At 28.8% G+C, this 44,676-nt stretch carries 44 protein-coding genes; 27 read left to right on the forward strand and 17 right to left on the reverse strand.

Annotated features, from left to right (window positions below; genetic code table 11):
* The first annotated feature begins 188 nt into the window (after positions 1–188).
* Positions 189–641 carry a DUF411 domain-containing protein gene (locus L8W56_RS06635; protein WP_220567152.1) on the forward strand — a complete coding sequence of 151 codons (453 nt, stop codon included), beginning with the start codon at positions 189–191 and terminating at the stop codon, positions 639–641.
* 10 nt (positions 642–651) lie between these two features.
* Here L8W56_RS06635 and L8W56_RS06640 read toward each other — a convergent pair whose 3' ends face one another.
* From L8W56_RS06640 to exbB, 3 genes are read right to left on the reverse strand one after another with little or no spacing between them, the layout of a single operon-like run.
* The gene (locus L8W56_RS06640; protein ID WP_263659790.1) at positions 652–1,305 is read right to left on the reverse strand and encodes an energy transducer TonB; all 654 of its coding nucleotides are present in this window, start codon (positions 1,303–1,305) and stop codon (positions 652–654) included.
* Positions 1,302–1,691, reverse strand: a complete 390-nt coding sequence (exbD, locus tag L8W56_RS06645; RefSeq protein WP_133319845.1) for a TonB system transport protein ExbD — start codon at positions 1,689–1,691, stop codon at positions 1,302–1,304. Before exbD ends, L8W56_RS06640 begins: the two co-directional genes overlap by 4 nt.
* Positions 1,684–2,115, reverse strand: a complete 432-nt coding sequence (gene exbB, locus L8W56_RS06650) for a TonB-system energizer ExbB (protein ID WP_133319846.1) — start codon at positions 2,113–2,115, stop codon at positions 1,684–1,686. The genes exbD and exbB overlap by 8 nt, the downstream gene beginning before the upstream one ends.
* Before the next feature lie 158 nt (positions 2,116–2,273).
* On the opposite strand from exbB, the gene L8W56_RS06655 reads away from it, so the two are divergent.
* On the forward strand, positions 2,274–4,367 hold the full coding sequence (locus tag L8W56_RS06655; RefSeq protein ID WP_263659791.1) for a TonB-dependent receptor domain-containing protein: 2,094 nt from the start codon (positions 2,274–2,276) through the stop codon (positions 4,365–4,367).
* On the opposite strand, the gene L8W56_RS06660 is transcribed toward L8W56_RS06655, so the two are convergent.
* Both L8W56_RS06660 and rho read right to left on the reverse strand, forming a co-directional pair.
* Positions 4,364–5,899: a DNA polymerase III subunit gamma/tau gene (locus L8W56_RS06660; RefSeq protein ID WP_263659792.1), complete on the reverse strand. Its 1,536-nt coding sequence runs from the start codon at positions 5,897–5,899 to the stop codon at positions 4,364–4,366. The two genes, L8W56_RS06655 and L8W56_RS06660, sit on opposite strands and share 4 nt — an antisense overlap.
* Positions 5,900–5,901: 2 nt before the next feature.
* Positions 5,902–7,206 (reverse strand): transcription termination factor Rho, encoded by a 1,305-nt coding sequence (gene rho / locus L8W56_RS06665; RefSeq protein ID WP_039617780.1) that lies wholly within the window; start codon positions 7,204–7,206, stop codon positions 5,902–5,904.
* Between the two features lie 181 nt (positions 7,207–7,387).
* Between rho and L8W56_RS06670 the strand changes: the two genes are divergently transcribed.
* Positions 7,388–9,733, forward strand: a complete 2,346-nt coding sequence (locus L8W56_RS06670; RefSeq protein WP_263659793.1) for a heavy metal translocating P-type ATPase — start codon at positions 7,388–7,390, stop codon at positions 9,731–9,733.
* Positions 9,730–9,945 carry a cbb3-type cytochrome oxidase assembly protein gene (locus tag L8W56_RS06675; protein WP_133319850.1) on the forward strand — a complete coding sequence of 72 codons (216 nt, stop codon included), beginning with the start codon at positions 9,730–9,732 and terminating at the stop codon, positions 9,943–9,945. The genes L8W56_RS06670 and L8W56_RS06675 overlap by 4 nt, the downstream gene beginning before the upstream one ends.
* Before the next feature lie 11 nt (positions 9,946–9,956).
* Here L8W56_RS06675 and L8W56_RS06680 read toward each other — a convergent pair whose 3' ends face one another.
* Entirely contained in the window at positions 9,957–10,262 is a 306-nt protein-coding gene (locus L8W56_RS06680; RefSeq protein ID WP_133319851.1) for a c-type cytochrome, read from the reverse strand.
* Positions 10,263–10,391: 129 nt separating this feature from the next.
* Here L8W56_RS06680 and L8W56_RS06685 point away from each other — a divergent pair, with 129 nt between their 5' ends.
* The 4 genes from L8W56_RS06685 to gmhA are packed head-to-tail and all read left to right on the forward strand — an operon-like array spanning position 10,392 to position 13,773.
* A complete protein-coding gene (locus L8W56_RS06685) occupies positions 10,392–10,907 on the forward strand; it encodes a D-glycero-alpha-D-manno-heptose-1,7-bisphosphate 7-phosphatase (RefSeq protein ID WP_263659794.1) in 516 nt (171 codons plus the stop codon).
* Positions 10,904–11,857, forward strand: a complete 954-nt coding sequence (gene rfaD / locus L8W56_RS06690; protein WP_263659795.1) for an ADP-glyceromanno-heptose 6-epimerase — start codon at positions 10,904–10,906, stop codon at positions 11,855–11,857. Before L8W56_RS06685 ends, rfaD begins: the two co-directional genes overlap by 4 nt.
* On the forward strand, positions 11,850–13,223 hold the full coding sequence (gene rfaE1, locus L8W56_RS06695; protein WP_263659796.1) for a D-glycero-beta-D-manno-heptose-7-phosphate kinase: 1,374 nt from the start codon (positions 11,850–11,852) through the stop codon (positions 13,221–13,223). The genes rfaD and rfaE1 overlap by 8 nt, the downstream gene beginning before the upstream one ends.
* Positions 13,213–13,773, forward strand: a complete 561-nt coding sequence (gmhA, locus tag L8W56_RS06700; RefSeq protein ID WP_263659797.1) for a D-sedoheptulose 7-phosphate isomerase — start codon at positions 13,213–13,215, stop codon at positions 13,771–13,773. Before rfaE1 ends, gmhA begins: the two co-directional genes overlap by 11 nt.
* A gap of 7 nt (positions 13,774–13,780) precedes the next feature.
* Here the strand turns inward: gmhA and pyk are convergent, their stop codons facing one another.
* From pyk to L8W56_RS06730, 6 genes are all read right to left on the reverse strand, one after another.
* Positions 13,781–15,232 (reverse strand): pyruvate kinase, encoded by a 1,452-nt coding sequence (pyk, locus tag L8W56_RS06705; RefSeq protein ID WP_214114012.1) that lies wholly within the window; start codon positions 15,230–15,232, stop codon positions 13,781–13,783.
* 12 nt (positions 15,233–15,244) lie between these two features.
* Positions 15,245–16,591, reverse strand: a complete 1,347-nt coding sequence (locus L8W56_RS06710) for an FAD-dependent oxidoreductase (RefSeq protein ID WP_263659798.1) — start codon at positions 16,589–16,591, stop codon at positions 15,245–15,247.
* 110 nt (positions 16,592–16,701) lie between these two features.
* Positions 16,702–17,325, reverse strand: a complete 624-nt coding sequence (locus L8W56_RS06715; protein ID WP_133319858.1) for a type III pantothenate kinase — start codon at positions 17,323–17,325, stop codon at positions 16,702–16,704.
* Positions 17,312–17,644 (reverse strand): hypothetical protein, encoded by a 333-nt coding sequence (locus L8W56_RS06720; RefSeq protein ID WP_263659799.1) that lies wholly within the window; start codon positions 17,642–17,644, stop codon positions 17,312–17,314. Before L8W56_RS06720 ends, L8W56_RS06715 begins: the two co-directional genes overlap by 14 nt.
* A gap of 1 nt (position 17,645) precedes the next feature.
* Entirely contained in the window at positions 17,646–18,641 is a 996-nt protein-coding gene (locus tag L8W56_RS06725; protein ID WP_133319860.1) for a hypothetical protein, read from the reverse strand.
* Entirely contained in the window at positions 18,638–19,183 is a 546-nt protein-coding gene (locus L8W56_RS06730; protein WP_133319861.1) for a hypothetical protein, read from the reverse strand. Before L8W56_RS06730 ends, L8W56_RS06725 begins: the two co-directional genes overlap by 4 nt.
* Before the next feature lie 146 nt (positions 19,184–19,329).
* On the opposite strand from L8W56_RS06730, the gene gatC reads away from it, so the two are divergent.
* The 8 genes from gatC to L8W56_RS06770 are packed head-to-tail and all read left to right on the forward strand — an operon-like array spanning position 19,330 to position 25,555.
* On the forward strand, positions 19,330–19,617 hold the full coding sequence (gatC, locus tag L8W56_RS06735; protein WP_133319862.1) for an Asp-tRNA(Asn)/Glu-tRNA(Gln) amidotransferase subunit GatC: 288 nt from the start codon (positions 19,330–19,332) through the stop codon (positions 19,615–19,617).
* A gap of 21 nt (positions 19,618–19,638) precedes the next feature.
* Positions 19,639–20,208, forward strand: coding sequence for a CvpA family protein (locus tag L8W56_RS06740; protein WP_263659800.1), 570 nt, complete (start codon positions 19,639–19,641; stop codon positions 20,206–20,208).
* Positions 20,198–20,653: a Fur family transcriptional regulator gene (locus L8W56_RS06745; protein WP_043019516.1), complete on the forward strand. Its 456-nt coding sequence runs from the start codon at positions 20,198–20,200 to the stop codon at positions 20,651–20,653. Before L8W56_RS06740 ends, L8W56_RS06745 begins: the two co-directional genes overlap by 11 nt.
* A gap of 11 nt (positions 20,654–20,664) precedes the next feature.
* Positions 20,665–22,167, forward strand: a complete 1,503-nt coding sequence (gene lysS, locus L8W56_RS06750) for a lysine--tRNA ligase (RefSeq protein ID WP_220567169.1) — start codon at positions 20,665–20,667, stop codon at positions 22,165–22,167.
* A complete protein-coding gene (locus L8W56_RS06755) occupies positions 22,168–23,409 on the forward strand; it encodes a serine hydroxymethyltransferase (protein WP_133319865.1) in 1,242 nt (413 codons plus the stop codon).
* On the forward strand, positions 23,406–23,951 hold the full coding sequence (locus L8W56_RS06760) for a DUF1882 domain-containing protein (RefSeq protein WP_133319866.1): 546 nt from the start codon (positions 23,406–23,408) through the stop codon (positions 23,949–23,951). Before L8W56_RS06755 ends, L8W56_RS06760 begins: the two co-directional genes overlap by 4 nt.
* A gap of 18 nt (positions 23,952–23,969) precedes the next feature.
* Positions 23,970–24,776: an SPOR domain-containing protein gene (locus L8W56_RS06765; protein WP_263659801.1), complete on the forward strand. Its 807-nt coding sequence runs from the start codon at positions 23,970–23,972 to the stop codon at positions 24,774–24,776.
* Positions 24,773–25,555 (forward strand): shikimate dehydrogenase, encoded by a 783-nt coding sequence (locus tag L8W56_RS06770; protein WP_263659802.1) that lies wholly within the window; start codon positions 24,773–24,775, stop codon positions 25,553–25,555. Before L8W56_RS06765 ends, L8W56_RS06770 begins: the two co-directional genes overlap by 4 nt.
* Here the strand turns inward: L8W56_RS06770 and dnaJ are convergent.
* Entirely contained in the window at positions 25,552–26,673 is a 1,122-nt protein-coding gene (dnaJ, locus tag L8W56_RS06775; RefSeq protein WP_133319869.1) for a molecular chaperone DnaJ, read from the reverse strand. The two genes, L8W56_RS06770 and dnaJ, sit on opposite strands and share 4 nt — an antisense overlap.
* 115 nt (positions 26,674–26,788) lie before the next feature.
* Here dnaJ and L8W56_RS06780 point away from each other — a divergent pair, with 115 nt between their 5' ends.
* The 3 genes from L8W56_RS06780 to recR are packed head-to-tail and all read left to right on the forward strand — an operon-like array spanning position 26,789 to position 29,263.
* Complete coding sequence (locus tag L8W56_RS06780; protein WP_066006696.1) at positions 26,789–27,460, forward strand: response regulator transcription factor; 672 nt, start codon at positions 26,789–26,791, stop codon at positions 27,458–27,460.
* A complete protein-coding gene (locus L8W56_RS06785) occupies positions 27,457–28,689 on the forward strand; it encodes an ArsS family sensor histidine kinase (protein WP_263659803.1) in 1,233 nt (410 codons plus the stop codon). Before L8W56_RS06780 ends, L8W56_RS06785 begins: the two co-directional genes overlap by 4 nt.
* Before the next feature lies 1 nt (position 28,690).
* Positions 28,691–29,263, forward strand: coding sequence for a recombination mediator RecR (gene recR, locus L8W56_RS06790; protein ID WP_263659804.1), 573 nt, complete (start codon positions 28,691–28,693; stop codon positions 29,261–29,263).
* On the opposite strand, the gene L8W56_RS06795 is transcribed toward recR, so the two are convergent.
* From L8W56_RS06795 to L8W56_RS06805, 3 genes are read right to left on the reverse strand one after another with little or no spacing between them, the layout of a single operon-like run.
* On the reverse strand, positions 29,250–30,278 hold the full coding sequence (locus tag L8W56_RS06795; RefSeq protein WP_263659805.1) for a hypothetical protein: 1,029 nt from the start codon (positions 30,276–30,278) through the stop codon (positions 29,250–29,252). The two genes, recR and L8W56_RS06795, sit on opposite strands and share 14 nt — an antisense overlap.
* Entirely contained in the window at positions 30,275–32,068 is a 1,794-nt protein-coding gene (uvrC, locus tag L8W56_RS06800; RefSeq protein ID WP_263659806.1) for an excinuclease ABC subunit UvrC, read from the reverse strand. Before uvrC ends, L8W56_RS06795 begins: the two co-directional genes overlap by 4 nt.
* Complete coding sequence (locus L8W56_RS06805; protein WP_263659807.1) at positions 32,061–32,534, reverse strand: hypothetical protein; 474 nt, start codon at positions 32,532–32,534, stop codon at positions 32,061–32,063. The genes uvrC and L8W56_RS06805 overlap by 8 nt, the downstream gene beginning before the upstream one ends.
* Before the next feature lie 134 nt (positions 32,535–32,668).
* Here L8W56_RS06805 and nhaD point away from each other — a divergent pair, with 134 nt between their 5' ends.
* Both nhaD and guaA read left to right on the forward strand, forming a co-directional pair.
* The gene (nhaD, locus tag L8W56_RS06810) at positions 32,669–34,027 is read left to right on the forward strand and encodes a sodium:proton antiporter NhaD (protein WP_263659808.1); all 1,359 of its coding nucleotides are present in this window, start codon (positions 32,669–32,671) and stop codon (positions 34,025–34,027) included.
* A 9-nt stretch (positions 34,028–34,036) separates the two neighbouring features.
* The gene (guaA, locus tag L8W56_RS06815; protein WP_220567179.1) at positions 34,037–35,572 is read left to right on the forward strand and encodes a glutamine-hydrolyzing GMP synthase; all 1,536 of its coding nucleotides are present in this window, start codon (positions 34,037–34,039) and stop codon (positions 35,570–35,572) included.
* On the opposite strand, the gene L8W56_RS06820 is transcribed toward guaA, so the two are convergent.
* Complete coding sequence (locus L8W56_RS06820; RefSeq protein WP_263659809.1) at positions 35,573–36,124, reverse strand: class I SAM-dependent methyltransferase; 552 nt, start codon at positions 36,122–36,124, stop codon at positions 35,573–35,575.
* 112 nt (positions 36,125–36,236) lie between these two features.
* Here L8W56_RS06820 and L8W56_RS06825 point away from each other — a divergent pair, with 112 nt between their 5' ends.
* From L8W56_RS06825 to L8W56_RS06850, 6 genes are all read left to right on the forward strand, one after another.
* Positions 36,237–37,676, forward strand: coding sequence for a hypothetical protein (locus L8W56_RS06825; RefSeq protein ID WP_263659810.1), 1,440 nt, complete (start codon positions 36,237–36,239; stop codon positions 37,674–37,676).
* 258 nt (positions 37,677–37,934) lie between these two features.
* Positions 37,935–39,185 (forward strand): phosphoribosylamine--glycine ligase, encoded by a 1,251-nt coding sequence (gene purD / locus L8W56_RS06830; RefSeq protein ID WP_263659811.1) that lies wholly within the window; start codon positions 37,935–37,937, stop codon positions 39,183–39,185.
* Positions 39,182–39,640, forward strand: a complete 459-nt coding sequence (locus tag L8W56_RS06835; RefSeq protein ID WP_133319881.1) for an RDD family protein — start codon at positions 39,182–39,184, stop codon at positions 39,638–39,640. Before purD ends, L8W56_RS06835 begins: the two co-directional genes overlap by 4 nt.
* A complete protein-coding gene (locus L8W56_RS06840) occupies positions 39,630–41,666 on the forward strand; it encodes an LPS-assembly protein LptD (protein WP_263659814.1) in 2,037 nt (678 codons plus the stop codon). Before L8W56_RS06835 ends, L8W56_RS06840 begins: the two co-directional genes overlap by 11 nt.
* Positions 41,663–42,322 (forward strand): phosphoribosyltransferase family protein, encoded by a 660-nt coding sequence (locus tag L8W56_RS06845; protein ID WP_263659812.1) that lies wholly within the window; start codon positions 41,663–41,665, stop codon positions 42,320–42,322. Before L8W56_RS06840 ends, L8W56_RS06845 begins: the two co-directional genes overlap by 4 nt.
* A 135-nt stretch (positions 42,323–42,457) precedes the next feature.
* Positions 42,458–44,566 carry a polyribonucleotide nucleotidyltransferase gene (locus L8W56_RS06850; RefSeq protein WP_263659813.1) on the forward strand — a complete coding sequence of 703 codons (2,109 nt, stop codon included), beginning with the start codon at positions 42,458–42,460 and terminating at the stop codon, positions 44,564–44,566.
* Positions 44,567–44,676 lie beyond the last annotated feature (110 nt).

Genomic DNA, 44,676 nt, shown 5'->3' on the forward strand with positions numbered 1-44,676 from the left:
TTACAAAATAAAAAGAAGGTTTTAGTATTTATTAAGTGGTAGAAAATCAGAAAAGTTATTTAGAAATTTTATTTAGTAGTAATACTTTAATTTAATATTTTTAATTGACCATAGTTGATATTTTTGGTTTTTGATATAAAATATTAATTTTTATAATGTATTGTATCTTTTTTATTTTTGGAGGATATATGAAAAAATTATTTTTAACTTTAACGCTTGGTTTTACAAGCTTATTGGCTAATGAAAAAATATTAAATATTTACGAAAGTCCCACTTGTGGATGTTGCGATCTTTGGGCTAATTATATGAAAGATAAAGGCTATAAAGTACAAATACACAAAAGTGAAGATTTTTTAAAAATAAAAGAAAAAATGAATATTCAGCCTATGTATCAAAGCTGTCATACTGGCGTGATTGATGACTATGCTATAGAAGGGCATGTTCCTGAAGATGCAGTTGCTTGGCTTTTGGAAAATAAACCTGAGGATGTTATAGGTATTTCTGCTCCTGGTATGCCTCAGGGAAGTCCTGGAATGGAACAAGGTTATGAAGAAGAATATCCTGTAGTTTTGATGCTTAAAAATGGAGATTATAAAATTTATGGGATCTATAAAGGACATAATTTAATCAAGACAAACTAAGCAATTTTGCTTAGTTTATTTTATATATTAATGGTATTCTTATATGAAAAGTTTTTTCATACTGTGGAAAATTCTTAGACGCTATATGTATAGTTTCTAAGGCACTATCGTTCAATAATTCATATTTTGATGGTTTTAATATTTTTAAGTTTAATAGATTTTTATCTTTAGTCCATGTAAATTCTACTAAAATTTCGCCACTCATCCGCATTTTTCGAGCTTGCCTAGGATAAATTAAAGCTTTATCTATAGCTTGCTTAACTTCTTTTAAAAGTTCATTGTTATTAGTTAAAGATATACTTTCTTGAGAATTTATCAGGATGTTTTTTTCTTGAGATGTTATTTTTTGAGATTTTATTTCCTCTTTTAATCGATTTGTTGCTTTAGTATCGGTTGAAGTATTTATTTTTTTAGGTTGAACGATAGGTTTTTCTTTTACTTGTTCTATTTTTTTTATTTTTTCTTGTTTAGATTGTTCGTTTTTTACTTTAGGAGAATCTTGTAAAAATTGTTTTATAGCTATATTAAATTTTTCTTCCTTTGTAGTGTTATGTTGTATATGTAAAAAATTCTTAGTATAAAGAAAAACAAAAAGTAAAGGTAAAAAGATAAATAAAGTAATGAAAAATGATTGATTTTTATGATTACTTATAAAAGTCTTCATCTTTTTTGCTCTGTTAAAATTTGAAAATTTTCATGATTTTTATTTTTTAAAATATCAATAATTTTTACAAAGCTTTCAAATTTTGCTTCTTTATCGCTTTTTAACTCTACCAAGGTTTTAGAATTTATAGTGTCAAAATTTTCTTTTATTTCTTCTATGGAAACTGTTTTTCCATCGATATAAAATTTATTTTCTTTATCGATTAAGATGCTTATTTTGTCTTTATTTTCACTTATGGAATTTGAATTTTCACTTTGAGGTAGATTGATTTTGATTTCACCATGTGCGATAAAAGTGGATATACTTAAAACAATGGCTAGTAAAACAAGCATTATATCTATAAAAGGAATAATATTTAAACCTTCATTTTTTGGCAATTTAAGCATTTTTATCCTTAAAAATACGATATGCATTACTCAAAGTTGATATTTTTCTAAGCAATCCATTATAAGCCATCAAAGAAGGGATGGCAACTAAAATTCCCAAAGCAGTAGCCTTTAAAGCTAGCGATAAGCCAATAACAATAGATTTTACATCAATATTTCCACTTGCTCCCATGTCGTAAAATGTAATCATAATCCCTACTACAGTTCCTAAAAGTCCTACATAAGGAGCGTTAGTGTAAATAATATAAAGCATAGTGATATTTTCACTAATTGCATCATCAAATTTTTCTTGGCATTGATAATCATTTAGTTTAATTTTTCTAAAAAATAAGATGCGTTCTATAGTGCACCATATAGCAATAAATGCCATTAACCCTAAAACAATAAATATAATTAAGTCAATATAAGTTTTTAAAAATTCCATACATCCTCGCTTTAAAAATTTTTGTGATTATATTACTGAAAATTAAATTATTTATTAATAACAATTATCATAATTGATATAATAAATTTATTTTAAATTAATAATTATTATCATAATATTCCAACTTTGAAAATTTTGTTTATTTATGAAAGGAAATAATGAAAAATTATTGCTTGTCAGTTTGTGTTGCTAGTCTTTTGGTCTGTAATGCTTTATCACAAGAAGTTTTATTAGATAGCTCTATAGTGAGTGCTTCGGGATTTTCTCAAGATATCAAAGAAGCTCCTGCTACTATAAATGTGATTGGTAAAAAAGATTTAGAGAGTAAGCCTTATAGAGATGTTGCTGAAGCTATTGCTGATATTCCTGGTGTAGATTTATTTGCTAGTAAGGGAAAAACTGGATCTTATAATATCACCATGAGAGGTATTACCGGATATACTTTAGTTTTGATTGATGGGCGCCGTCAAGGGATAGGTGGAGAAGTAGGACCTAATGGTTTTAATGAGATTTCAAATTCATTTTTACCTCCAATTTCTAGCATAGAAAGAATAGAAGTGATAAAAGGACCAATGAGTACTTTATATGGTTCTGAAGCTTTAGGTGGTGTTGTAAATATCATCACAAAAAAAGTAAGCGATAAATGGGAAACATCAGTTAGTTTAGATAGTATTTTTAATGCACATAAAGAATGGGGCAATACTTATGGCACAAGTATATATTCAAGTGGCCCATTGATGAATGATCGTCTAGGATTAACCTTACGTTTTAGAGAGTTTTATAGGGAGCAATCTAATGTTGAATTTAGTAATGGAAGTGGACAAAGAGTGCAAGGTGATCAGGCTCAAAGTCCTACAAAAGCTAATAATTTTAGTTTAGGAACTAGGTTAAATTACTTAGTAGATGATTATAATACCTTGATATTTGATATTGATTTTTCAAGAAATCACTATGATAATAAAAAAGGCCAACTAGGCACATTAACAAAACCAACAGATAAAAATGATGGCTCTTTAACAGGTGGTTATACAGACACTATGCAAGTGGATAAGTTGGTAACTTATTTAAGTCATGAGGGTGTGTATGAAGATTTTTCGATTACTTCTACCTTGCAGTATAACCGTGTAAGTAACGATGGGCGTGAGGTGGTTGGCCAGGCAAATCAGTCATTTTTAGGGCAAAATAGAGATATAGTTGCTGAAGATATTATCGTAGATACAAGATCAGTTATTCCTTTAGGTCAAAGTCATATTTTAAGCGTGGGTGGTGAATATAGACTTGAAAAAATGCAAGATAAAATCGCTAATCCTGCGAATTTTGATCAGTATTTATTAGCTCTTTTTGCAGAAGATGAGTATAGTATAAGAGATGATTTAAGATTTACTTTTGGTGCAAGATATAATTATCATGAAATTTTTGGAAATAATATTTCACCAAGGGCTTATTTGGTTTATAATCCTACTAGCGAGCTTACTTTAAAGGGTGGTGTTTCAACGGGCTTTAGAACTCCATATGCTAATAGATTGATAGCTGGTGCTTATAATTATAGTGGACAAGGTAAGTACCCTATGTATGGAAATCCGAATTTAAAAGAAGAAACATCGCTTAATTATGAATTAGCTGCTGTTTATAATAATGACTTATTTTATATTTCAGCTACTGGGTTTTTGACAAATTTTAAAGATAAAATTTCTAGTCAAAAATTCGACAAAGATAGTATGATTTCGGGTATTGGAAAATGTGAAGCTGATATATGCTATCAGGCGATTAATCATGGCAAGGTTGAGTATAGAGGCATAGAACTTGGAGCTGGGATTACTCCTATAGAGCATTTAAATTTAGATCTAGCTTATACTTATCTTGATAGTGAAATTAAAGATGCGCAAGATAAAACCATGATAGGAAAACCAGAAATTGATAGTCTAAAACACAATATCATGCTAAAAGCAAGTTATAATATCTTTAGTAAATTCACTCCATGGATAAAAGGCGAATGGCAAATAGATCGTTATATGGGTGATACAAATATTAATAGAGAGTATTATCAAGATGTCTTTTTAGCTTCTATGGGTGTGCGTTATGATATTAATAAAAAATGGAATATTAATGCGGCAATTTATAATCTTTTTGATAAAAGTTTTACAAATGATTGGGAGTCTTATAAAAACAAAGGTGAAGATACTTGGGTAAATACTTATAATCGCATAGAAGAAGGAAGAAGAATTTATATTTCAATCAACGGCAGTTTTTAATTTTGTATAGTTGGGGAGCCAAAGAGCTTATTGAGAGCTTCTTTGGTTTCGTCTTTAGGATCGTATTTTTTAGCATCTTTTTTAAAATTTTCAAAATGTTCATTTAAATTCGGAGTACTTTTTATTTCTTGTTTTATAGGAGTTTTGAATATATCTTGTAATTTTTGGGTATCTATAGTTTCTATTTTTTGAATTTTAATTTGTGTTTTTTCTCCAAAAAGTTCATGAAGTAAGACTTTGATTAATTTAAAGCCATTGTTTAGGATTTTTCTATCATCATCTTTAGCATGTGAGCTAATACTTAAAATATCATCTTCAAAGGAAATAAACTGCGTAGTTTTTTTGAAAACTTCAGCTAAATCATAATCTCTTTTGTAAATAGCTTTTAACAAACTTTCATAAGGATTAAGTTTTTCTTCTTTAATTGTTTGTATAGAAAGAATTTCTTGTTGTTTTGGATTTGGTGTGTTATCTTGTTTTGGACTTTTGCTGTAAATAGCTTCATCAATACTTTTTAGATAAGTTGCTTCTATAAGCATGAAAGCCATAACACAAAGTACAAAACTATCATCATCGCTAGAATTTAACATAGTCTTAGCGCGCGAAAGAATTCTAAAAAATCTTTCGTAAATTAACATAGAAAAAAGATTGTTTTTGGCAAAAAATGCTTCTTTTAAAAAAAATATCATCTCATCGATGACATTACTTGCCTCGTAATCTTCAAATTCTTTTAAAAACTCAAGAACTTTATCTTTATCGCTAGCTAAAATGGCTTGATAAAATTCTTCAATTTTAGATGGATCTAAAAAGCCTAGCATCGCAGTAATTTTTTGTGTTTGTATATGATTTTGACAATATACTATGGCTTGATCTAATAAAGTTAGAGTATCTCTTAAAGATCCGTTTCCACTTCTTGCTATGAGTTTTAAAGCTTCTTTTTCATAATTGATATTTTCTTTTTCTAAAATCCACTCAAGATGATTTAAAATATCGTGGATAGAAATTTGCTTAAATCTAAAATGCTGTGTTCTTGAAAGAACCGTAGCAGGAAGTTTTAAAGGGTCAGTTGTTGCTAGTATAAATTTTACATAGCTTGGTGGTTCTTCCAAGGTTTTAAGCAAGGCATTTGCTGCTTGTGGGGTAAGCATATGCACTTCATCGATAATAAAAATTTTAAACCTAGCTAAAGATGGAGCGTATTTAACTTGCTCGATAAGCTCTTGAATATCTTCTAAGCTTCTATGGCTTGCAGCATCCATTTCTATAATGTCTATATTAGAGCCACTGAGTGAAGATAAACATTGAGAACATTCTCCACAAGGGTTAGCACTTGGTCCTTTTTCGCATACTAGGGCTCTTGAAAAAATTCTTGCACTTGAAGTTTTTCCACTTCCGCGTAATCCTGAAAATAAATAAGCATGTGCTAAGCGGTTATTTTCAAGAGCATATTTTAAGCTTGTAGAAACAGTATTTTGTCCTACAAGCTCATTGAAATTTTTTGGTCTGTATTTAACAGCAAGAGCTTGGAGCATTACTACTCATTCATGATGGATAACAACTCTTCATTGCTTTTGGTTTTTAGCATTTTAGAGTATAAGAATTTTAAAGCTTCTATATCATCCATTTGTGAAATAGCTGATCTAATCGCCCAAATTTTTTGAAGTTTTTCAACACCTTGGAGTAATTCTTCTTTTCTAGTGCCTGATTTTATGATGTTAATTGCAGGGTAAATTCTTCTGTCTGAAATATTTCTATCAAGAACGATTTCGCTATTTCCTGTTCCTTTAAATTCTTCAAAAATCACTTCATCCATTCTTGAGCCTGTTTCTATCAAAGCAGTTGCTATAATGGTTAATGAGCCACCATGCTCTATATTTCTAGCTGCACCAAAAAAGCGTTTTGGCTTATGCAAGGCATTTGCATCAACCCCACCACTTAAAACTTTACCACTGCTTGGTGTGGCAGTATTATAAGCTCTTGCTAATCTTGTAATAGAATCAAGTAATATAATGACATCTTTACCTGTTTCTACCATCCTTTTTGCTTTTTCTATAACAAGTTCAGCCACTCTAACATGATTATAGGCAGGTAAGTCAAAAGTAGAGCTAAAAACCTCGCCTTTAACACATCTTTGCATATCTGTAACTTCTTCAGGACGCTCATCTACTAAAAGTACAATCAAATGAGCCTCTGGATGATTTTTAGCAATAGCGGTAGCTAGTTCTTTCATTAACTCAGTTTTACCAGTTCTTGGAGGTGCTACGATTAAGCTTCTTTGACCTTTTCCTATAGGGGCAAATAAATCAAGCATTCTGCCTGTTAATTTTAAAGGATCATATTCTAATTTGATTTTTTCAGTTGGAAAAATTGGAGTAAGATTGTCAAATAAAGGTCTTTCTCTAGCTTCTTTTAATGGAAGATAGTTGATTGCTTCAATTTTTAATAAAGCATAGTATTTTTCTTGATCTTTTGGCTCTCTAACTTGACCAGTAACTATATCTCCTACACGCAGAGCAAATTTGCGAATTTGTGAGTTTGATACATAAGCATCATTTACACTATCGCTTAAATTTGAGTCCATTCCACGTAAGAATCCATAACCTTCAGGCGAAATTTCTAAAATTCCTGTAAAGAGTATAAAGCCACCTTTTTTGGTTTGTGCTTTTAGAATTTCAAAAATAAGATCTTGTCTTCTAAATTCTCTTGGATTTTCTATTTCTGCTTCATTTGCTATTTTTACTAAGCTTTCTAAATCAAGCAACTTTAAATCTTCTATTTTATAACCTTCAACAGGAATGTGTGTTCTTTGGTGTTGTTTCTTTTCTTTTGTATTTTCCATATATCCTCATAAAATGTAGAAAATGTAGTTTTTGTTTTAGTTTATTCAAAAAAGATTTTATTAAAAAAAATACTTTTTTGTCAAATTTTGGAAATTATAATATAGCTTTGTAAATAATTTTTAAAATTGAAAGTTTGAAAAAATGATAAAATATTGTAAAAACTTATAAAGAAAGTATAAAATGAGATGTAAGCATTGCCAATTAAGCTTTAAACAAGAACAAATGATAGAAAAAAATGGAAATTATTTTTGTTGTAAAGGCTGTGAAAGTGTATATGAAATTTTACAAGAGAATAATTTGGAGGAATTTTATGAAAAACTTGGTAATCAAACTTTAACCCCAGTAACAATAGAATATAGTATTAAAGACTATGAAAAATACATACAAAAAACAAAAGAAGGTTTTAGTGAGGTTTTTTTGCTAATAGAAGAAATTCATTGTGCAGCCTGTGTTTGGCTTAATGAAAAAATTCTCATTAAAAGCGAAGGAGTGATAGAGGTTGATATTAATTCTATTACCCATAAAGCTAGAATTGTTTTTGATGAAAAAAGTATTAATCTAGTAAAAATTATCCAAAATATAGAAAGCATAGGCTATAAAGCTAGTGTGTATTTACCTACAAAAAATGAACAAAGAGCAACTCAAACCAAAAGAGATTTTTATGCGAAATTAATAGTTGCTATAGCTTGCGTAATGAATATCATGTGGATATCTGTAGCTAAATATGCCGGGTTTTTTAGTGGTATGGAAGCTGATATTAAAGATATTTTACATTTTGCTGAATTTTTACTTTGCACTCCTGTACTTTTTTACACAGGCTCGATTTTTTATAAAAATGCCTATTATGCTTTGAAATTTAAAAATGTTAATATGGATACTCTAGTAATTAGTGGAGCAAGTTTAGCTTATATATATTCAGTGTGGGCAATGTTTTCAAGAGCTTCACAGGTATATTTTGACTCTGTGGCGATGATTATTTGTTTTGTTTTTATAGGAAAGTATTTAGAGCTTTTAAGTAAGAAAAAAGCCCTTGATACGCTCGATCATTTGAGATCATTTTTAGGTAATGAAGTAAGGGTATTAAAAAATGAAAAAATAGAAAATATTGATGTAGAAGAGGTGCAAATAGGAGATATTATAGAGTTAAAAGAAGGTGATAGGGTTTTAATAGATGGAGTGTGTATTAGTGGTAATATTAGTTTAGATATATCTAGTTTAAGCGGGGAGAGCTTACCACTTGATGTGCAAAAAGATGATATGATTTATTCTGCTTCTTTAGTTTTAAGCGGGAATGCTTTATGTAAGGCAAATGCGCCTTATAAGGATTCTAAATTAGCTAGGATTATTAATTTACTTGAAAATTCAAGTGCTAAAAAAGCCAAAATAGAAAAAATGGTACAGCAAGTAAGTAAGTATTTTTCGCCTATTATTTTAATTTGTGCTTTGTTGTGCTTTGTTTTTACTTTTTTTGTACTAAATTTAGGTTTTGAAGAAGCCATGATACGCATGGTTTCTGTGTTAATTATAGCTTGCCCATGTGCTTTAGCTTTGGCTACTCCGGTAAGTTCTTTAGTAGCAATTAGTGCTGGTTTGAAGGAAAAAATTTTATTTAAAGAAGCAGGTGTTGTGGAAGATTTGAGTAAGTGCAATGTGACTGTATTTGATAAAACAGGGGTTTTAACAAAGGCTAGTTTGGAAGTTAAAAAAAGCTTTTTAGACGAAAGGTTGGATAAAAATGAATTATTAAATTTCTTACATTTAACTAACCACCCAGTGGCTAAAAGTATTTTAAAATTTTTAGATAGAAAAATAGATAGTAGAATAGAATTTGAAAAAGTTCAAAATTTTCAAGCAAGAGGCTATAAAGCCTTTTTAGACAAAGATGAATTTTTAGGAGGAAACGAGAAATTTTTCAAAGAAAATCATATACAAGTGCAAGAATTTCAAACTACGCATTTTATATTTGCTAAAAATAAAACTATATTAGCAGTTTTTGAATTAGAAGATAGTATGAGAGAAAGCTCTGAAGAGTTGATTGAATTTATGAAAGAATGTAAAATGCAAATTTATATATTAAGTGGCGATAATTTAAATGCTGTGAGTAAGGTGGCTGAAAAATTAAAAATAAATAATTTCAAAGCCTCATGCATGCCAGAAGATAAGATGCAAACAATAGCTAGGTTAAATCAAATAGGTAAAGTTTTAATGGTAGGAGATGGAGTAAATGATGCTTTAGCACTTTCTTATGCAGGTGTTGGAGTTTCTTTAAAAGAAGGTTCTGAGCTTGCTATGGAAAATAGTGATATTATATTGTTAAAAAACGACTTGAAAAGCTTGCAAAAGGCTATACAAATAGCTAAAAAAACTTATCAAATTATTAAACAAAATTTAGCTTTTTCTTTATTTTATAATGCCTTGAGCATGCCTTTAGCTTTTTTTGGTTTGATTAATCCTTTAATTGCAGCTTTATCGATGTCTTTTAGTAGTATAATAGTGATTTTAAATGCTTTAAGGATTAAAAAATGAATGGTGTTTTAATGATGATGATAGGTGTTTCTATGGTTGCTTTATTTTTGGCAATTTGTGCTTTACTTTGGGGGATCAAAAATAAGCAATTTGACGATGATTATAAATTTACTACTTTAAATGATAGCGAAGAAGCTTTAAATGATGCAGTAATTTTGGAAAAAAGAAAAAAAGAAGCTTTGGAAAAGAAAAATCAAGAAAAACAGCCATAAAGGCTGTCAAATTATTTTTTTAAGCTCTCGATGTATTCTTCAATTGCTTTAAAATCTGCTTCTGTTAAACCTTTAAGGTTAATCTTCATGATTGCACCTTGGCCATAAGCATTTCTTTTACCTGCTGCATAATCTTTCATGTATTGTAATCTTTCAGCTGCAGTTAAAGTATTTAAAGCAGGAACTTTATTAAGATAAACTTTATCTGCTTTAGCACCATGACATACTGCACATTTTTTATAAAGTGTAGCACCATCCGCAGCAAAAGCTGAAACACTAAGACATGCCAAAGCTGATAAAACAAGTAGCTTTTTCATTGTATCACTCCTATATAAATTGAAAATAAAATGTTTTTAATTATATGCTTTTTTTATTTAAAGTCGCTTAAAAAACTTTTTTACTTGATAAATTATAAAATCTTAAAAAAAATTCATTATAATTTTTTTATGAAAACAAAGGCGTTATTTTTAGATAGAGATGGAATTATAAATATAGATAAAAAATATGTTCATAAGATTAGTGATTTTGAATTTTGTGATGGTATTTTTGAACTTTGTGAATTTTTTCAAAAGCAAAATTTTTTAATTTTTGTAGCTACTAATCAATCAGGTATTGCAAGGGCTTATTATAGTGAAAAAGATTTTGAAATTTTAAGCTCGTATATGCTAGGTGAGTTTTTGAAAAAAGGCATTAAAATAGAAAAAATTTATCACTGCCCACATTTAGAAAATTGTGAATGTCGTAAGCCAAAACCTGGCATGCTTTTAAAAGCACAAAAAGAATTTAATATAGATTTTTCACAATCTTTTTTTATAGGAGATAATTTAAGTGACATGCAAGCTGGAATTAATGCTGGTATAAAAAATCTATTTTTGATTAATGAAAATTATAATGATAATAAAAACTATAAGGTCTTTAAAAATTTAAAAGAACTTTTGTATTATTTAAAGGATAGGAAATGAAAATTGTGATAACAGGTGGAGCAGGTTTTATAGGCTCTGCTCTTGCTCTAGAATTTCAGGATAAACATGAGGTTTTGATTGTGGATAAAATGCGATCAAGTGCTACTTTTGAAAATGGAAATTTAGAAAGTTTTGGTCATTTTAAGAATATTTTAGATTTTGAAGGTGAGCTTTATGTGGGCGATATTAATGATGAAAAAACTTTAAAAGCTATAAAAGCTTTTAAACCTGATGTGATCTTTCATAAGGCTGCAATTTCAGATACAACTGTTTATGATCAAAACAAAGTTTTAAAGACCAATTTAAACACTTTTAAAGATTTTATAGAACTTGCTTTAGAACTTAATGCAAAACTAATCTATGCAAGTTCAGCCTCAGTTTATGGAGATGCTCCAAGCCCGCAAACTGTAAATTTAAGTGAAGCCCCTAAAAACCCTTATGCATTTTCAAAATTAATGATGGATAAATTAGCAAAAAAATACTTTAATAAAATGCATATAGTTGGGCTTAGATATTTTAATGTATATGGCAAGGGAGAATTTTTTAAAAATAGCACTGCTTCTATGATTTTGCAATTTGGACATCAAATTTTAGCGGGTAAAAGTCCGCGTTTGTTTGAAGGAAGTGATCAAATTTATCGTGATTTTGTGTATATTAAAGATGTTGTGAGTGCAAATTTACAAGCTTTAGAAGCAAAAAGTGGAATTTATAATGTAGCTACAGGTAAAGCAAGAACTTTTCAAGATATAGTAGATATTTTGCAAAAAGAATTAAACACTAATTATCCTTGTGAGTATATTCCTAATCCTTACAAAAATTCTTATCAATTCCATACTCAAGCAAAATTAGATGAGAGTTTTTCATATAAAGCTAAATTTAGTCTTGAAGAGGGTGTAAAAGATTATTTAGATGAGATCAAAAGGCTTTATGAAAAGGAAGTAAATGTTTGATTTTTTAAGTTCTAAAAAGCCAAAAATTTTAGTTGTCGGGGATTTTATGGTGGATCATTATATATGGTGTGATTGCACTAGAATTTCTCCAGAAGCTCCTGTAATGGTGATGAAATCACAAAAAGAAGATAAAAGACTAGGTGGAGCTGGTAATGTATATGCAAATTTAAAAAGTCTTGGTGCTGAGGTTTTTGCTCTGGGGCTTGTGGGTGATGATGAGAGTGGGAGGTTTTTAAAAGAGAATTTAAATGCAAAATTATTAGTAGAAAAAGATAGAAAAACCCCTCTTAAGAGTAGAGTTTTATCACATTCTCAGCAAGTTTTAAGACTTGATGATGAGAATGATTTTGATACTAAATTAGAAGATGAAATTATTCAAGAGTATAAAACAATTGCAAAAGATTATGATGCGATTGTTTTGAGTGATTATGCCAAAGGGATTTTAACTTCAAAAGTAACAAAAGCTTTGATAGAGCATGCAAATACTTTAAATTTACCTATTTTGATTGATCCAAAAGGAAGTGATTTTAGCAAATATCAAAATGCAACCTTGCTAACTCCAAATAAAAAAGAAGCTATTCAAGCTTTGAGTGTAGAAAAAATTGATAATTTAGAAAAAGCTTTGAAAAAATTAAAAGATGATTTAAATTTAGCTTATTCTATTATAACTTTATCTGAAGAAGGAATAGCACTTTTTGATGAAAAATTACATATTATTCCCGCAAAAGCTTTGGAGGTTTATGATGTAACAGGAGCTGGAGATAGTGTTATAGCTATGCTTGCTTATGCTTTAGCCTTAAAAGTTGATATTGTAAAAGCATGTGAGTTAGCAAATGATGCAGCAGCTGTTGTGGTAGCAAAAGTAGGAAGTGTGAGTGCAAGTTTAGAAGAGATTAAAAATCTAAAAAAAGCTTCTTTTGAAGATAAAATTAAAAGTAAAGAAGAGCTTGTGAAGTTGATACAAAATCAAAAAGTAGTTTTTACCAATGGATGTTTTGATATTATGCATTATGGTCATATAAAATACCTTGAAAAAGCTAAAAAACTAGGAGATATCTTAGTTGTGGGTTTAAATTCAGATGAAAGCGTAAAAAGACTAAAAGGAAACTCAAGACCTATAAATTTAGAATTCCAACGCGCATGTATGCTTGCGAGTATGTATTTTGTAGATTATGTAGTGATTTTTAATGATGATACTCCTTATGAACTGATAGAGTTTTTAAAGCCTGATGTGCTAGTTAAAGGAGCTGATTATAAAGGTAAAGAAGTAGTGGGTTCAAATTTAGTAAAAAAAGTAGAATTAATTGACTTTGAAGATGGATTTAGTACTACTAATATAATTAATAGGATTGCAAATGATAAATAAAATTGAAAAGGAATTTATTCAACATCAAAAAACTTTAGAGCAAAGTTTGAATTTAAAAGAGCAAATTGTTGCAGTTGCTCAAGAATTAAAAGTGTGCTTGAAAAGTGGTGGGAAAATTTTAATTTGTGGAAATGGTGGAAGTGCTGCAGATAGCCAACATTTTGCAGCTGAACTTAGTGGAAGATATAAAAAAGAAAGAAAGGCTTTAGCTGCTATTGCTCTAAGCACTGATACTTCTGCTTTAAGTGCTATAGGAAATGACTATGGTTTTGAATTTGTTTTTTCAAGACAAGTTGAAGCTTTAGCTAGCAATAATGATGTATTGATTGGAATTTCTACTAGTGGAAAAAGCCCAAATGTGATCAAAGCTTTTGAAAAGGCCAAAGAAATTGGCACTAAATGTATAGGACTTAGTGGAAAAGGTGGTGGAGCGATGAATGCATTATGTGAGCATAATATAGTCATTCCAAGCGATGATACGGCTAGAATTCAAGAAATGCATATTTTAATCATACACTGCTTATGTGATTTGATAGAAGAAGAATATTAAGTTTGGGTTATTTTCCCAAACTTAAATAATATTCAATTTGATCTTTTTGTAAAATTCTAATTAAATTTGTACTTCCTGCAACACCTACTGGAAATCCTGCAGTAAGGGTATAAACCCCATCTTTTTTCATAAGGCCTTTTTCAACTCCAAGTTTTACAGAATTGCTTAAAAGTTCTGTTAAATTTTCATGCTTTTCTATCAATATAGCAGGTTGAACTCCCCAAACTATACTTAAAAAATTTAAAGCTTTTTTAGAATGAGTAATAGCTATGATATCCATTTTTGGACGATACCTTGCTGTTTTAACTGCAGAAGCACCACTGCTTGTAATGGTAAAAATTGCATTTGCATTTAAATCAGTTGCTAGTTGTGTGCTTGATTTGGCAATGATATCAGTTTCGTTAAAACATTTAAAATTTTCAAATTTTTCATAAGGATAGTTTTTTTCTGTTTCTATAATGGTTTGAGTCATAATATCAACCGCATTTGCCGGATCAATCCCCACTGCACTTTCTTCGCTAAGCATAACCGCATCAGTGCCATCAAGTACAGCATTAGCAACATCTGAAATTTCAGCTCTTGTGGCAGTTTTTGATTTTGCAAGCGAAAAAAGCATTTGAGTAGCAGTGATTACAGGCTTATTGGCCTCATTAGCTTTTTTAATGATGAGTTTTTGTATATTTGGCACTCTATAATAAGGCACTTCAATGCCTAAATCTCCTCTTGCTACCATTATACCATCGCTGCTATTTATAATTTCATCGATATTTTCAACAGCATCAAATTTTTCTATTTTTGCAAAAATAGCAATTTTGGCATTATTTTCATCAAGTATTTTTTTAACTTCATCAATATCATGAGCATTTTGCACAAAAGATATAGCTAAAAAATCAACATCGTTTTTAATGCCCCATGCAAGATCATCTTTATCTTTTTGAGTTATAACATCGATATTGATTTTTGTATTTGGAAAATTAATTCCTTTATTTGAACTAAGCACCCCGCTATTTTCTACTTGGGTTTGGATAAAATCTTTTTCAACTTGTATAACTTTAGTTTTAATAGAGCCATCACAAAGATAGATGTATTCTCCCACTTTTAGCATAGAAAGAATTTCGGGATGATTAATACAGACTTTATAATGTTCATTAGAAAGTTTTTCGCCTTCAAAAGTATCTTTGTAGAAGTCTAGTCTATCTCCACTTTTTAGCTCAAAAGCTTCTGGAATTTTTAAGGTTCTAATTTTTGGCCCGCTAATATCTTGTAAAATTCCAATCCTTGCATTAAGTTCAGCTGCTACTTTTCTAATGGTGGCTAGGTTTTGACTATGATATTCATGAGTTCCATGTGAGAAATTTAAGCGAAAAACATTCACTCCATTAATAATCATTTGTCTTATTGTAGTTTCATTTTCACTTGCTGGTCCAATTGTTGCGACTATTTTTGTTTTTTTTAACATTTCCTATCCTTTTTATAGCAGTTCGCTAGTAAATAAATCTTCATTAAAATTAGCACCCAAGTATTGACAAATAAGTTTTGCATCTCTATAACCATTACCAAGACAACTCGTAGCACCTGGGCTTGGTGTCATATTAAAAATTATACCTGGAATTTCAGTGATGCTAGCCTCTCCAAGCATTAATTCTCCTGCTTTTTTATCAAGCACTTGAGGGCGTACCCCGCCAAAGTTTTTAGCATAGTAAATATCATCTGTTTTTAAACTAGGAACTATTTTTTTAGCATCTTTTACAAAAAGTTTTTTGTTGATATAAGGAATTTCAAATAAATAATTATAAAGAATATAATTTCTAATAGTAGAATCTTTAAAAAGATTAAAACAAATTTTAATTACATTCATATCAAGATTAAGTGTTTTGAAAAATTCAGGTAAAGATTTAAAGCCATGGTATCTTTCTAGCATAGGAATAACTAAAGCAGTAGGACCAAAACGGGTGTTCATGTTAGCTAGTAAATCAGGATCGCCATGTAATGCAGCAAATGGGAGTTTTGGATTTTGCACCATATAAACCTTACCATTTAAAATTTTTCTTTTTGCCATGTAAAAACTTCCTGCAACAGGAAAGCAAGATTTGTCTAAACCTATACCCATTTTATGTGCTAAAAATAACGAGTGTGCGCCTGCATTGACGATAATGGATTTTGCACTATATTCTTTAAAATCTCTTGTTTTTATATAAAAAATATCATCTTTTTTTTCTATAAATACAACTTCTTGATTGTAAGCAACATGAGTATCTTTACCTTGTTTGCAAGCTTGCTCTATGAGATTTTGACTCATAATTCCAAAATCTACTGTGGTATAAATTTCACCTTCTTCTACACCCATAGCTACTATATTATCCGCCCTATCATTGACACCATCTTCACCTAAAACAACATTTGGTTCTATTTGTTTGATTTCATTTTTTGTGTAAAATTTAATATAAGGATATAATTCTTTAAATTCTTCATATCTATTTTTCATATATTCACATTCTTTTTCCCCAACTGCAAGTGCAAGTTTTTGGTGTGAATACATGAATTTATTTTGTGCATTTTGCAAGAGCCCATATTTTACAATCATATCTGCTGTTTTTTTAACTTTTTTTGCTTTTTCCAAGGTATAGTTAGTTTCTATATCACCGCAGTGGATGGTTTGTGAATTACTTGTGCTATGACTATTTAATGTTGCAGCGTTATTGTATTTTTCTAATAATGCAATACTTTTAATATCAGTATATCTTGCTAATTCGTAAAATGCTGCAGCACCAGAAATCCCACCGCCAATCACCACGGCATCAAAGTGTTTTCGATCCATTATCATCAATTCCTTTTGTGTATGTTTGATTTTGCTAATAATATCAAAATATAGTTGTTTTGAGTTTAAATAAAGCTTATAATTGAAAAGCCAAAGATATGGTTAATCTTTTAAAGTATAAAATTTTCACAAACAGCTTTTTTCATACCTCTAAAAATCAAAAATTTATCATAAATTGCATAATCAAAAAAATTTGCAAGAAATTGCCCATCGCCACCTGTGAAATATAACTTTTTATCATATGCACTATCTTTTATAAGTAAATATATACTTTTAAAAACTCCATAACTTAAAGCATCAATAGTTCTTTGGGGAAAGGCATCAAAGTTTATTTGAGTGTTAAGTTCGTGTTTTAAGCGAGAAGAAATACTAGCAAAAGATTTTTTGTAGCTTTCAATACCAGGCAGGATAAATCCTCCAAGATGGATTGAATTTGAAACAATATCCACAGTTATTGCAGAGCCTGCATCAACTACTACCCCATCTTCTATGGTATAGCAAGCTGCTATTCTATCAACTCCTAAATTCTTATAAATAGTATCAAAATTAAAATATGGAGCAAGGTTAATAAATAAAGGATTTTGCTTTAATCTTTGCTCTAAATTTGGATTAACATTGATGTAAAACACTTTTTGTGTCGGCTCATACTGTAAAAATTGTTCTATGCTCATAGAATGAAATTTTTGCTCATTTAAAAAACTTGCAGTTGTATTACCAATATCACACAAAAGCATAACTTTGAATTCCTTTGGTGAATAAATATTCTTTTGCTTTTGAGCAAATTAGAGATTGATGAAAAATAAAATGATTTTTAAATTTTAAATTTAAAATTTGACTTATATTTTGAAAAATATTTTCAAATTCTAAACCCTCTTTTTTTAAAATCTTACTTTTTGCAAAAGAAAATAAAAATAAACAATATTGTTTTTTTGTATTTTCTCCATAAAAGCAAATTAGTTTTTTCTTTTTGCTAAAAGCATGGATATCCAAAGAATTAATATTTTTTAAAATAATTCCATGTTTAATAAGAATATCGCTTAGTTCTTGATTCATTTTAATTTAATTGTAAAACTTTATTGTGATAGAAAAATTTACCATTAGCCATAAAACTTTTTTTATCAATAGCTTCATTTAATTTATATACGGTAAAATCTTTCAGATTTGTATTTAATTTAATTAAATAGCCAGTTTTTTCAAATATATACAAAGAATCATTATATAATGTGCTTTTGGAAAATAAAGCAAATTGAAATTTTATTTCATCAATTTTTCTAAGATTATAATCATTTTTGATAACTCTTCCATCTTTTGTTAATATAAAAATTTCTTTATCATTAATATTTACTTCTTTAATGTTTTCGTTTAAGTATAAAGTTCTATTTGGTGTTACAACGATGATTTTTTGTGCTGTTGCGGCAACCATTGTATCATTTTTAACATGAAGATAGATGATATTATTAAAAAATTCTTCGCTACTTACTAAAATTTCTTTACTAACTTTTAGTGTACTTTTGTTAAGTATGGCTAATTTTCCATTAAGCATAGGGTATATGATAATGGTATTTAAAAAATAAGGATTAGCATAGCGACTATCTTGAGCATAAGCAGTACCTAAATTTTGTAGCATTCTTATACCAAGATTTTTATTAGCATACACTAAAGTATTACTTGCTAAAATCAAAGCTATATCATCCCCGTCTACATTAGCACTTACTACACTTTCGTTAAATTTATGAGAAAATAATTCTTCACCTTGTAAATTTAAAATTTTAAAATTCCCATCATTATCAGCTATAAGAATTTCTTCTTGACGGATATTTAAAATATTATAGTTTTTATCTATTTTTAAAGCAGTAATATTTCCTTTATTGTCTATGAAAGTATTATTGTTTAACTGAGCAATGTTGTTGTTAAAATTAACTATTTTTCCATTAATATTTTTAGAATTATAAGGAAGTTGTTCTAGTTGTGTTGGTTGATAGTATTCCCTTTTAGTGCCACAAGCACTAAAAAATATTAAAGTAATAATAAATAAATAAAAATGCTTCATTTTATTCCTTGATAGTGTTTTAAGCTTGTGATGATTTGCCATAAAGGAGAATTTATAGGTATTTTATTAAATTCAACATCTGCGTTTTTAAAATCATTTTGTTTTAAAAATTCAAAACCTATTAATAGAGTATTATAATCTTTTAGAAAATCTGATTTTTGATTATTTTGGGCAAGCACTATTTGTTTTAACAAAGGATCTATATTAAGACTCAAGGTTTGATTAAGATCTTGATTATTTTGACCCATAATATATATGGTGTATAAATTTGCATTTTTTTGCTTTAATTCCTCAATTAATTTTTGATCTGAAGGATTTTTTAATAGATTATTAAAAATGATATTACTTTCTTGGATATTTTTTTCTTGTTTTATATTATAAATATAACTTCCACTAAAATAAAGAACTAAAAGAGCAATAAGAGCAATAAAATAATATTTGTATTTTCTTATAAAGCGTTCTGATTTGATAAAATTTTCCATCATTTGCTCTTGAGAGCTTAATTCTTCTTTTACTGCTTTCAAATTTTCTTTTAAAGCCATATTTTTCCTTTATTAATATAAAAAATGTTATTTTGTAATTTTAAAGTCTATAATTGTAACATATAAAAATGAAAAAATAAATTATTTTATGTTATAATTTTCAATCTAAACCAAAGAGTTTTATAAAATTAAAATTAAGGTAAATGATGCAAATTGATGATAAATTATTAACTAAACTTGAAAAGCTAAGTGCTCTAAAAATAGCAGATGAAAAAAGACAAGAACTAGAAGAGCAATTAAGCCAAATTGTTAATTTTGTGGAAAAATTAGATGAATTAAAACTTGATGATATAGAAGCCATGACTAGCACAACAAATGGTGGAACCTTATTGAGAAATGATGAGAGTAAAAAATCTGATGTGATAGATACGATAAGCAAGCATGCTCCAAATTCTCAAGATGGATTTTTTATAGTCCCTAAAATAATTGAATAAAATATTTGGAGTTTAGCGTAGATGGAAAATTTTTCGTGGTTTGATGTTTTTGTTTTAGGTTTGACTGTAATTTTAGGCTTAAAAGGCTTGGTGAGTGGCTTATTTAAAGAAATTTTTGGTTTATTGGGTATAGTTGGTGGGGTTTTACTTGCTTCAAGATATGCTAAAGAGGTAGCAGAGATTATCAATAATAATTTTTATGTAATTGAAAATGAAAATCTTGCTATTTTTGCAGGTTTTTTAGTTTTGTTAATCGTGATATGGATAGCATGTATGGCCTTGGGAAATATATTATCAAAAATGTTTAGCATGAGTGGTCTTGGTTTTATAGATCGTATAGGTGGATTTTTATTTGGAAGCGCTAAAATATTTTTAATTTTTGCAATTTTAGTTGCTTGTATTAATAATATAGAATTTTTAAATTCAAGTTTAGAAAAATATGCAAACAATAGTCATACTTTAAATTTACTTAGAAAAACAGGTGAATTTATAATGAATACTGATTTTACTCAAAATAGTTTAGAAAAAATAGAAGAAAGAATTAAAGATTCTAATATAAGTCTAAATTCGGAGGTAAATAATGCAAATTGAAAATATAGAATATGATGTTTTACTTGAGCGCTTTAAGAAGACACTTAAGGATAATGGCTTAAAATATACCAAACAAAGAGAAGTGCTTTTGAAAACTTTATATAATAGTGATATGCATTATACCCCAGAAAGTTTGTATGTGGAAATCAAGCAAAAAAATCCTGAATTAAATGTAGGTATTGCTACAGTTTATAGAACTTTAAATTTATTAGAAGAATCGGGCATGGCTACTTCTATATCTTTTGGAGCTTCAGGGAAGAAATTTGAACTTGCAAATAAACCTCATCATGATCATTTAATTTGTAAAAGTTGTGGAGAAATAGTTGAATTTGAAAATTCTATTATTGAGCAGCAACAAATGTTAATAGCAAAAGAATATAATTTTAAATTAACAGGGCATTTAATGCAACTTTATGGGTTATGTCCGCAATGTAGTAAAAAATAAAGGTAAAATTAATGTTTGATAATATTTTAGAACAACAAAAAATTCAAAAAGCACAAGAATTAAAAAAGCTAGGAATTAATCCATATCCACATTTTTTGAAAAAAGAAATGAGTATAGTCGAATATAAAAATAAATTTGCATACATTAAAGATACGGAAAATCAGCGTGATGAAAAAGTATATGGAGTGTTAGCAGGAAGATTAAAACTTCTTAGAATAGCTGGTAAATCGGTATTTGCCAATATAGAAGATGAGCAAGATAATATTCAAATTTATTTTAATCAAAATATTTTAGGGGAAGAATACTTTGCTATTTTAAAAAAATATCTTGAAGTAGGGGATATTGTTTTGGTTAAAGGTTTTCCTTTTATGACTAAAACAGGAGAATTTAGTCTTCATGTTGAGCAAATTCAAATAGCTACAAAAGCCATAGTGCCTTTACCGGAAAAATATCATGGGCTTACTGACATTGAGCAAAGATATAGAAAAAGATACCTTGATATGATCATGAATAGTGAAGTAAGAAAAGATTTTATTTTGCGTTCTAAAATTGTTTCTTACATTAGATCTTTTTTTGATAATAAAGGATTTTTAGAGGTTGAAACACCAATGATGCATCCTATTGCAGGAGGAGCAAATGCAAAGCCTTTTGTGACTTATCATAATGCTTTAGGCGTGGAAAGATTTTTAAGAATTGCTCCAGAATTATATCTAAAGCGTTTGATTGTAGGTGGTTTTGAGGCAGTTTATGAGATTAATAGATGTTTTAGAAATGAAGGAATGGATTTAACACATAATCCTGAATTTACCACAATCGAGTTTTATTGGGCTTATCACAATTATCATGATTTAATGGATTTAACAGAAGAGCTTTTTGCTATGCTTTTGGATAAATTAAATTTAGATAAAAAGCTCGAATTTGATGAAAAAATAATTGATTTTTCTAAACCATTTGAAAGAATTACTTATAAAGATGCTTTGAAAAAATATGGCGGTTTAGATGATGAGCTTATTAATAATAAAGAATTAATTTTAGAAAAATTAAAAAAAGATGGTTTTGAAGCCAATGAAAAATTAGAATTAGGTCATTTGCAAGCTGAACTTTTTGATAATTATGTTGAAGATAAGTTGATTAATCCCACTTTTGTAATAGATTTTCCTATTTCTATAAGTCCTTTGTCTAGAAGGAGTGACAAGGATAAGGATATTGCTGAAAGATTTGAATTGTTTATCGCGGGTAGAGAGATTGCTAATGGATTTAATGAGCTTAATGATCCGCTAGATCAATATGAGAGATTCTTAAAGCAAATTGAAGCTAAAAATGCAGGTGATGAGGAAGCATGTGAAATGGATGAAGATTTTGTTAATGCATTGGGCTATGCTATGGCACCAACTGCAGGTCAAGGCATAGGAATAGATAGGCTAGTTATGCTTTTAATTAATAAAAAATCAATTCGTGATGTAGTGCTTTTCCCAGCTATGAGACCACTTAAAAATGAGGTAAAAGGAGAGTAAATGTTGGAAAATTTTGATAAAGAAATTTTTGATTTAACCCAAAAGGAGCTAGCAAGACAATGTGATGGTCTTGAAATGATAGCGAGTGAGAATTTCACTATACCAGAAGTAATGGAAGTAATGGGGAGTATTTTAACAAATAAATATGCAGAAGGCTATCCTGGTAAAAGATATTATGGTGGATGCGAATTTGTTGATGAAATTGAGACAATTGCTATAGAAAGATGTAAAAAACTTTTTAATTGTAATTTTGCCAATGTACAACCTAATTCAGGTTCTCAAGCAAATCAAGGTGTATACATGGCATTGTTAAATCCTGGTGATAGAATTTTGGGTATGGATTTAAGTCACGGAGGACATTTAACTCACGGTTCTAAAGTAAGTTCTTCTGGAAAAGTTTATGAAAGTTTTTTTTATGGGGTAGAGCTTGATGGGAGAATTAATTATGATAAAGTTAGAGAGATAGCAAAAGAAGTTAAGCCAAAACTTATTGTTTGTGGTGCTAGTGCTTATCCTAGAGTGATTGATTTTGCTAAATTTAGAGAAATAGCAGATGAGGTTGGCGCATATTTATTTGCTGATGTTGCGCATATTGCAGGATTGGTTGTAGCAGGTGAGCATCCTAGCCCGTTTCCCTATGCTCATGTTGTAAGCTCTACAACACATAAAACTTTAAGAGGTCCAAGAGGCGGGATTATTATGAGTAACGATGAAGAAATTGCCAAAAAAATCAATTCTGCAATTTTTCCGGGTATTCAAGGTGGTCCATTAATGCATGTAATTGCCGCCAAAGCTGTTGGATTTAAATATAACTTAAGTGATGAGTGGAAAATTTATGCTAAGCAAATCATTAAAAATACTGCTACCTTGGCTCAAGTTCTAATAGATAGAAAATATGATTTAGTTAGCGGTGGTACTGATAATCATTTAATTTTATTAAGCTTTTTAAATAAAGATTTTAGTGGTAAAGATGCAGATTTAGCTTTAGAAAGAGCAGGTATTACAGCAAATAAAAATACGGTTCCAGGGGAAACTAGAAGTCCATTTGTAACGAGTGGTTTAAGACTTGGAACAGCAGCTTTAACAGCAAGAGGTTTTAAAGAGGAGCAAATTGCTATTGTTGCAAATTATATAGCTGATATTTTAGATGATATACAAAATACAAAACTACAAGAAGAGATTAAAGTTAAACTGAAAAATTTGGCAAGTAATTTTATTATTTATGAAAGGGCTTTATTTTGATTACAACTATGGATTTGGCTTTAATTAAAATGGTTACAAGCCATTATTATATTAAGCGTAATGCTATAATTAACAAATATGAGCATAAAGGTAGAATTTTTTTTGATAAATTCGAAAAAGTAAATGCTCCTTTGACAGCTAATGTTATACAAGAACATATGGAAAAAAAGATTATTGTAGCACACTCTTTGATTAATAGTTTTGATAAGGTTGAAAATATTGTATTTGATTACAATGGTTTTAACGCAGAGCGTTTTTGGCATAGAGCACAGCTTGTTTTAAGGGAAGAAGGTTTTATAAATTTTACTGCCTATAAAACAAGAACTAATAATCATTTGCATTTGTATATCCATAAAGGACATACTACTTTTAATGAAGCATGCTCTTTGGGATCAAAATTATCTTTGCTTTTTTCTCAAAAAATGCCTGTAGAGTGGAAAGTTTTTCCTAGTATGGATATACCTAAGGAATTTAATATTTTAACTTTACCTTATGAGGTTTATCAAAAAGAGCGTGGCGCTTCTTGGTCTAAACATATGTAATTTTTGAAAGGATGAAAAATGGAAGAAAACAACAAAAATGAATTTGATGATATTATCTTGCAAAAAAGCAATAAAAGTGAAAAACTTAAAAAAATTTTACTCAGATCGATTATTTTAATTATTGTGTTTTTGGTAGTAATGATAGCAATGAAGTTAATTAATGATCCAGGCGAGGAAAAATCACTACAAATGCCATCAGAGCCGCAAGAGCAAGCTTCTTATGAAAATAATTTTAATTCTTTGCCTATTACAGATAATACTAAAGAAGAGGATGAATTTGAAGCTTTAGCTAGAAAACTGAAAGAAGAAAGTTCATTGGCTGATGCAAATAATACCATAGAGGAAAAACAGGAAATTCCAAGCAATAGTGTATTAGATCAAATTACATCAACAGAACCAAAAGAAGAACCAGCTAAGGTGGAAGAAAAACAAGAAGAGATTAAGCCTGTAGAAAAATCTATAGAAAAACCAATTCAAAAACCTTCTGAAAAATCAAAAACTAATGTTGTTGAAAAGCCAAAAACCCCAGAGCAAAGCAATGCAAATGAATTGTTTGAGAGCATAAAAACACCGCAGACTCAAACACACCTTGCAGCAGGTACTTATATCCAAGTTTTTTCTTTAAATAGTCTTGATCCTAAATCAAAAGAATTAAATATACTTAAAGAAAATGGATATGAATATAAAATTTACAAAACAACAGTAAATGGCAAAGAACTTACAAAAGTTTTAGTTGGGCCTTATAAAGAAAGCGAATTAAAAGCTGAATTGGAAAAGGTGCGTTCTAAAATCGCAAAAGGTGCTTTTACTTTTAGAGTAAAATGAAAATTTTCACAGTTATAGGTGATCCTATTGTGCATTCTAAATCCACAAGAATGCACAATAATGCTTTACAAGTTCTTAAAAAAGACGCAATATATACAAGATACCATTTAAAAAATAAAGCAAAATTAAAAGAAATTGTTCAAAAATTTGATGGAGCAAATATTACTATACCTTTTAAAGAAGAAGCGTATAAAATTGCAGATTTTTGTGATGAAAGTGTTAAGCAAATAGGATCTGCCAATACTTTAATAAACAAAGATGGTAAAATTTATGCTTATAATACAGATTATCTAGGATTTTTAAAAGCAATTGAAAATTTTTTTTCTATTAAAAATGCTTTGATTTTAGGTGCTGGTGGCACCGCTAAAGCTTTAGCTTATGCTTTAAAATCTATAAATATTGAAGTTGCAATAGCAAATCGCTCTAGTGTTAGATTTAAAAATTTAAATAATTATCCATGTTTTTTATATGATCAACTTGATTTAAATACACAATTTGATTTGATAATAAATACGACTAGTGCAGGTTTACATGATGAAAGTTTACCTTGCGAAGAAAGGATTTTAAAAAATATTTTTCAAAAAACTAAGTATGCTTTTGATGTTATTTATAGTAGAGAAACATCTTTTTTAAAGTTGGCACGAGAAAATGGATTAAAAATAAAAGATGGCATGCAAATGCTTTTATGGCAAGGTGTTTTTGCTTTTGAGTTATTTTTAGAGTGTCAAAAAACAGAAGAAATTTATAAAGCCATGGAGATGGCTTTAAAACTTCCTTAGTGACTAAACCAAGATTTGATTTTATCAAACAAGCTTTCTTGTTCTATAAAAGCTTCCTCATTTTCTAAGCCAAAGCTTTTTTCAAGTTGCAATAGTAGATTTTTTTGTTCATCAGTAAGTGTTTTTGGAAATTTTATTTCAATTTGTACAATATGCGAACCAAGTTTTCCATTGTGAATATTTTTAACACCTTCATTAGCTAATTCAAATTTTTGTTTATCTTTTGCACCCACTGGAAGTTTAAGATCAGCCTCTCCTCTTATGGTGGAAATTTTAATTGTCTTTCCAAGAGCAGCTTGGGTAAAAAATACAGGTACTATGGTATATATATCATCATCATGTCTAATAAATTTATTATCATCTTCTACAACGATTTTGATATACAAATCACCTCTTTGAGAAGAATTTGGAAGCTCATTTGCTTTGTTTTGCACTCTAAGACTCATACCATTATCAATACCTTCTGGTATATCAAGTTCTATATGATCTTTTATTTCTTCATAACCATTTCCATGGCATGTTTTACACTTATTTTTTATTATTTTCCCACTGCCCTTACAATGATCACAAGTTTGTACAAAAGTCATAAAACCTTGTCTAACACCAACTTGTCCTTTTCCTCCACAATGAGAACAAATATCTTCTTTTCCATTTTCTGATCCACTACCATTGCATATTTTACAAAATGTTTTATAGGTAAAATCAATTTCTTTTTTGCAGCCAAAAACAGCCTCTTTGAAGCTAATCTTTACCGCTATTTTTAAATCATGTGGATATTTTTTTCCTCTTTCTTTTTTACGCGTTGAGTTTCCAAAACCAAATCCATCTCCAAAAAAACTTGAAAATATATCCCCTAAATCAACATCTCCAAAACCACCAAAACCACCGGCTTGTCCTTTTAATCCTTCTTTGCCGTATCTATCATATATACTTCGCTTTTCATCATTGCTAAGTACTTCATAAGCTTCATTGACAAGTTTAAATTTTTCTTCAGCTTCTTTATCTCCTTGATTTCTATCAGGATGATATTTTAATGCCATTTTTCTATAAGCTTTTTTTATAGTTTCTTTATCTGAAGTTTGAGAAATTTCTAATATTTCATAATAATTAAGTTCCACTTTTTTCCTCTCTTGAAAAATTAATATTATAATTTTAGCAAAAAAATAAATGAATAGTTAAATTATGTGTTATAATATTAAGTTTGTAACATATTTTCACTAATAAGGGGTAGAGATGATTAATGTTTTAATGATCGAAGATGATCCAGATTTTGCAGAGTTTTTAGCAGAATATTTGGCCCAATTTAATATCAAAGTTACTAATTATGAAGATCCGTATTTGGGAATGAGTGCTGGTATAAAAAATTATGATTGTTTAATTCTTGATTTAACTTTACCTGGACTTGATGGTCTTGAAGTTTGTCGCGAAATAAGAGAAAAATATAGTATTCCTATTATTATTTCTTCAGCTAGAAGCGATTTAAGTGATAAAATTGTAGGACTTCAAATAGGTGCGGATGATTATTTGCCAAAGCCTTACGATCCTAAAGAAATGCATGCAAGAATTATGAGTTTAATCCGTCGTTCAAAACGCGTAAATGAAACTCCTGAAAAAATAATCAATTCAGCTTTTAAAATTGATGAAAAAAGACATGAGATTAGTTACAATGAAGAGGTTTTAATTTTAACTCCTGCTGAATATGAAATTTTAAGTTATATGATAAGACAACATGGATTTTCAGTTAGCAGAGAGCAGCTTGTGTATCACTGCAAAAGCTTGAAAGATAAAGATTCTAAAAGTTTAGATGTAATTATTGGTAGGCTTAGAACTAAGATCGGCGATAGTTCGAAGGCACCAAAGCATATTTTTTCAGTTAGAGGGATAGGATATAAATTAATAGGATGAAAGTAACTATTAATCTTAAGATTACCGTTCTTTTCGCAACGGCTTTTTTGTTTGTTTGTGCTTTGTTTGTGCTCTTGGGTAAGGTTCAGGTTGATTCTTATTTAACCAATGAGCAAAATAGACAAAAAGAAATTGTAGAAAAAATTATATATAATTTAGAAAGAAAAGAAGGTTTTTCAATTCATGATTATCTTCTTTCTAAGTCTTTTAAAATAGTTGAAAATGAACGCAGTGCAAAACATATAGTTGCAAAAGGTGAAAAGGTGCTTAAGGTTAATTCTGCTTACGGTAGTTTTTCTTCTATTATTTATCATAATCAAATTTTTTTTTATGTTGAACAAATTAATTTAAAGCAGCTTTATGAGCTAAATGCATCTACGCGTTTAGAGTATTTGTTTTTACTAAGTTTCTTTTTTAGTTTGATTTTGATTATATTTTTATATTTTTCTGTTTTAAGATCTTTAATGCCTTTAAAAATTTTAAAAAAGAAAATTAAAAATATTAGTGCTGGAAAAATAGAACCTTTATCCGAATATTCACAAATTAATGATGAGATTTCAGAAATTTCTTTTGAATTTGACCATGCTATTAATAAAATACAAGAATTAGTAAAATCAAGACAATTTTTTTTAAGAATGATTATGCATGAACTTAAAACACCTATTGGAAAAGGTAGGATAGTTTGTGAGATGCTAGACAATCAAAAACAAAAAGACCGCTTAGTAGCGATTTTTGAAAGACTTGAATTATTGATTGATGAATTTGGTAAAATTGAAAAAGTTTTATCTAGAAATTGCCAACTAAATTTGCAAACTTATCATTTGAGCTTAATTTTAGAGCAGGCTGAAGATTATCTCATGAGAGATGATTTTTATCAAAAAGTTAAGATTTCTTACAAAGAAGATACTATGATTGTTGCTGATTTAGAACTTTTTTCCTTAATGCTTAAAAATTTGATTGATAATGCTATTAAATATTCTGACGATAAAGCTTGTGAGATTATATGTTCAGGGGACTATGTAATTGTTAGAAATAAAGGGGTTCAACTTAAAAAAACTTTTGATTATTATTTGAAACCTTTTGTAAGAGAACAAAATACTCAAGTTGAAGGTATGGGATTAGGGCTTTATATTATCAATAATATTTGCAATCTTCATGGTTATAATTTAACTTATAGTTATGAAGATGGTTATCATATTTTTAAGATTGTTTTTTCAAGGTTAAAATGACTTGAAAGATTTAGAAAAATTTAATGAATTGGTAAATGTATTTTCTGCATTGCCTACTATCGGTAAAAAGTCCGCATTAAGACTTGCTTATCATGTTTGTATAAAAGATCCTTTGCTAGGTTCTAAACTTGCTTATAGTATTGAAGAATCCATTAGAGGGATTAAAAAATGTATACAATGCGGGGCTTTAAGTGAAAATGAATTATGTGAAGTTTGTTCTGATATAGAAAGAAATAATAATATTATTTGTATAGTGCAAGATCCTAAAGATGTATTAATTTTAGAAGATAGTAAAAGCTATGATGGGCTTTATTTTGTACTAGAAAATACCAACGAAGAAAATATTACTAAATTAAGAGTAATGATTGAAAACAAAAATACTAAAGAAATTTTTTTCGCTTTTACTCAAGGCTTAAATTCAGATGCTGTAGTTTTTTTTATAGAGGAAAAATTAAAGGATTTAAATTTGAGTTTTTCCCAAATAGCCCAAGGTATTCCAAGCGGTGTTAGTTTGGAAAATGTCGATTTTATATCTTTACATAAGGCTATTAATCATAGAACTAAACTTGATTAATATATTTTTTAAGTAAAATTATCCATTCATTTTTGCTAATGTCATTTATAATTTCATCGGCAAAATCACAATTTTTAACTCTATTTTTGGTAAAAAGTAAAATTTTATTTTGTGAATTTTGTATTTTATATTCATGTAGTATTTGACTAAAATATAAAATATCGAACTTTATGACTTCATAATCAACCAAAATTAATCTAAAATTTAATTTTAAAGCGTTCTTAAAATCACTTAGGCTATCTACGATTTGATTATTTGAGCAAAATTGATTGGTTATATTTAAAATTAGATTATTTTCAAAACTAGAAGATTTAAAAATCAATACATTGTATAAATTTGCTATTTGATAACTTTCTTCTTTAAAATTTGTACTTAAAAAATTGATAAGATCTTTGACATTGACATCTACAAATGTGTAGTTTAGCGTATTTTTTATTTTCTTCTTTGAAATAATAAAGGAATATTTTTTCTCTACTTTTTGAAAATCATCAAAAATTTCACTACTAATGCCTATATCTAATAAAATACATTGTACTAAAAAATTTTCAATCACATCATCATTTACAATGCATGCGTGGATATTCTTAAAAATAATATTTTTTGTTTTTGTATTTATTTGATATTTTTTTAAAATCGGTTTTAGTGTAATGGAATTTTCTAATCGCATATAGTTAAAACTTTGAATAAGATATTGTAAGTTTTTTTGTAAAAGTTTGTTTTGTATTTTTTGATCTTGCAATTGTTTTTGCGTTAGCTCAAATGATGTTTTTAATTTTTCTTTTAGATCTATTAAAGAGGTTGAACTTGATATTTTTAAAAATTTTTCTATTTCTTGAATAATGATATTATCTTTTTTAAGTTTTTGATTTTTTATGATTAAATAAATACATGTAGCGATAAATATTAAAATACTAATAGAGGTATAAATATAGAATAATTTTTGATCAATTGGATATAAAAAATAATAATTGAAAAAACATAAAATCAAAGTTAAAGAACTAATAAAAAATATCATAAATTTTCCTTAATTATTTTGGCTATTTTTATATTAGAAAGTGATTTTAATTCATTAAAATCGGCTTTACTGATTTTATCAAAACTACCATAATAATCTAAAAATTTTTTAATATAACCTTGAGAGATTCCAAGTTGTATCAACTTAGAGCTTTGTAGGTCCTGTTTTCTTTTTGTTTTTTGGTGAAAACTAATTGCGAAGCGATGTGCCTCATCGCGTAATTTTTGTAAAAATTGCAATTTTTTATCATCGGTAGAAAGTTGAATTTTTCCTTCTTGAGTATAAATTTTATCTTTTGCACTTCCTTTTGCTCTATAAGCTTTAGCATCTATTTTTTCTTTAGATATAGCTAAAATATCCACATTTGCTCCAGAACTTTTAATAATATCATTTGCTAGTTTCAATAAGGCATTCCCACCATCAATCAGCCATAAATCAGGCGGTGGATTTTTATCAAAGGATAAAGCTCTTTTACTAAGGATTTGAAGCATTTGATCATAATCATTTTTATAAGATAAATGATAGTGTCTATAAGAGCTTTTATCAAATTTCCCATCTTTGAAGGTTACTAAAGCACCTACAATTGCATCACCTTGCATATGAGAATTATCAAAAATTTCTATATGATTGGGATAATTTTGCAGATTGAAAAAATCTTTTAATTCTTTTAAAAATAAATAACTTTCATTTTTTAAATGCTTTTGTATGTTTATTTTTGCATTTTCTAGAGCAAGCTCACACAGGGCTTTTTTTTCACCAAGTTTTGGCGATTTAAGGTAAAATTTTTTAGAAAATCTCTCGCTGAGTAGATCTTGCAGTAGCTTCATGTCTTCAAAATCTTTGTGTGTATAAATATGAGTTGATTTTATTGGAGATTCTTGAGTGTAATTTTCTAGAATATATTGTTTATAAATTGCATTTAAGTCAAATTCGTTTTGATTATTAAGAGCTAGTATTTTATGGTTTGAACTAATGATTTTACCATTATTTATTACAAAACGCACCATGGAGAGTATGTTTTCTTCGCAATAAATAGCATAAATATCAAAATCTTCTAATTTTGCAAGGTCTATTTGTATTTTTACACTTAAATCTTCAATTGTTTTAATTTGATCCCTTATAAGAGCTGCTTCTTCGTAGTTTTCACTCTTTGCGTACTCAAGCATTTTATTTTCTAAATTTTTTGTTAAAGATAAGGGATTTAAAAGAGCTTGTGTGGCTTTTTGGATAATTTTTTCATATTCTTGTTTAGAAATTTTTTGCTCGCACGGACCTTTGCAACGCTTAATCTGATAAAAAAGACAAAGTTCTTTGCAAGATTTCTTTTGTCTTAGCTCAAAAGATAAATATAAAGCATTTAAAAGCTCTTTTGCGCCTTTAAAAAATGGACCAAAGTATTTTATTTTATTTTTTTTGATGATTTTTCTTGTAATTTCAAATCTTGGAAAATCTTCATTTAAGTCTATATAAATATAAGGGTAGGTTTTATCATCTCTTAATAATATATTGTATTTTGGGTGTAATTGTTTTATAAAAGAATTTTCTAGTATTAAAGCATCAGCCTCGCTTTTTGTGGTAATAAATTCTAAATGATGTGTTTGGCTAATCATCTTTTGAATTCTTAAACTATTGCTAGGATTTGGGCAAAGATTTGGAGTGAAATTAAAATAACTTCTAACGCGGTTTTTTAAATTCTTGGCTTTACCTACATATAAAAGCTTACCTTGTATATCAAAATACTGATACACGCCAGGTAAATTAGGTAAGGTTTTGAGTTCATTTTCAAGCATTTTTTATAAGCTTTCGTAGTTCTTCAAATTTATTATATAAAATAGGATTTTCAAAATGATTTTTAAAATTTCCATTAGAAAGCTCTAGATGAGTTTTTTTATGTGCGCTAAAAGTATTGTTTTTGGATATAAAGTTTTTGTCGCTAAGTATTTTTATATTTTCCACTTTTGCAAAATTACTCATTGGCTTAGCTAAAATATAGTTTTTTATGAGACTTTTAATCATTTTTTTGGTATTATCGTGATTAAGCTCCATATATGCAATGTGGTGTTTAACTAAAATAATCAAAGTATTATTTTTTATAAAGAGTTTAGTAATCATTTGTTGGTGATTATGGTTAAACAGTTTTAAAAACTCTTTATATTGCAAAAGTGCTTTTAAAGGTCTATAATGTTTATATTTTTCAGAATTAGCAAATATATCAATAACATCACGACTTGTTTTAATATCATTTTTAACTTCCATTTAATTATTGTAACATTTTTTTTATTAATATTTTTAAGTGCATGTGGTTATAAAGCTGCTCCATTTTATGAAATAAAAGATAATAATGGCAGCGTAAAGGAAATAAAAAAATTCCAATCTTTGGAGAGTGAAATATGAGTAGAATACTTTTTTTGCTTTGTTTTAGTATTAGCTTTTTATTAGCAGGTCAAACTCATGAGTTAAATTTGGCTTTTAGTGCTTTAGGTGTAAGTGTTTTAATAATTTTTGTATTGGGGTATTATTTTATAGCAGCGGAAGAAAAATATCATATCAATAAAACTAAACCTGCTTTATTTATAGGAACATTTTCTTTTATTGTCGTTGGTATATATATGGTAGTAAATGATTTAGACACGCAAATACTTGAAGAAAGCGTTAATCATCTTATCTTGGAAATCGCACAAATTGTGTTTTTCTTAATAGCAGCAATGACTTTTATAGAAGCATTAATAGAAAGATCGGTTTTTGAAACTTTAAAATATAAGCTTGTAAGCAAGGGTTATACTTATAGAAAATTATTTTGGCTAACAGGAATTTTGGCTTTTTTTATCTCTCCGATTGCAGATAATCTTACAACGGCTTTGATTTTATCCACTGTGCTTTTAACTATAGATAAACATAATAAAGAATTTTTAATCCCAGGCGCTATAAATATTGTAGTAGCAGCTAATGCTGGCGGAGCTTGGTCGCCATTTGGTGATATTACTACTTTGATGGTTTGGACGGCAAAAAAAGCTACTTTTTTTGAATTTTTTGCTCTTTTTCCTGCTTCTTTTATTGGATGGTTTCTTACGGCTTATTTGCTATCGCGTTATGTGCCTGATGTTGAGCCAAATTTTCATAAAGATAATCTAGAAAAAGTTGAAATTAAGCCAGGTGGTAAAGTATTTATTGTGCTTGGTTTTTTAACTATCGCTTTAGCAGTTTTTATCCATAGTATTTGCGATTTGCCTGCAATGTGGGGTATGATTTTTGGTCTTTCTTTGCTCAGCTTATATATGTATTTTTTCAATAGAAAACAAGGTAAAAAAGATTTAAATATTTTTCATTATATGACGCGTATTGAAATGGATACTTTATTATTTTTCTTTGGAATTTTATCTGCTGTGGGCGCTTTACATTTTGTTGGATGGCTTGCTTATGCTTCCGATCTTTATACAAAATTTGGAGCTACTAGTATTAATATAAGCGTAGGATTTTTATCTGCTATTGTAGATAATGTTCCGGTTATGAGTGCGGTATTAAAAGCTAATCCAAGTATGGATGATACTCAATGGCTTTTAGTAACTCTTACAGCAGGAATTGGAGGATCATTGATAAGCTTTGGCTCAGCAGCTGGTGTGGGGGTAATGGGAAAAATGAAAGGAATTTATACTTTTAATTCTCATTTAAAATATGCATGGACGATTTTAGTTGGATATATAGTATCTATTATAGTTTGGTATGTACAATTTCAATTGTTAAATTTATAAAGGAGTTAGATGAAAAAAGCAGATATTTTGGTTTTGGACTTTGGTTCGCAATATACACAGCTCATTGCAAGAAGATTAAGAGAGCAGGGCGTATATGCAGAAATTTTACCTTTTAATGTAAGTTTAGATGAAATTAAAATTAAAGAGCCTAAGGGTATTATTTTAAGCGGTGGACCGGCTAGTGTATATGCAAATGATGCTTATTTTTGTGATAAAGGTGTTTTTGATTTAAATATACCAGTTTTAGGAATTTGTTATGGTATGCAACTTATGGCACATCATTTTGGTGCAAATGTAGCTCCAGCAGGTCATAAAGAATATGGCAAAGCAACTATAGATATTCAAAATGATAGTGACTTGTTTAAAAATTTACCTAAAAAACAAACGGTATGGATGAGTCATTCTGATAAGGTAGAAAATTTACCACAAGGTTTTGAGGTTTTAGCAACAAGCGAAAATAGTCCTTTTTGTGTATTTGGAGATGAAAAGCGTAAATTTTTTGCTTTACAATTTCACCCTGAAGTTCAACATAGTGAGTTTGGAAAAAGCATCTTAAAAAATTTCGCTAAGTATGCATGTAATTGTGATAGTATATGGAATATGGGATCTTTTGCAAAAACTCAAGCGCAAAAAATTAAAGAAGAAGTGGGTAATGATAAGGTATTATGTGCTGTTAGTGGTGGGGTTGATAGCAGTGTAGTGGCTGCATTACTAGCAAGTGCGATAAAAGATCAAGTGGTAGTAGTATTTGTTGATAATGGTCTTTTAAGAAGCGGTGAAAAAGAGCAAGTTGAATATATGTTTAGACATACTTTAGGTATTGATCTAATTAGTATTGATGCTAGGGAGATTTTCTTAAGTCGCTTAGCGGGTGTTAGGGATCCTGAGCAAAAGAGAAAAATTATAGGAAATACCTTTATAGAGGTTTTTGAAGAAGAAGCTAAAAAACATAAAGATGTAAAATATTTAGCACAAGGAACTTTATATACTGATATTATTGAAAGTTCGGTTGTAGGAGCTAGTAAAACCATAAAATCTCATCATAATGTGGGTGGGTTACCTGAAAAGATGAATTTAAAACTTATTGAACCTCTAAAAGAAATTTTTAAAGATGAGGTAAGAGCTTTAGGAATAGAACTTGGCTTGAGTAAAGATGTAGTTTATCGTCATCCTTTTCCGGGACCAGGGCTTGCTATACGCATTATGGGTGAAGTAAATGAGCCTAGTTTGGAGCTTTTGAGAAAAGCTGATGTGATTTTGATTGAAGAATTAAAAAGCAGTGGTTGGTATGATAAAACATGGCAGGCTTTTTGCGTGCTTTTAAATGTGCAAAGTGTTGGCGTAATGGGAGATAATAGGACTTATGATAATGCAGTTTGTGTGCGTGTGGTGAATGCAAGTGATGGTATGACAGCTACTTTTTCTCATTTACCTTATGAGTTACTAGAAAATATTTCACGCCGTATTATTAATGAAGTAGAAGGAATTAATCGTGTGGTGTATGATATTTCTAGTAAGCCGCCAGCGACTATTGAATGGGAATAGTTATTTAGTGCAAAAATAAACAAAAGCAGGAGGGAGATTTTGCCAAATGATAGGTGAAATTTCTACCTTGCTAAAAGTAGTAAAAAGTTTTTTCTTAAAAGCTCTTCCTTTTGGCGTGGGCAGTATATATGCAAATGTTGCAAAGCAACCATTTTTCTCTAAAACTTCATGAATGGACTTTAATAATAAATCTTGTTCTTTGGAATTTAATAAAGCCCAAGGAATTCCAGAAATAATTAAGTCCGCGTTGTTGATTGCTCTTTTTTCTAACATATCAGGTAGAAATTCCGCTGATCTAATTTCTAAATCTATATTTTTTATATTTTGTTGTAGTTTTTTTGCCATATGTGGATTAATTTCAACTGCAAAAAATCTTGCATCATGATTTTTTTGCTTAAGGATATATTTGGTAAAACTTCCTGTTCCAGGTCCTATTTCAATAATATTTTTTGCATGTTGGACATGAGAGGTTATGAGTTTGCTTAGTTTTTTTGAGCTTGCACAAAATGCTCCTGTTTGCTTTGGATTTTTAAAGTATTGATATAAAAACATAGATTAAATACCTAAGATAGTTATTTTTAATAAATTTTAAAATATTATTGTAAATTTATGAAAACAAAGTTAAAATAAGAATTTAATTTTTCTTTAGATCAAGGATTTGGATATGCATGGAAAAATAATGGTTTATGTGGATGGTACTGGAAGAGGAACAGTAATTAATCTTGCAAAAACATTTTTTGAATTTAATAAACATGCTTGGCACGATAAAAGAAGCATGCCAACGGTTGGTATGTTTGTTGAGTTTAGATCCGATGGAAAGCATATTACAGATTTAAGACCTTCTAAATTTCAAGAATTTGGAGATAATGATTTTATCAAAGAAAGAGATTTTTGGAAAACAGATAGTGATGATGAATTGGAGGATTTAAGACTAACAAGGCGTGATGCTTATGTTCAAGAGCTTTATAGAGAAACCGATTATGATAATCTTGATAAGATTACTCTAAATTTGACTATCCCACAAGCCATTCAAAGGTATTTTTATAATGAAACACTATCAATCAATGCTGTGAAGGATATTAATACAGATGAGGTGCCATATATTATAGATTTTTTTGCTATGAAGCGTTTTTTACATAAGGCTTTGGATACTTTGCTTTTTTCAGATAATACCATTAACCAAGCTGACTTTTCTGCTATGAAAAATATTATAGTACATCTTGAAATGGCTTATAAAGATATGAAAGATAAACAAAAACATATCAACATGGAGCGTTTGTATGATGAGGTCTTTTTGTCTCATCAATGTCATTATCAAGCACTTCTTGCTTCGATCGACAATAGGAAAAATAGAAAATTAGCACTTGATCGCCAAATGAGTACTTTGATTACAGATATTAAATCAAAACAAGCGAGAATAGAAACAGAAAGTGGCAAAAAACGACAAGAATTTGAAGAAATGATACAAAGTAAAAAACAAAGGCTTGTTGAAATAAAAAATGAAGTAGATTATTTTACAAAAAGCATTGAAAAATTAGAGGCAATGAGAAAGTCTTTCTATGAAAAAAATCTTACCATTTTTAATAATAGTTTTAATATGGCTAGAGAGAAACTTTTTGAGAAAATTAAACAAGGTTTAAATATATGTGCTACAAAATTAGATATAGAAATTTGGAAAAAATCTTTAAAATCAACAAGTATAAAAAATTCTTATTTTAAAACTGCAAGCGAAATTTCTTTCTGCACTCTTTCTTTTGCTGAACTTTATTTAAATAGATTAAATAAACATGCACTAAATCCAAATGATCAATTACTGCTTTCTTATGTTAAAAAAGTAAGAAAAGAATGTGAAAAAAGTTTTTTAATAGTTACTTCCAATCCTGATTTATATGTTAATATGAAAATCCAAATTTTTGCAATGAATCCTTATTATGTTGTTAAGCATGCACCTAAAAAAGTAAATTATCAAGGATTGATGAAAAATACTGAATTTGATATAGTTTATGTAGATGAAAAAACTATTTGGGCATCTGTTGCTGATGTTATTTTAGAAGGAAAGTATTTTTTAAAAAAGGACTCTAAAACTAAATTCAAAATTTTATAAAAATCCTTTTAAACCCTATTTTTAAGTTTTCTTAGTTATAATTAGAATGCCTAAATGGTTCGATATGGTATTAAAGAGGATCCAACACATTAATTATAAGCTGTGATGTGTGATTTACCGTGTTCTGTGACTTCGTTTGAGTTTTGAAAAAAGCGAGAAGCTGCAGCCTTTAAAAATCACCTAATGGCATACTTTGACTTTTTGAGGGTCAGACACTTATACTCCGGCCATTTGGGTTTTGATATTTTAAGGAAAATAATGAAAATTTTAATATTAGGAAGCGGTGCTAGGGAATATTCTATCGCTTTGGCTCTTCAAAAAACAAATGATAATTTGGAATTTTATTTTGCACCAGGAAATGGTGCTACCGCTAAAATAGGAACAAATCTTAATATGAAAGATCCTAAGGTTATTACAGCTTATGCAAAGGCATCTGAGATTGATCTTTGCATAGTTGGAAGTGAAAATTTTCTAGCAGAGGGTATAGTAGATCTTTTTAAAGAAAATAATATTGCTATTTTTGGTCCTACTAAAGCTGCTGCTATGCTTGAAGCTTCAAAATCTTATATGAAGAGTTTTTTAAAAAAATATAAAATTAAAACAGCTAAATTTTTAAATACAACAGATTATGAGAAAGCTAAGAAATTTATTATGAGTTTAACTCCTCCTATAGTGGTAAAAGCAGATGGTTTGTGTGCGGGCAAAGGTGTGATTATTGCTCAAAGCCATGAAGAAGCTTTAGAGGCTACTAAAAATATGCTTAGCGGAGAGAGTTTTGGTGAAGCTGGTAAGATTGTTGTTATAGAAGAATATCTCAACGGATTTGAATTAAGTGTATTTGCAGTTTGTGATGGAGATGATTTTATATTGTTACCTGCTGCACAAGATCATAAAAGATTACTGGATAATGATAAGGGACCAAACACAGGAGGAATGGGTGCATATGCTCCAAGTATTTTAGCAAGTGAAAATTTATTAGAGCAAGTAAAAAAAGATATAGTAGTACCAACTCTTAAAGGTATGAAAGAAGAGGGTGCTGAATTTGTTGGAGTATTGTTTATAGGTTTGATGGTTGTAAATAATAAACCTTATGTTTTAGAATACAATGTGCGTTTTGGTGATCCTGAGTGTGAAGTTTTGATGCCTTTGATAGAAAATCCTTTGGATTTATTTTTAGCATGTGTGAATAAAAATCTTGCAAATACTCGTATAAAAATCAAAGATGAATTTGCAGTAGGTGTGGTTTGTGCAAGTAAAAACTATCCTTATAAAGATTCTCCAAAAGCATTAATTGATATAGGAGAAATTCCGCAAAATTCTCATATTTCTTATGCTGGAGTAATTTTAGAAAATAACAAACTATATGCTAGTGGTGGTCGTGTATTAGTTTGTGTAGGAACTGGAAAAAGTATTGAAGAAGCGCAAAAAAACGCTTATATGCTTTGTGATAATGTTCATTTTAAAGGAAAACAACATAGAAAAGATATTGCTTTTCAGGTTCTTAAATGAGTGCAAATCAAGAATTATTTGACAAACTAGAAAAAGAAGAGCTAAAAATAGCAAGTTTTAAAAAAAGATTTTTAGCTTATATTGTTGATAGTTTTGTGATTTTAGCTATTGTGAGTATTATTTTATTTGATAAGATTAGTTCTATGCAAACTTATGATGAAATTCACAATCTTTTAATACGTTTTGCTGGTGGAACTTTAATTTTGCAATTTACATATCATAGTTTATTTACATATTTATATGGCGCAACTTTAGGAAAAATGCTTTTGAAGATTATGGTTATTGATCAAAACTTATTAGATAAACCAAATTTCATTCAAAGTGCTTTAAGAGCAGGTGTGAGGCAAATTAGTGATATGTTGTATGGTTTGGGTTTTGCTTGGGCTTTAAGCAATATCGTTTTAAAAACTTGGCATGATTATGCGGCCAAAACAGTGGTGATAGATCTTGCGTAAAATATTACTTTCTTTGGCTTGCATAGGAAGTTTATATGCTTCTAAAGTAGATATCTATGCTTTGGATGTTGTTAAAAAAAATGATATTATAGAGGCAAAAAATAATGTAGTTGTGGTATCTGATTTTTATTTGATAACTGCAAGCGAGGCTAAATTTAATGAAACAACAAAAGATTTGGAGCTTTTTGGAGATGTTAATATCTTAAGGGGGCAAAAAGAAAGAACTAATTCTACTTATACGAAGATTAACTTAAAAGATAACACTACAGCTTTTAAAAATTTATTTTTTTCAAATAATGATTTGGAGGTTTGGCTACAATGTCATCAAGCTAAAATTGATGACAAATTTGTAATGAGTAAAAAGTCTGTTGTATCTAGTTGTAATGTTGAAAATCCTGATTGGGAAATTCGTTTTGATGAAGGCAAATTAAACAAAGAGAGTAATTTTTTACATCTTTATAATGCAAGATTATATGTAAAAAATGTTCCGGTAATGTATTTACCTTATTTTGGTTTTAGTGTAGATACTAAAAGAAAAAGCGGATTGTTAATTCCCCAAGTAGTTTTAAAACAAAGTGAGGGGCTATATTATAATCAGCCAATTTATTATGTTATTGATGATAATGCGGACATTCAATTTGAACCTCAGATTAGAACAAAAAGAGGTTATGGCTTATACTCAACTTTAAGATTTATTGATACCCCTTATTCTCAAGGTGAAATTAGCGGTGGTATTTTTGGTGAAAAATCAAGTTACAAAAGAGAAGAAAATTTAAAAAATAAAGAACACTATGGTTTAGGGGTTAAATATTCCAATGAATCTTTATTTAAAAGTCTTTTAGGTGAAGAATTTCAAGAGGGTTTATGGGTTGATGCTACTTATTTAAATGATGTTGATTATATGAATTTAAGTTCTAGCGCAAAAACCGAAGCTTCTTTAGTTACTTCTAAAATAAATTATTTTTTATCAGATGATGATAATTATTATGGTGCTTATGCAAAGTATTATATAGACACTTCTAAAATTAGCAATAAAGATACTTTACAAGAATATCCATCTTTTCAATATCATAGATATTTAAATGGATTTTTTGATAATTATATACAATATAGCTTGGATGCTTCTTTTCATAGGTATTATAGACATACGGGTATTTATGCTAAAACTTTAGATTTTGATTTACCTTTAATTTATCATACGAGTTTTTTTGATGATTTTTTAAATTTTGCTTTCACAGAAAGGATATATGCAAATTTTGTAGATTATTCTAATACAGATGTTAAAAATCAAGAACATTTATTTAGAAATTCTCATAATTTTTCTTTATATACAGATCTTTCAAAGCCATATGAAAATTTTTATCATACTCTATATTTAGGGGTTAATTATTTTCTACCTGGAGCTAAATCAGGTGAAATCACTGAAGATTTTGTAGAGTTAAAAAATGATCCTGAGCAACTTAATTTTTCAATGTATCAGTATTTTTATAATACTTTAGGCAAAAAAAAATTATATCATAACTTGAAGGTTAAATACTTTACTAAAGAAGGTAGCTTTGGTGCTTTTGATAATGTTGTAGAATATTTTTACAATGATTATATAAGTTTAAGAAATGAAGCTGAATATTCTGGAGTTGATAATCGTTTTGATAAGGTTTTTAGTGAAGCTTTGTTTGATTATGGTGAATGGAAGATTAGTTTAAACCATGCTTATAGAATGTATGAGAATGAAAAATATAATTTTATAGGAACTAAAGCCCAATATGATATAAATACTAATTATCAAATTTTTGGCGGATTGTGGTTTGATTTGAACAAAGATCCTGAAAAATGGGAGATAGGTTATACTTATCAAAGAAAATGTTGGAATTATTCTTTGATGTATCGCAAAGATATTTCACCTAAACTTACAAGTGGTGGTATTAGTGCTAAAGATCAAAGTGGTGTATATTTTATGTTTAATTTTTATCCATTAGGCGGAGTATCTTATGATTTTTCTTTAGAGGAAAATGAAAGGTCGATATGATATTTTTTGAAGATGAAAAAGATGCACTTGAGAAATTATATGATATATTACCATTAAACAAACTAAAAGATTATATTATTATTACACCTTCTTTAAAATCGATAGTTTTTGTTGATACACTAGCACAAAAATTAGAAATTCCATATGATTTTTTATTTACAGAACAAATTAAAGCTCCTAATAATGATGAATGTCAAATAGCTATGATTAGTGAAACAAAGGAGTTGGTTTATAATGAGGCTTTAGTTAAAGCTTTTGATATAAGTTTAGATTATATTTATGGTGAAGCCAATAGAACCTACGAAGAAAAAATTTTAAAAAATGTGTATCGTTATAGAAAAGGAAATCTTTTAAAGGATTTAAAAGGGGGAAATATTTTAATATTGCATGAAGGTTGCGAAAGTGGAATTACTGCTTCTTCATGTATTAAAAGTTTGTTAAAAGAAGAAGTAAATAGTATTGTTTATGCTACTGCTTTAATGCCAAGTGATGTATATGAATATATCGGTGTTTTTGTAGATGAGGTTTATTGTGTGCAAAAAATTGATCATTTTGTGAATATTGAGTTTTATTTTAAAAATAAAACGATTTTGCAAGCTCATGAAATTTTAGATATTTTAGAAGAAAGTAAATATTATCTTCCATTAAAGAGATAAATTTATATCTAAACAATCGGTTGTTTAGATATAAATTTATAGGCAAAACAAAAACAGGCTTTTTAAGTTTTAATTTTTAAAATTTAAAAAGCTTATTTGGTTTTTGCCTATGATGAAAATATTAAAGGAAAAATCATGCGACATGAAATAAATATTAATAATCATCTTGAAATATTTGAGACTAATAAGGTTGCAAAACAAGCAGCAGGTGCAGTTTTAATGCAAGAAAAAAATGCTGTAGTTTTGGCAACTGTTGCTAGAGAAGAAAAAATGGTAGAAGAGGATTTTTTACCTCTTACGGTACAATATATAGAAAAAGCTTATGCAGCAGGAAGAATTCCAGGTGGTTATGTAAAAAGAGAAACTAAACCAGGTGATAATGAAACTTTAAGTGCAAGGATTATAGATAGAAGTTTAAGACCTCTTTTCCCAAAAGGCTATGCCTATCCAACTCAAATTGTAGTAATGGTTCTTTCTGCTGATCCTGAAGTAGATCTGCAAGTGATGAGTTTAAATGCCGCAAGCATTGCTTTATATTTAAGTGATATTCCTATAAAAGCGCCAGTTTGTGGTGTAAGAATAGGTCGTATGAATAATGAATTTGTTTTAAATCCAAGCAATAGTGAATTAAAAAATAGCACCCTAGACCTTTATGTGGCAGGTGTTAAAGATGAGCTTTTAATGATAGAAATGAGAGCTTTAGCAAACAAACAAAATGGTCAACATTGTATGAACGAGCTTAATGAGGATGATGTTTTAAAGGCTTTAGAATTTGCAGGTAATGCGATTTTGCGTGGCTCTAATGAATATGAAAGAGTTTTTGCTGCTTATAGAAAAAATTCCAAACTTGAATTTAAAATAGAAACAGATGGTGGCAAAATTGTTGATTTTATTAAAAATTCCTATATCTCAAAGCTTAAAATTGCAATTAACCAAATGGCAAAAAGTGAAAGAGCAAGTGAAATCTCACAAATAGCAAAAGAGATTGAAAATGAAGCTAATGCTATTGAAAATGAATGGAAAATTGAAGATATTGAGAAAGCTTTATATTTGTGCAAAAGAGAGCTTGTTAGAAGTCAAATTCTTAATGAAAATAAAAGGGCAGATGGTAGAGGCTTGAAAGATGTTAGAAAGATAGATATAGAGACAAATATTCTGCCAAATGCACATGGATCGTGTCTTTTTACTAGAGGGCAAACTCAAGCTTTGGTTATAGCTACCTTGGGAAGTGATAATGATGCGCAAATGTCAGATTTACTAACAGAAAAAAATCCTATATGCGAAAAATTTATGGTAAATTATAATTTTCCAGGTTTTTCCGTAGGTGAGGCTACTCCTATAAAAGCTCCAGGTAGAAGAGAGTTAGGGCATGGAAATTTAGCAAAAAGAGCTTTACATCCTAGTATTGATACGGATTATATTCATACTATTCGTTTAGTGTCTGAAATTTTAGAAAGTAATGGTTCTAGTTCTATGGCTACTGTTTGTGGTGGTGCTTTGGCTTTAAGAGCCGCAGGGGTAAAAAGTGAAAAACTAGTGGCAGGTGTGGCAATGGGACTTGTTTTTGAAGATGAAAAATATGCTATTTTAACAGATATTATGGGTCTTGAGGATCATGATGGAGATATGGATTTTAAAGTAGCAGGAAGTTACAAGGGAATCACTGCTTTGCAGATGGATATAAAACTTGGCGGTATAGAGCAACAAGTTTTAAAAGAGGCTTTATATCAAGCAAAAGAAGCTAGGGAGCACATTTTACAATTAATGGAAGAGGCCAATCAAAACATAGTTGTTAATGAAGCAATTTTACCAAAGATTGAAATTTTTAATGTAGATCCAAGTAAAATCCCTGATATTATTGGCCAAGGTGGTAAAACTATAAAAGAGATTATAGAAAAATTTGAAGTTAATATTGACTTAGATAGAGATAAAGGTGAGGTTAAAATAGCAGGAATTAATCATGATTTTATTTCTCAAAGCAAAGAATATATATTAAATTTAGTTCATTCTAAAGGTTCTAATAAAAAGCGCGATAGAAAAGAAGTGCCTAAATTTGATATCGGAGAAGAATTTATAGGAAAAGTTCAAAAAGTTGTAGAATTTGGAGTTTTTGTAGAACTTAGAGATGGCGTAGATGGTTTATTGCATAATTCTAAATTCAAGGAAAAGCTAGAAATTGGTAACGAGGTTAAGGTTAAGGTGGCAGAAATTAAAAATGGAAAAGTGTCGTTGGACTTAGCTTAATTGTTTAAATTTAAGCATATTTAAGAATATGCTTAAATTTTTATTTTAGATCTTGACAAAAAAATATTCTTTTGGCATAATTTCATTTTTTGATTGTCTCGTTAGCTCAG

Origin of the sequence: Campylobacter sp. IFREMER_LSEM_CL1085 (genome assembly GCF_025772235.1) — a bacterium.
Taxonomy (GTDB): Bacteria; Campylobacterota; Campylobacteria; order Campylobacterales; family Campylobacteraceae; genus Campylobacter_D; species Campylobacter_D lari_D.

Bases quoted from the DNA above. Each gene is read 5' to 3' on its own strand.
- L8W56_RS06635 (WP_220567152.1), top strand. From the start codon at position 189: ATGAAAAAATTATTTTTAACTTTAACGCTTGGTTTTACAAGCTTATTG.
- L8W56_RS06640 (WP_263659790.1), bottom strand. From the start codon at position 1,305: ATGAAGACTTTTATAAGTAATCATAAAAATCAATCATTTTTCATTACT.
- exbD (WP_133319845.1), bottom strand. From the start codon at position 1,691: ATGCTTAAATTGCCAAAAAATGAAGGTTTAAATATTATTCCTTTTATA.
- exbB (WP_133319846.1), bottom strand. From the start codon at position 2,115: ATGGAATTTTTAAAAACTTATATTGACTTAATTATATTTATTGTTTTA.
- L8W56_RS06655 (WP_263659791.1), top strand. From the start codon at position 2,274: ATGAAAAATTATTGCTTGTCAGTTTGTGTTGCTAGTCTTTTGGTCTGT.
- L8W56_RS06660 (WP_263659792.1), bottom strand. From the start codon at position 5,899: ATGCTCCAAGCTCTTGCTGTTAAATACAGACCAAAAAATTTCAATGAG.
- rho (WP_039617780.1), bottom strand. From the start codon at position 7,206: ATGGAAAATACAAAAGAAAAGAAACAACACCAAAGAACACACATTCCT.
- L8W56_RS06670 (WP_263659793.1), top strand. From the start codon at position 7,388: ATGAGATGTAAGCATTGCCAATTAAGCTTTAAACAAGAACAAATGATA.
- L8W56_RS06675 (WP_133319850.1), top strand. From the start codon at position 9,730: ATGAATGGTGTTTTAATGATGATGATAGGTGTTTCTATGGTTGCTTTA.
- L8W56_RS06680 (WP_133319851.1), bottom strand. From the start codon at position 10,262: ATGAAAAAGCTACTTGTTTTATCAGCTTTGGCATGTCTTAGTGTTTCA.
- L8W56_RS06685 (WP_263659794.1), top strand. From the start codon at position 10,392: ATGAAAACAAAGGCGTTATTTTTAGATAGAGATGGAATTATAAATATA.
- rfaD (WP_263659795.1), top strand. From the start codon at position 10,904: ATGAAAATTGTGATAACAGGTGGAGCAGGTTTTATAGGCTCTGCTCTT.
- rfaE1 (WP_263659796.1), top strand. From the start codon at position 11,850: ATGTTTGATTTTTTAAGTTCTAAAAAGCCAAAAATTTTAGTTGTCGGG.
- gmhA (WP_263659797.1), top strand. From the start codon at position 13,213: ATGATAAATAAAATTGAAAAGGAATTTATTCAACATCAAAAAACTTTA.
- pyk (WP_214114012.1), bottom strand. From the start codon at position 15,232: ATGTTAAAAAAAACAAAAATAGTCGCAACAATTGGACCAGCAAGTGAA.
- L8W56_RS06710 (WP_263659798.1), bottom strand. From the start codon at position 16,591: ATGGATCGAAAACACTTTGATGCCGTGGTGATTGGCGGTGGGATTTCT.
- L8W56_RS06715 (WP_133319858.1), bottom strand. From the start codon at position 17,325: ATGCTTTTGTGTGATATTGGTAATACAACTGCAAGTTTTTTAAATGAG.
- L8W56_RS06720 (WP_263659799.1), bottom strand. From the start codon at position 17,644: ATGAATCAAGAACTAAGCGATATTCTTATTAAACATGGAATTATTTTA.
- L8W56_RS06725 (WP_133319860.1), bottom strand. From the start codon at position 18,641: ATGAAGCATTTTTATTTATTTATTATTACTTTAATATTTTTTAGTGCT.
- L8W56_RS06730 (WP_133319861.1), bottom strand. From the start codon at position 19,183: ATGGCTTTAAAAGAAAATTTGAAAGCAGTAAAAGAAGAATTAAGCTCT.
- gatC (WP_133319862.1), top strand. From the start codon at position 19,330: ATGCAAATTGATGATAAATTATTAACTAAACTTGAAAAGCTAAGTGCT.
- L8W56_RS06740 (WP_263659800.1), top strand. From the start codon at position 19,639: ATGGAAAATTTTTCGTGGTTTGATGTTTTTGTTTTAGGTTTGACTGTA.
- L8W56_RS06745 (WP_043019516.1), top strand. From the start codon at position 20,198: ATGCAAATTGAAAATATAGAATATGATGTTTTACTTGAGCGCTTTAAG.
- lysS (WP_220567169.1), top strand. From the start codon at position 20,665: ATGTTTGATAATATTTTAGAACAACAAAAAATTCAAAAAGCACAAGAA.
- L8W56_RS06755 (WP_133319865.1), top strand. From the start codon at position 22,168: ATGTTGGAAAATTTTGATAAAGAAATTTTTGATTTAACCCAAAAGGAG.
- L8W56_RS06765 (WP_263659801.1), top strand. From the start codon at position 23,970: ATGGAAGAAAACAACAAAAATGAATTTGATGATATTATCTTGCAAAAA.
- L8W56_RS06770 (WP_263659802.1), top strand. From the start codon at position 24,773: ATGAAAATTTTCACAGTTATAGGTGATCCTATTGTGCATTCTAAATCC.
- L8W56_RS06780 (WP_066006696.1), top strand. From the start codon at position 26,789: ATGATTAATGTTTTAATGATCGAAGATGATCCAGATTTTGCAGAGTTT.
- L8W56_RS06785 (WP_263659803.1), top strand. From the start codon at position 27,457: ATGAAAGTAACTATTAATCTTAAGATTACCGTTCTTTTCGCAACGGCT.
- L8W56_RS06795 (WP_263659805.1), bottom strand. From the start codon at position 30,278: ATGATATTTTTTATTAGTTCTTTAACTTTGATTTTATGTTTTTTCAAT.
- uvrC (WP_263659806.1), bottom strand. From the start codon at position 32,068: ATGCTTGAAAATGAACTCAAAACCTTACCTAATTTACCTGGCGTGTAT.
- L8W56_RS06805 (WP_263659807.1), bottom strand. From the start codon at position 32,534: ATGGAAGTTAAAAATGATATTAAAACAAGTCGTGATGTTATTGATATA.
- nhaD (WP_263659808.1), top strand. From the start codon at position 32,669: ATGAGTAGAATACTTTTTTTGCTTTGTTTTAGTATTAGCTTTTTATTA.
- guaA (WP_220567179.1), top strand. From the start codon at position 34,037: ATGAAAAAAGCAGATATTTTGGTTTTGGACTTTGGTTCGCAATATACA.
- L8W56_RS06820 (WP_263659809.1), bottom strand. From the start codon at position 36,124: ATGTTTTTATATCAATACTTTAAAAATCCAAAGCAAACAGGAGCATTT.
- L8W56_RS06825 (WP_263659810.1), top strand. From the start codon at position 36,237: ATGCATGGAAAAATAATGGTTTATGTGGATGGTACTGGAAGAGGAACA.
- purD (WP_263659811.1), top strand. From the start codon at position 37,935: ATGAAAATTTTAATATTAGGAAGCGGTGCTAGGGAATATTCTATCGCT.
- L8W56_RS06835 (WP_133319881.1), top strand. From the start codon at position 39,182: ATGAGTGCAAATCAAGAATTATTTGACAAACTAGAAAAAGAAGAGCTA.
- L8W56_RS06845 (WP_263659812.1), top strand. From the start codon at position 41,663: ATGATATTTTTTGAAGATGAAAAAGATGCACTTGAGAAATTATATGAT.
- L8W56_RS06850 (WP_263659813.1), top strand. From the start codon at position 42,458: ATGCGACATGAAATAAATATTAATAATCATCTTGAAATATTTGAGACT.